The sequence below is a fragment of the Paenibacillus agri genome (assembly GCF_013359945.1).
Classification (GTDB): domain Bacteria; phylum Bacillota; class Bacilli; order Paenibacillales; family Paenibacillaceae; genus Paenibacillus_AQ; species Paenibacillus_AQ agri.
This window is the reverse complement of the sequence record NZ_JABWCS010000220.1, coordinates 57,672-115,342: the sequence shown is the minus strand read 5'-3', so window position 1 is coordinate 115,342 and position 57,671 is coordinate 57,672. Positions and strand designations below refer to the sequence as shown.

49 protein-coding genes, 2 riboswitches and 1 other annotated feature (2 of these 52 cut by a window edge) are annotated in these 57,671 nt (G+C 50.0%); of the genes, 11 read left to right on the top strand and 38 right to left on the bottom strand.

From position 1 onward, the window contains the following. The 4 genes from mqnC to metA all read right to left on the bottom strand — a co-directional run. Window positions 1–43: the beginning of a cyclic dehypoxanthinyl futalosine synthase gene (gene mqnC, locus HPT30_RS25695; protein ID WP_175374145.1), read on the bottom strand. It extends 1,094 nt beyond the left edge of the window; only the first 43 of its 1,137 coding nucleotides appear in the window; the start codon lies at window positions 41–43; its stop codon lies beyond the left edge, outside the window. Between the two features lie 260 nt (window positions 44–303). Next, entirely contained in the window at window positions 304–1,482 is a 1,179-nt protein-coding gene (locus HPT30_RS25690) for a trans-sulfuration enzyme family protein (protein WP_175374144.1), read from the bottom strand. Continuing rightward, window positions 1,482–2,675 (bottom strand): aminotransferase class I/II-fold pyridoxal phosphate-dependent enzyme, encoded by a 1,194-nt coding sequence (locus HPT30_RS25685; RefSeq protein WP_066373918.1) that lies wholly within the window; start codon window positions 2,673–2,675, stop codon window positions 1,482–1,484. The genes HPT30_RS25690 and HPT30_RS25685 overlap by 1 nt, the downstream gene beginning before the upstream one ends. A 50-nt stretch (window positions 2,676–2,725) precedes the next feature. Further along, a complete protein-coding gene (metA, locus tag HPT30_RS25680) occupies window positions 2,726–3,643 on the bottom strand; it encodes a homoserine O-acetyltransferase MetA (RefSeq protein WP_175374143.1) in 918 nt (305 codons plus the stop codon). A 113-nt stretch (window positions 3,644–3,756) separates the two neighbouring features. Beyond that, a riboswitch (SAM riboswitch) is annotated at window positions 3,757–3,887 on the bottom strand. 392 nt (window positions 3,888–4,279) lie between these two features. On the opposite strand from metA, the gene corA reads away from it, so the two are divergent. Beyond that, window positions 4,280–5,215, top strand: coding sequence for a magnesium/cobalt transporter CorA (gene corA / locus HPT30_RS25675; RefSeq protein WP_175374142.1), 936 nt, complete (start codon window positions 4,280–4,282; stop codon window positions 5,213–5,215). Window positions 5,216–5,299: 84 nt separating this feature from the next. Here corA and HPT30_RS25670 read toward each other — a convergent pair whose 3' ends face one another. The 16 genes from HPT30_RS25670 to HPT30_RS25595 all read right to left on the bottom strand — a co-directional run bounded on the left by HPT30_RS25670 (window position 5,300) and on the right by HPT30_RS25595 (window position 20,379). Then, window positions 5,300–6,325 (bottom strand): HRDC domain-containing protein, encoded by a 1,026-nt coding sequence (locus tag HPT30_RS25670; protein ID WP_175374141.1) that lies wholly within the window; start codon window positions 6,323–6,325, stop codon window positions 5,300–5,302. A 249-nt stretch (window positions 6,326–6,574) separates the two neighbouring features. Then, complete coding sequence (locus HPT30_RS25665) at window positions 6,575–7,459, bottom strand: ROK family protein (protein WP_312876376.1); 885 nt, start codon at window positions 7,457–7,459, stop codon at window positions 6,575–6,577. A gap of 587 nt (window positions 7,460–8,046) precedes the next feature. Continuing rightward, window positions 8,047–9,012 carry a DMT family transporter gene (locus HPT30_RS25660; RefSeq protein WP_175374140.1) on the bottom strand — a complete coding sequence of 322 codons (966 nt, stop codon included), beginning with the start codon at window positions 9,010–9,012 and terminating at the stop codon, window positions 8,047–8,049. A 210-nt stretch (window positions 9,013–9,222) separates the two neighbouring features. Next, window positions 9,223–10,149 (bottom strand): 5'-3' exonuclease, encoded by a 927-nt coding sequence (locus HPT30_RS25655; protein WP_175374139.1) that lies wholly within the window; start codon window positions 10,147–10,149, stop codon window positions 9,223–9,225. A gap of 39 nt (window positions 10,150–10,188) precedes the next feature. After that, complete coding sequence (locus HPT30_RS25650) at window positions 10,189–10,554, bottom strand: arsenate reductase family protein (protein ID WP_175374138.1); 366 nt, start codon at window positions 10,552–10,554, stop codon at window positions 10,189–10,191. Between the two features lie 267 nt (window positions 10,555–10,821). After that, window positions 10,822–11,817 (bottom strand): RluA family pseudouridine synthase, encoded by a 996-nt coding sequence (locus tag HPT30_RS25645; protein ID WP_175374137.1) that lies wholly within the window; start codon window positions 11,815–11,817, stop codon window positions 10,822–10,824. 1 nt (window position 11,818) lies between these two features. Continuing rightward, window positions 11,819–12,382, bottom strand: a complete 564-nt coding sequence (locus HPT30_RS25640; protein WP_175374136.1) for a cob(I)yrinic acid a,c-diamide adenosyltransferase — start codon at window positions 12,380–12,382, stop codon at window positions 11,819–11,821. A gap of 41 nt (window positions 12,383–12,423) precedes the next feature. Continuing rightward, window positions 12,424–12,981 carry a type 2 periplasmic-binding domain-containing protein gene (locus tag HPT30_RS25635; protein WP_083205325.1) on the bottom strand — a complete coding sequence of 186 codons (558 nt, stop codon included), beginning with the start codon at window positions 12,979–12,981 and terminating at the stop codon, window positions 12,424–12,426. A 255-nt stretch (window positions 12,982–13,236) separates the two neighbouring features. Further along, entirely contained in the window at window positions 13,237–13,980 is a 744-nt protein-coding gene (locus tag HPT30_RS25630) for an SDR family oxidoreductase (protein WP_175374135.1), read from the bottom strand. A gap of 88 nt (window positions 13,981–14,068) precedes the next feature. Beyond that, window positions 14,069–14,977: an SDR family oxidoreductase gene (locus HPT30_RS25625; RefSeq protein ID WP_175374134.1), complete on the bottom strand. Its 909-nt coding sequence runs from the start codon at window positions 14,975–14,977 to the stop codon at window positions 14,069–14,071. 301 nt (window positions 14,978–15,278) lie between these two features. Further along, window positions 15,279–15,914 (bottom strand): TetR/AcrR family transcriptional regulator, encoded by a 636-nt coding sequence (locus HPT30_RS25620; protein WP_217622527.1) that lies wholly within the window; start codon window positions 15,912–15,914, stop codon window positions 15,279–15,281. Between the two features lie 125 nt (window positions 15,915–16,039). After that, the gene (locus HPT30_RS25615) at window positions 16,040–17,074 is read right to left on the bottom strand and encodes a C40 family peptidase (RefSeq protein WP_175374133.1); all 1,035 of its coding nucleotides are present in this window, start codon (window positions 17,072–17,074) and stop codon (window positions 16,040–16,042) included. Window positions 17,075–17,252: 178 nt separating this feature from the next. After that, window positions 17,253–17,510 (bottom strand): aspartyl-phosphate phosphatase Spo0E family protein, encoded by a 258-nt coding sequence (locus tag HPT30_RS25610; protein WP_175374132.1) that lies wholly within the window; start codon window positions 17,508–17,510, stop codon window positions 17,253–17,255. A gap of 188 nt (window positions 17,511–17,698) precedes the next feature. Next, on the bottom strand, window positions 17,699–18,919 hold the full coding sequence (locus HPT30_RS25605; protein WP_175374131.1) for an aminotransferase class I/II-fold pyridoxal phosphate-dependent enzyme: 1,221 nt from the start codon (window positions 18,917–18,919) through the stop codon (window positions 17,699–17,701). A 14-nt stretch (window positions 18,920–18,933) separates the two neighbouring features. Continuing rightward, a complete protein-coding gene (locus HPT30_RS25600) occupies window positions 18,934–19,434 on the bottom strand; it encodes an Lrp/AsnC family transcriptional regulator (RefSeq protein ID WP_175374130.1) in 501 nt (166 codons plus the stop codon). 171 nt (window positions 19,435–19,605) lie between these two features. Beyond that, a complete protein-coding gene (locus HPT30_RS25595) occupies window positions 19,606–20,379 on the bottom strand; it encodes a DeoR/GlpR family DNA-binding transcription regulator (protein WP_175374129.1) in 774 nt (257 codons plus the stop codon). Between the two features lie 274 nt (window positions 20,380–20,653). On the opposite strand from HPT30_RS25595, the gene HPT30_RS25590 reads away from it, so the two are divergent. Together HPT30_RS25590 and HPT30_RS25585 are read left to right on the top strand one after the other, a co-directional pair. Then, window positions 20,654–21,616 carry a metallophosphoesterase family protein gene (locus HPT30_RS25590; RefSeq protein WP_175374128.1) on the top strand — a complete coding sequence of 321 codons (963 nt, stop codon included), beginning with the start codon at window positions 20,654–20,656 and terminating at the stop codon, window positions 21,614–21,616. A gap of 22 nt (window positions 21,617–21,638) precedes the next feature. Continuing rightward, window positions 21,639–22,499: an EamA family transporter gene (locus HPT30_RS25585; RefSeq protein WP_175374127.1), complete on the top strand. Its 861-nt coding sequence runs from the start codon at window positions 21,639–21,641 to the stop codon at window positions 22,497–22,499. A gap of 133 nt (window positions 22,500–22,632) precedes the next feature. On the opposite strand, the gene HPT30_RS25580 is transcribed toward HPT30_RS25585, so the two are convergent. Beyond that, window positions 22,633–22,992, bottom strand: coding sequence for a spore coat protein (locus HPT30_RS25580; RefSeq protein ID WP_175374301.1), 360 nt, complete (start codon window positions 22,990–22,992; stop codon window positions 22,633–22,635). A gap of 54 nt (window positions 22,993–23,046) precedes the next feature. Further along, window positions 23,047–23,280 carry a hypothetical protein gene (locus tag HPT30_RS25575; RefSeq protein WP_175374126.1) on the bottom strand — a complete coding sequence of 78 codons (234 nt, stop codon included), beginning with the start codon at window positions 23,278–23,280 and terminating at the stop codon, window positions 23,047–23,049. Window positions 23,281–23,441: 161 nt separating this feature from the next. On the opposite strand from HPT30_RS25575, the gene HPT30_RS25570 reads away from it, so the two are divergent. Further along, window positions 23,442–24,674, top strand: coding sequence for an NAD(P)/FAD-dependent oxidoreductase (locus HPT30_RS25570; RefSeq protein ID WP_175374125.1), 1,233 nt, complete (start codon window positions 23,442–23,444; stop codon window positions 24,672–24,674). A 104-nt stretch (window positions 24,675–24,778) separates the two neighbouring features. Here HPT30_RS25570 and HPT30_RS25565 read toward each other — a convergent pair whose 3' ends face one another. Continuing rightward, a complete protein-coding gene (locus HPT30_RS25565; RefSeq protein ID WP_175374124.1) occupies window positions 24,779–26,344 on the bottom strand; it encodes a flavocytochrome c in 1,566 nt (521 codons plus the stop codon). 289 nt (window positions 26,345–26,633) lie between these two features. Beyond that, a riboswitch (glycine riboswitch) is annotated at window positions 26,634–26,714 on the top strand. 127 nt (window positions 26,715–26,841) lie between these two features. On the opposite strand from HPT30_RS25565, the gene HPT30_RS25560 reads away from it, so the two are divergent. After that, window positions 26,842–28,224: an amino acid permease gene (locus HPT30_RS25560; protein WP_175374123.1), complete on the top strand. Its 1,383-nt coding sequence runs from the start codon at window positions 26,842–26,844 to the stop codon at window positions 28,222–28,224. Window positions 28,225–28,336: 112 nt separating this feature from the next. Here the strand turns inward: HPT30_RS25560 and HPT30_RS25555 are convergent, their stop codons facing one another. The 6 genes from HPT30_RS25555 to HPT30_RS25530 form a co-directional block, all read right to left on the bottom strand. After that, entirely contained in the window at window positions 28,337–29,065 is a 729-nt protein-coding gene (locus HPT30_RS25555; RefSeq protein ID WP_175374122.1) for a response regulator, read from the bottom strand. After that, entirely contained in the window at window positions 29,062–30,675 is a 1,614-nt protein-coding gene (dcuS, locus tag HPT30_RS25550) for a DcuS/MalK family sensor histidine kinase (protein WP_246317447.1), read from the bottom strand. The genes HPT30_RS25555 and dcuS overlap by 4 nt, the downstream gene beginning before the upstream one ends. Before the next feature lie 35 nt (window positions 30,676–30,710). After that, window positions 30,711–31,922 (bottom strand): MFS transporter, encoded by a 1,212-nt coding sequence (locus tag HPT30_RS25545; protein ID WP_175374121.1) that lies wholly within the window; start codon window positions 31,920–31,922, stop codon window positions 30,711–30,713. Window positions 31,923–31,990: 68 nt separating this feature from the next. Beyond that, entirely contained in the window at window positions 31,991–32,527 is a 537-nt protein-coding gene (locus HPT30_RS25540) for a hypothetical protein (RefSeq protein ID WP_175374120.1), read from the bottom strand. Between the two features lie 122 nt (window positions 32,528–32,649). Beyond that, window positions 32,650–33,069, bottom strand: coding sequence for a DUF350 domain-containing protein (locus HPT30_RS25535; RefSeq protein ID WP_066373746.1), 420 nt, complete (start codon window positions 33,067–33,069; stop codon window positions 32,650–32,652). Window positions 33,070–33,102: 33 nt separating this feature from the next. Further along, the gene (locus HPT30_RS25530; RefSeq protein WP_175374119.1) at window positions 33,103–35,469 is read right to left on the bottom strand and encodes an endonuclease MutS2; all 2,367 of its coding nucleotides are present in this window, start codon (window positions 35,467–35,469) and stop codon (window positions 33,103–33,105) included. A gap of 153 nt (window positions 35,470–35,622) precedes the next feature. Here HPT30_RS25530 and HPT30_RS25525 point away from each other — a divergent pair, with 153 nt between their 5' ends. Next, entirely contained in the window at window positions 35,623–35,970 is a 348-nt protein-coding gene (locus tag HPT30_RS25525; RefSeq protein ID WP_175374118.1) for a phage holin family protein, read from the top strand. A 60-nt stretch (window positions 35,971–36,030) separates the two neighbouring features. Here the strand turns inward: HPT30_RS25525 and HPT30_RS25520 are convergent, their stop codons facing one another. After that, on the bottom strand, window positions 36,031–37,173 hold the full coding sequence (locus HPT30_RS25520) for a GGDEF domain-containing protein (protein WP_175374117.1): 1,143 nt from the start codon (window positions 37,171–37,173) through the stop codon (window positions 36,031–36,033). A 244-nt stretch (window positions 37,174–37,417) separates the two neighbouring features. Between HPT30_RS25520 and HPT30_RS25515 the strand changes: the two genes are divergently transcribed. Further along, window positions 37,418–37,810 carry a cupredoxin domain-containing protein gene (locus tag HPT30_RS25515; RefSeq protein WP_175374116.1) on the top strand — a complete coding sequence of 131 codons (393 nt, stop codon included), beginning with the start codon at window positions 37,418–37,420 and terminating at the stop codon, window positions 37,808–37,810. Between the two features lie 641 nt (window positions 37,811–38,451). Here HPT30_RS25515 and HPT30_RS25510 read toward each other — a convergent pair. From HPT30_RS25510 to pheS, 4 genes are all read right to left on the bottom strand, one after another. After that, on the bottom strand, window positions 38,452–39,291 hold the full coding sequence (locus HPT30_RS25510; RefSeq protein WP_175374115.1) for a hypothetical protein: 840 nt from the start codon (window positions 39,289–39,291) through the stop codon (window positions 38,452–38,454). 137 nt (window positions 39,292–39,428) lie between these two features. Continuing rightward, complete coding sequence (zapA, locus tag HPT30_RS25505) at window positions 39,429–43,109, bottom strand: cell division protein ZapA (protein ID WP_246317467.1); 3,681 nt, start codon at window positions 43,107–43,109, stop codon at window positions 39,429–39,431. A 204-nt stretch (window positions 43,110–43,313) separates the two neighbouring features. Then, the gene (gene pheT / locus HPT30_RS25500; protein ID WP_175374113.1) at window positions 43,314–45,758 is read right to left on the bottom strand and encodes a phenylalanine--tRNA ligase subunit beta; all 2,445 of its coding nucleotides are present in this window, start codon (window positions 45,756–45,758) and stop codon (window positions 43,314–43,316) included. 37 nt (window positions 45,759–45,795) lie between these two features. Then, window positions 45,796–46,830: a phenylalanine--tRNA ligase subunit alpha gene (gene pheS, locus HPT30_RS25495; RefSeq protein ID WP_175374112.1), complete on the bottom strand. Its 1,035-nt coding sequence runs from the start codon at window positions 46,828–46,830 to the stop codon at window positions 45,796–45,798. Window positions 46,831–46,898: 68 nt separating this feature from the next. After that, window positions 46,899–47,191: a binding site (T-box leader), on the bottom strand. A gap of 238 nt (window positions 47,192–47,429) precedes the next feature. Here pheS and HPT30_RS30510 point away from each other — a divergent pair. From HPT30_RS30510 to HPT30_RS25470, 4 genes are all read left to right on the top strand, one after another. After that, a complete protein-coding gene (locus tag HPT30_RS30510; RefSeq protein WP_175374110.1) occupies window positions 47,430–48,944 on the top strand; it encodes an efflux RND transporter periplasmic adaptor subunit in 1,515 nt (504 codons plus the stop codon). Beyond that, complete coding sequence (locus HPT30_RS25480; protein ID WP_175374109.1) at window positions 48,941–49,636, top strand: ABC transporter ATP-binding protein; 696 nt, start codon at window positions 48,941–48,943, stop codon at window positions 49,634–49,636. Before HPT30_RS30510 ends, HPT30_RS25480 begins: the two co-directional genes overlap by 4 nt. Beyond that, window positions 49,637–50,809, top strand: coding sequence for an ABC transporter permease (locus HPT30_RS25475; RefSeq protein WP_175374108.1), 1,173 nt, complete (start codon window positions 49,637–49,639; stop codon window positions 50,807–50,809). Window positions 50,810–51,138: 329 nt separating this feature from the next. After that, complete coding sequence (locus HPT30_RS25470; RefSeq protein WP_246317464.1) at window positions 51,139–52,380, top strand: sensor domain-containing diguanylate cyclase; 1,242 nt, start codon at window positions 51,139–51,141, stop codon at window positions 52,378–52,380. Between the two features lie 163 nt (window positions 52,381–52,543). On the opposite strand, the gene pulA is transcribed toward HPT30_RS25470, so the two are convergent. The 4 genes from pulA to ptsG all read right to left on the bottom strand — a co-directional run. Further along, window positions 52,544–54,940 (bottom strand): type I pullulanase, encoded by a 2,397-nt coding sequence (pulA, locus tag HPT30_RS25465; RefSeq protein ID WP_175374106.1) that lies wholly within the window; start codon window positions 54,938–54,940, stop codon window positions 52,544–52,546. A gap of 490 nt (window positions 54,941–55,430) precedes the next feature. Beyond that, complete coding sequence (ptsP, locus tag HPT30_RS25460; protein ID WP_175374105.1) at window positions 55,431–57,143, bottom strand: phosphoenolpyruvate--protein phosphotransferase; 1,713 nt, start codon at window positions 57,141–57,143, stop codon at window positions 55,431–55,433. Continuing rightward, window positions 57,136–57,411, bottom strand: coding sequence for an HPr family phosphocarrier protein (locus HPT30_RS25455; protein WP_175374104.1), 276 nt, complete (start codon window positions 57,409–57,411; stop codon window positions 57,136–57,138). Before HPT30_RS25455 ends, ptsP begins: the two co-directional genes overlap by 8 nt. A gap of 93 nt (window positions 57,412–57,504) precedes the next feature. Continuing rightward, a protein-coding gene (gene ptsG / locus HPT30_RS25450) for a glucose-specific PTS transporter subunit IIBC (protein WP_175374103.1) crosses the window boundary here: on the bottom strand, window positions 57,505–57,671 show its 3' portion. Its footprint extends 1,888 nt past the window's final position; the window shows 167 of its 2,055 coding nt (coding positions 1,889–2,055); its start codon lies beyond the right edge, outside the window; its stop codon occupies window positions 57,505–57,507.

The window sequence follows — 57,671 nt, the reverse complement described above, 5'->3', positions numbered from 1 at the left end:
CTCCCCGCAGCGCTTTATCCAAGATCAGGTCTATCGCACTCATCGTTCGCAGCCTCCTTTAAAACCCATATCTTTATGGTATTTTCATAAAATTTATAAGACAATTGAATATGTTCGTTCCTTCATCGTAACACAATCCGGACCGCTTGAGAAATTTTTTTCACAAAGTCTAACGACCTTAACCATCTTTTGGAAAAGGCCTTCCTCCATGTAAAAAAACATACCATCCCCGCTCACAGAACCGTTTCTGAATTCAAAAAGGACAGCTTCGTCCGAAAACGAAACTGTCCGTCCTAACCTTAATTATTCTTCCGCAAGCGCCTGCTCCAGATCAACAATGAGATCCTCGATGGACTCTAGGCCGACCGAGAAGCGAAGCAGTCCGTCTGTAATACCGCGAGCCGCCCGAACCTCTGCCGGCATCGCCGCATGGGACATCAAAGCCGGGTAGGACAGGATGCTCTCCACTGCGCCAAGGCTGACCGCAACAAGCGGCAGCGTCACCTTGTTCAGCACACGCTTAGCCCGCTCACCGGAGCCAACATCGAACGAGACGACCGCGCCGTAACCGCTGGATTGCGATTCATGGATCTCGCGTCCCGGATGATTTGCCAGTCCCGGGTAGAACACAGCCGTAATATCGCTGCGGGCGTCAAGCCAGGCCGCAAGCTTGGCTGCGCTGATCTCGCTATGCGCCATGCGCGCCTCGAGCGTCTTCATTCCGCGCATCAAGAGCCAGCTTTCCTGCGGAGCCAGCACGGTGCCGAGACCGTTTTGCAGCATTTTGAGCTGCTTGCCAATCTCTGCGGTACGCGCTACGGCAAGACCAGCCAACACATCGCTGTGACCGCCAAGGAATTTTGTCGCACTGTGCAGGACAATATCCACGCCCTGTTCGATTGGACGCTGGTAGTACGGGGTCATGAATGTATTATCCAGGATAGTCAGAAGCTCATGACTCTTGGCCCATTCGCAGACAGCGGCAACATCCGTAATTTTCAGCGTCGGATTCGACGGAGTTTCCATATATACGGCTTTCGTGTTCGGCTGAAGCGCAGCTTTGACCTGCTCAAGATCCGTCATATCCACAAACGTGCTTTCAATGTTCAGACGGTTCAGGATGAGCGTCAATAGCCGGTATGTACCGCCATAGACATCCTCAGTAACGATCACATGATCACCGGAGGACAGCATGAGGAACGTGCTGGAGATAGCTGCCATGCCGGAGGCATAGGCGAAACCGCGCTCCCCGCCTTCCAGCAGAGCGATATAATCCTCAAGCGCCTGACGGGTCGGATTGCCTGACCGGCTATAGTCATGCAGCGGCGGATTATGAATATCCTCATGATGGAACGTCGAAGCCTGATAGATCGGCACACTGGAAGCGCCAGTGGCTTTGTCAATCTCGCTGCCAAAGTGCAGCAGACGGGTAGCGAATTTGAGATTATTCTTCTTATCTTTGTTCACGTTGTTATCACTCATTATGCCTGGCCTCCTTGTGCATCTGCTGTTTCAATCTCAATACGTGCCTGTTCCAGTGCATGGCCTAGATCCGCGATCAGATCATCAATATGCTCTATGCCAACCGAGAAGCGCAGCAACCGGTCATCAACACCCACCGCATCACGGATTTCAACCGGAATATCGGCATGGGTCTGCACCGTAGGATAAGTCATTAGCGATTCTACACCACCAAGACTTTCGGCAAAGGCAATTAGACGGATGTGGCGAAGAATTGGCTCCACATATCTCGCATCCTTCACTTTGAAGGAGAAAATACCGGTATTTCCGGATGACTGACGGTTCTGGATCTCAAAGCCCGGATGCTCCGGCAGACCCGGATGGAAGACCTCAGCGATAGCCGAATGTCCTTTCAGATAATGAGCCAGTTCCAGTGAATTGCTCTCATGACGCTCCATGCGTAATGCCAGCGTCTTCATACCTCTCATCAATTGGTAGCTGTCGGTTGGCCCCAATACTGCGCCGATGGAATTATGCAGAATCGCCATTTCAGCAGACAGCTCCGCTCCCTTGGTCACAATTAGACCTGCCAGCACGTCATTATGACCGCCCAAATATTTGGTAGCACTGTGGATAATGATATCGGCTCCGAGTTCCAGCGGACGCTGGAAGAATGGCGTCAGCAGCGTATTGTCTACAATGGTAAGCAACTCATGCGACTTGGCCCATGTACAGACAGCCTCTATATCCGTGATCATCATTAATGGATTGGTTGGTGTCTCGATCACAACGGCTTTCGTCTCCGGACGGCGAACCGATTCCAGCGCCTCTAGATCGTTGGTGTCCACATAAGAAGCGCTCACCCCGAACTTGGACATGATCCGCTCCAGCAAACGGTAAGTTCCCCCGTAGAGATCCAGTGATACAATCAGATGATCCCCTTGTCCGAACAGGCTGAAGATCGTTTGTAATGCGGCCATACCGGAACTACAGGCAAATGCAGCATCTCCGGATTCCAATTGCGCCGCTGCCGTTTCCAGCACAGAACGGGTCGGGCTTTTAGTGCGGCTATAGTCAAAGCCTGTACTTTGCCCCAGCTTTGGGTGGCGGAACGCCGTTGCATTATAGATAGGGAAGTTCACCGCGCCAGTGGCCGGGTCTTCCAGCGATCCTATTTGGGCTAGTCTGCTCTCAATCCTCAGTTTGTCGTCCATTCCATATAACCTCCTAATAGTAAGTACACTGCTGCATGCTCATCTATAACTTAAATGATGGGACCAATGTCATAGGGTGTTTCTTGGTATACATAGTAATTGAGCCAATTAGAGAACAATAAGTTAGCATGAGCGCGCCAAGTCGCCGGCGGAGTACGCTCCGGATCGTCTTTTGGAAAATAGTTCTTCGGCAGCGCCATTTCCATGCCCTTGGCAACATCACGATCATACTCCCACTTCAGAGAAAGGGGATCGTATTCAGAGTGGCCGGTGACAAAGATTTGTCGGCCATCCTTGGTAGCTACCAGATAAATGCCCGCTTCTTCCGATTCAGCCAGAATTTGCAGATCCGGGTTACTCTCGATATCTTTGCGGGACACATCCGTGTGCCGGGAATGCGGAACATAGAACAGTTCATCGAACCCGCGCAGCAGCTTTACATTATTATGGTTCAGTGTGTGAGGGAATACGCCAAAACATTTCTCAGACAATGCTTCCTTGCGCACACCGAAGTGATGATACAGTCCGGCTTGTGCAGCCCAACAGATATGCATAGTGGAAGTAACATTGTCTTTACTCCACTCAAAAATCTCTTTCAGCTCTTCCCAGTACGTTACGTCTTCAAAATCCATCTGCTCCACAGGAGCACCAGTCACGATAAGTCCGTCAAACCGGCGGTGGCTAATCTCATCGAAGGTCGTGTAGAAGCTGTTCAGATGCTCCGCCGACGTGTTCTTCGAAGTATGGGAACGGGGACGCAGCAGCACGATGTCCACCTGAAGCGGCGAGTTACCGATCAACCGGAGCAACTGAGTTTCCGTGGTTTCTTTGGTAGGCATCAAATTTAGAATGGCAAGGCGCAAGGGACGTATATCCTGATGAAACGCCTCGCTCTCGTCCATGATAAAAATATTTTCTCCCGACAATATCTCTTTCGCCGGCAGACTGTCTGGAATCTTAATTGGCATTTCTCGTCTTCACTCCTTGGTAATAGAATACCGCTTGGCGGCTGTTAACATTGGGTAAACAAAAAAGACCTCACTCTGAACGAGAAAGGTCATATTTATTCACATATGCGCCTCTCTCATCTGCCAGAAATCTTCACCGGACATCAGCCCGCTTCAAAGTCTCCTGCAAGAATTAGCACCGTGCGTCTTCACGCCGGTTGCCGGGTTTCATCGGGCTAGTCCCTCCACCTGCTCTTGATAAGATTTAGCTGTATTCAGTTGAATTTTCTTAAAATTCACTTTAAATCATGAACCCACTTCTCGTCAAGTCCATACAATGCTGAAGAGCCTTGAAAATGACAAGAATTTTCCTTGAAAGAGGCATACCCCGGCGTTATACTAGACAAGGGTTTTAAACTGGACGACAAGATGAGGTGAGAGGATTATGGAGGGCGACCCGAGTTCGCAGCTCAATGTACAGAACGAACAACCACACAGGATTAACATCAGCTTGCCGGCGGCGGGAGCAGTTCTTCTTCATGCCCTCGAAACGTCATTTGCCGATTCACCTTGACATGACCCCGGCCAAGCTGATTTTTTCTCTGTGCTTTTATTAGCATGTCCCTGAAGAAGACAGGGATCGAAGGAGTGAATCAGATGAAAATCCGGCTGGTCAACGCAGGGGTTTTTACACCTATTGATGATATTAATGAAACATTATCCCCTCCTAGTGAGGGATTTTATTGGATCGATGCTGATGTGGAGGATCTGGAACTCATTCAGCCCATGTTCAATCTGCATGATCTCGCCGTTGAGGATTGTCTCAGCGAAGAGGAGCAGCGTCCAAAAATTGAAATTTACGAAAGCCACTACTTTATTGTAGTGAACAGCATCCGGTTTGATGATGAGGAGATTTTCCTACGTGCGCTTAACGTCTTCCTGGGAAGACATTTTATCATCACAGTGACGAAGCAGAAGATCAATGAACTACGTGTCCTGAAACCAATGCTGTGGGAGCAAGAAGTCAGCGAGCCGGATAAGTTTCTGTATCTGCTCATTGACCTTGTAGTGGATAACTATTTTTCCGTCGGCGACCGGATTGAAGTCCGGATTGAGAAGCTGGAGGAAGATATCCTCATGCATACGAAGAAATCGCATCTTAGTGAAATCATCGGTCTGCGCAGTGAAATTCTGTGGCTCAAGAAAATGCTCGGTCCGCAGAAGGAAGTTATCAACACGTTGAACAAAAAGGATCTCCGGCTGATCGACGATCAGCTTCAGAAGTACTTCAGCGACATCTATGAGAATGCCGTAAAAATTTCCGAGACCTTTGAGACCTACCGCGATCTGATGGGCAACTTACGAGAAGCTTATCAGTCCAGTATCGCTAACCGTGCCAATGAAATTATGAGAGTTTTTACCGCGATTACAACGATATTCATGCCCCTGACTGTCATTACCGGCATCTACGGGATGAACTTTGACCATATGCCCGAGCTGCACAGCAAGTATGGCTACTACACCGTAATTGGTCTGATGCTGACCCTCGGCTGCGGAATGCTCTATATCTTCCGTAAAAAAGACTGGCTATGAAGGATCACTAACGAAAGTACAAGACGAAGGAATTCACACCCTGAGGGGCATGATTCCTTCGTCTTTTTGCTATGTAACGTGATGCTAAAAGCTCATCGCCGAATCAAGGCTTCCAGCCTGCTCCCGCCGGAACCGGATGCGAATCAGCCGCAGGCGTTCATAATGGACTTCCAGGCCGCCCGCAGCAGCAGGTGGTGTATCGCCATAGACCTTGTACAGTACCGGCTTCAGGAACAGGTCGCCAAACTCTTCATAGGCCTTCCAGACCGCCTGTTGCTCTTCATGCGCCATGCTTCCAAGCTCATACTGTATCAGTTTCTCCACAGAGTATCCGTCTTTCTCCAGTTCCTCCAGCGCTTCCAGCAGTTCTCTACGGCTGACACCCGTCTCGTTCTTCAACTGCTCCAGTCCGAGGCCACTCTCAATACCCTGAAGCAGAGTCCGATTCAGCCGCAGCCGCTCTAGCTGTCGCTTATACTTAAGCTCCTTCTGCTTATATAACCAGGAGGAGAATTCATCGTCCCCAATCTCTTCATAGACCCAATCCAGCGGAAAATTACGCTCTCTTGGTGCGGCAGAGGTTATTGCCAGCCAGTCTGCGCCATATTGAGCTGCCTTGGCTTCGCCGATGCCGGGAATTTGCAGAAGCTCTTCTGTCGTCTTTGGCAGAAAGGTACTAAGCAGGCGCAGTAGACGATTGCTCGCCAGCATGTAAGGAGCCTTGCGTTCACTGGATGCACGGCCCCGGCGCCAAGAGCATAGTTCATCATAGATACTTTCCTGACTATAATGCTCACTGTAATACTGCAGCTTCAGCTGCTCCCGGCCCCGGCGGGGCAGTACCTCCTCTTCGTGCAAGCCGCCGTCAATCAATGGACGGTATCCGGCCCCCATCTTCACCGCCAATTCATGCCGGTACACACAGAGCATCTCATTCCATGATCCACCTTCATACCAAAGGCTGTCCGTACTCTCCTCGGCAGTATTTACCGAAAAATCACGCCAGCCCAGGCTCCACACACCCTCCTCCTCGCCGATCCATAGCTGCGCGAACTCCTCTTCTTCCCTGCCAGCCAACCTCGACAAGCGGTTCATGAATATTATCTGCATAACAATCCCATCCTTTCCCGTCTTACAGCAAGCATGTTAGGGACATCGGGGCAGCACTTTAATCGACGCTTCACACCTCCACATCCGGCCACTGTCCCATTCTTCCGCTACGGAAATACAAGTCTTGTCCCAAACCACGCCAAAAAGCACCTCCTCCGCGATCAACGCGAAAGAGGTGCTTCCTCATGACAATGCTATACTGTTAAATCCTACAATACCATATATTACCGCACAGTCAATACCTATTTCTTACTGCTCTCTGTCCAAAGCCAGCTTGGCAAGACCGATCGCACCGGCCAGACCTGCATTGTCTCCTAATTGAGGCGGCACAACATAATTACCGATACCTTCATTCAGAGCCGGATGCTGCACATAGCCGTTCAGCAGTTCCTGCAACTTCTTGTGGATCAACGGGAATAACTGACTTTGCTTCATAACCCCACCGCCCATAACGATCTTCTGCGGAGACAGGATCAGCACGTAATTCATCAGGGCATGCGCCAGATAGTGTGCTTCCATCTCCCATGCAGGATGATCGGCAGGCAATTCACCCGCAGGCTGGCCCCAGCGGCTACCAATAGCCGGACCGGCTGCGAGGCCTTCCAGACAATCGCCATGATAAGGGCAGAAGCCCTCGTATTTATCTTCCGGATGACGGCGAACCAGAATGTGGCCCATCTCCGGGTGTGAGAGTCCGTGAATCAGCTTGCCGCCCACCACTGCGCCAGCCCCGATGCCTGTTCCAACAGTAATATAGAGACAGCTGTCCAGACCACGCGCTGCACCCCACGTGTATTCACCAAGTGCTGCACCATTGACATCCGTATCAAAACCGATCGGCACATTAAAGTGCTCCGCCACAGTGCCAACAAGGTTATATTGCCCCCAGTGCGGCTTCGGTGTAGTGGTTATATATCCATAAGTAGGACTGCCGAGGACCGGATCAATCGGTCCAAACGAACCGATTCCGATCGCCTCCACGCCTTTATCCTTGAAATAATTCAATACCTGCCCCATCGTCTCTTCCGGTGTTAATGTCGGAAAACTGATCCGGTCAATAATATTGCCATCCTCTGTTCCGATCCCGCAGACAAACTTTGTTCCTCCTGCTTCTATCGCTCCCAGCAATTTCACTGCAAGTAATCCCCCTTCTCCATAAATGGCAGACCCGTATTGGCTGCCCATTATTAAAGCGCTCTCTAATCCACATTATACTTGGACTACAGGGATATAACAAGCGGTTGACACAACATCAAAAAAACTCCTTTCGGAGTCTGTTTTGATGCCACAACGGAGTAACTGCGGCACTACTGCCCAGATGATCGCACCAAATAAAATGTGATCTATATAAGCCGAACAAATGAAATTAACAAAAAGTGAAGGTGAGACAAGAGGGGCCGCCTTCCCAACTAACGGCATTTTTGTACCTTATTTTTCTTCAATATAGGTAAATAAGGGGAATAAGGACATTTTTGTATCTTATTTTTAGAAAATGCACGCTGGGTGGGGTGTTTTGGAATATTTAAGGTACAATATTGCACTTAATCTCCACTAAACCCTGGTTGCAGAGGATTTAAGGTACGAAAATGCCGTTAATTTCTATTAGTCTCTATATAAACTCTCTTTTTCTTGATTATGTTTGTTTTTTTAATGCATTCTATCTGGTGCAAAAAAGAGCCTCCTCATTCAAGACAGATGCAGGATCGGCACAGTTCTCAAATTCAAGATCCCGTTTCTTTTTTCACATTCAGCGGGATTATAGCCGTGCGTCGTTTCCACGGAAGCTTTCCGAAGTTGGTGCCAAGCACCCCAATAATAATCATGACTGTCCCGATGATATGAGCCACTGTCAATTCTTCGTGCAGAATCAAAGCTCCAGCAATAATAGAGATTAAAGTGGACAGGTTATTGAAGACGCTGACCTTGGAAGCTTCCAGGCGACCTAGAGCATAGGTAGATAACATGTTGCTAATCACCGTAGACAGAATGCCCAGGTATAACAAAGCCAACAAATACTTGGAATCTGCGAACGGTTGGAAAAAGAGGTTCAGTGACCCTGCCGATCCATGCCTGATCAGGGCTGCAGCCGCGAACAAAATAAAGCCCATAGCCATAGTAACAAAAGAGATTTCCAAAGGCGTATACTTCCGTGTCAACGGCCGGGCTAGCACACTGAAACCTGCCATGCTCAGTGCCGACAGTACTAGCAGTACCAGTCCAACTACACTACCTCCACTCCAGCCAGCGCCTCCCTTCATCGCGAAGATGAAAATGACACCCGATACAGACAGCAGGATGGACAGCTTCTGGATAAGGTTCGTCCGTTCTTTAAGAAAAAAAGCCGCAATCGGCGCAGTAAATAGCGGAACCATTGCCAGAATGATGCCAGCTTCCGACGAGGAAGCGCTCATTAGGCCAAAAGCCTGAAACGCAAAAAACAGTACTGGAGACAGCAGTCCCAGCGGGAGTAGTCTGCGGACATCACTCCAAGTGAAACGTAGCTGGACCCAGCCGAAAAGAAACGGTACAGCCACCGCGATCCAGCCGATCGCGAAGCGATGCGCCAGCACATCCAGCGGATTGGCCTCGGTAACCGTCATTTTGACGAATAAAAAGGAAAAACCAATAATTGAGGCATAAAGAATAGCGGCCAGATAAGCCGACGTATTACTGTTTCTGGATTTCATACATGCTACCTCCGGGACAAATAAATGTGTTATCCAAACACTGAACTCAATATACTATGCAATCAGAGCGGAGCAGTCACAATTCATGTGCACCCGCATATGTACCGATACAGATTAGGGTACTGGCTGCTATCCTGCCACTCCCCTTGAATCCATACCAAAAAGCCCTGCACCGCAGGGCTTTTCACTAGACATTAACCTTATTTTGCTCTAGCCCAAATCGCCAAGCTCAATCTGCACAATACCTTCTTCTTCCTGAATCTCGGCGATCAGGTGCATCAGGCTGCCGAATTCCAGCTCCTTGAATTTGCGGGCGGCAGACTCGTGCCGTACTTCCCACAGACATTCGGACAGTTCGCAGGCTACCGGTACATCACAGCGGATTTGTGCAAGATCCCGTGACAAGTGCAGCATGTCAAGATCAGCTTCGATCTTGGTCCGCACACCCTTAGGCAGCAATTGCAAATTCTCGATAACGCCTTCGACTGTACCATAATCTGTTAGAAGCTTAAGCGCCGTCTTCTCACCGATCCCGCGAACGCCAGGATAGTTGTCACTCGTGTCGCCCATAAAGCCTTTTAAGTCGATGACTTGAGCAGGCGTAAGGCCTTTATCAGCCAGCAGTTCCGCAGGGTCATACACTTTATAATTGGAACGGCCTTTTTTCATAATCACGACTTTCACGTTGTCCGTAACAAGCTGCAGCATATCATGATCTCCAGTAATAATGTAAACCTCGGATTCTTCACCATAACCCGCTGCCAGTGTACCGATGCAATCATCAGCTTCATAGCCTACCAGCCCGACATTGGGGACGCCAAGCTCTGCTACAACTTCCTTGACCAAATCAAACTGAGGAATCAGCTCCAGCGGCGGCTCCGCCCGGTTTGACTTATAACCATCATATTTCTCGGTACGGAACGTGCCCTTACCCATATCCCAGCAGCATACTACATGCGTAGGATTAAATGTGCTGACCGCGTCGAAAAAATACTGCAAGAAGCCGTAAACGGCGTTTGTCGGCAGTCCTGCACTGGTCTTGCGGATATATCCGCCATAAGCGGTGGCGTAATAGGCACGGAACAGCAGAGCCATTCCGTCCACGATCATCACGCGACCCTTCGTTTCTGCTGTCATGTGTAAACCTCTCCTAATTCATCTTATTCGTTATTGGGGTCAGATGGTGCTCCAGGCCCCCGCATACTGGTCTTCCTTGAATCCTACGGTAACCTTGGTTCCATCGCTGACGATTGGGCGTTTAATCAACATTCCGTTGCTGGACAAAAGCTCCAGTTGCTCTTGCTCGCTAAGACCTGGCAACTTATCCTTGAGCCCCTGTGATTTATAGACATCACCGCTGGTATTAAAGAACTTCTTCAGCTCCAGTCCGCTGTTCTTGAATAGCTCACGCAGCTCCTCCACACCTGGAGGCTGTTCCTTAATATCCTGCAGATCCAGTTCATGGCCTTGTCCCTGCAGCCATTTGATCGCATTGCGGCAGGTGCCGCATTTTGTATAATGATAGACTTTCAATGTGCTCATAGTGTGCTCCTTAATTATAGATAGCGGGCAAAGTGCCACAGCACTTCACTTTTCCGCAAATGTACAGCTATAGTGATTAAGATCCGAACGAAGACTCGGTCGTCACTGCGGTGGAAGGATTCGGCTTCCGGCTGCTGTTGTCTCTAGATTTCTTTACATTGCACCACTGCTTACGGTTGAAATCCGGAGACGGTATTTGCTTACGGATGCGGGCATAAGGCGAAAGGAAATATTTAACGGTATGTTTTCCCGCTATCAAAGCCCAACTTAAGCTTCAAGCGTAGGCTTAGGCTTCCCCTGCTTCAGCTCCCTCTCCAAAGCCGCCATATCCGGCGGCAATGGCGCTTCAAAGATCAGGTTCTCCGGCAGCACCGGATGCCGCAGCGAGAGCCTCACTGCATGCAGCGCCTGACGCGGCATCGCAGCATCCAGCGCAGCAATCCCTGCCAGCTGTGCTTGCTGGGCAGGCGTCGGCACGGTCTCGCTGTACAGCGGGTGCCGGTACATACCGTCACCGATCAGCGGACAGCCGATAGAGGTCATATGCACACGAATCTGATGCGTGCGCCCGGTCTCCAGCTTCAGCTCTACTCGTGAGCCTCCGCTATAGGTTTCCATGACCTTGTAACGGGTCAGGGAAGGATAGCCCTCCGGCGTCACAATGCGCCGGTGGGGCTCCGCCGGATCACGATCGATTGGCCCATCGATATCACCCTCCGGCGCTGCCGGTACGCCATGTACGAAGGCCGTATACCGCTTGTCCACCGTTCCGGCAATCATCTGCTCAGAGATGTGCTGATGCGCAAACGGGTTCTTGGCGATAACTAGAACGCCCGAAGTCTCCTGATCCAGCCGGTGTACCGGCCGGAAGCGGTAGCGCTCCCCTTTTTCCGCCCAATAATGAACAATGCCGTTAGCCAAAGTGTCCGTATAATGGCCGTGGGTCGGATGCACGATGATCCCTGCTGCTTTGTTGACCACCAGCAGATGCTCGTCTTCATACAGCGATTCGAAAGGAATCGGCTGGGGTAAAATATCCTCGGAAACTTCTGTCTCCATGCGGATCTCCACAATATCTCCGGTCTGGATCTTCACGCTGATATAAACGCGCTCCCCGTTGACCATAATGCCTTGCTCCGTCATTTTGAGCCTGGACAAAAGCTTGCGTGAAATATCCATCCGTTTGTGCAGGATGGTCTTGAGCAACCAGCCGTCCTCTTCCGGTGGAATGATATAAGTTATGGGTGAATAATAGCTAGTCATGTTAATTCCGGAACACCTTTTTACCGCGCACATATTCTACGTCAGCAATCCCTGTTCTTGTATTAGCAGTACGGGCCAGTGCGAAGAAGTAATCAGATAGACGGTTCAGGTATATGACGACCTCCGGGTTGACCTCGCTGTTTCGAGCAAGCGTCACGGTCCGCCGTTCAGCACGACGACAGATGGTGCGGCAGACATGCAGCACAGACGACAGCTGACTTCCTCCAGGGAGGATAAACCGTTCCAGCGCCGGATTCTCACTTTCCAAACTGTCGATCCAGCCCTCCAACCGCTCGGCCATCTCCATATTCACCTTATAGTTATTGTCGCTTAGTGTTACGTAAGCCAGATCTGAGCCGCAGTCGAATAACTCGTGCTGAATCTCCAGCAGCTGCTCCCGGACATCGGCGAACTTCTCGTCTTCCATCAGACTACGTGCCTGTCCTACAAAGCCGTTCAGCTCATCGATAGTTCCATAAGCTTCTACCCGGACATCGTCCTTGGCTACCCTGCCTCCGATGACTGAGGTCTCCCCTTTATCGCCGGTACGTGTATAAATTTTCATAACGTACTCTCCTCCACTTTTCACCAATACTGTGAATCAATCTATTCCATCATGGCTTTAATCGCTGCAATGCTCTGTTCCAGACTGTCCGCCGAAACGGCAATTGTCAGAAACGCATCATCAGGCGCAAAGCCGGCATCCTTGAACATCTTCAGCTTGGACAACGGAATCGCAAACAAATGCTTCTCCTGAACAATATCCTTGCTTCCTTCCTTCACTACCCCGCCTTCAAAGACGCCTTCCGGGTAATCGTCCGGATTAAAATATTCGTCCAGCGGGCGGTTGGCTCCGCTTTTGCCATAGTTGAGCACATCTTCCTTCGACAGGATTACAATATCATTCATAGCAGCCGCGTATTCAACCATCAGCTTCTGGATATTATAGATCGGTGCTGTGCTGAACTCCACCTTAGCCTCGTCGCCCAGCTTGTCCTTCAGGTGGCTCTCAAAGCCCTGAACAACCTTGGTATCGGGATTCACTCCGTTCAACATCATAAAGATATTCACCGTATCCTTCGTGTTCCCCCCACCGCAGCCTGCAATCAATGTCATCATTACCAGCAGTGCAACGGCTATGCTGCCTTTCCACTTTCCCTTCAATCCGCTTCCCCCTTAGTCCTGAAAATCACATAATAACAGTTTAAACGCACTTGCGCAAAGAAGGCAAATATATAGAAATCAACTTGAAATTTTTACAATAAACATAGCAAGGCCTGATTGAGGAAAAGGTTCGGTTTGTACCGTAGCCTCGTAAGTATGTGACACCCTAGAGAAGCAAAAACAAGCAACGAGCCGGATCCCCATGACCATGGCTCGTTGCTTGTTTTCAATTCTGCAAATAAAAATCCTACCTTTTTACACCATTCCCCCGTTGACACGCAATGTCTGGCCGGTCACCCAACCGGATGCGTCGCTGGCCAGGAACACAACCGCCCCTGCGATATCCTCCGGCTCTCCCAGACGTCCGAAAGCATTCATTTTACGAATACCGTCAATCTGCTCCTCCGATTTACCCACAGTGAACAGCTCGGTATTCACAGGACCCGGTGCGACAGCGTTAATGGTGATTCCCTTAGGTCCAAGCTCCTTCGCTAGTTGCCGGGTAAATTGCTCTACTGCACCCTTGCTGCCTGCGTAAACGCTGTACGTCGGGAACATTACACCAGCGACAGAAGTGGAGAAATTGATAATCCGGCCGCCCTGACCCATGTGTTTGACCGCTTGCTGGATAGCAAAGAAGGTTCCTTTCACATTGATGCCGAACTGCTTGTCAAAATCCTCCTCAGTGACTGCCGCAAGCGGCTTGGTCATCATTACACCAGCATTGTTCACCAGAATATCCAGGGCGCCAAAAGCCTTCACTGTTTCTTCAAACAGCTTCTCCAACTGGGCTACATTGCTAATATCCGCCTGAATGGCTACAGCCTCGCCGCCGTTTTGCTTAATTTCGGAAACAACCTCTTCCGCTTTATCCGGGCTGCTGCTGTAATTCACCACAACCTTCGCCCCGTTCCGGGCCAGTTCCTCTGCAATTGCACGGCCGATGCCTCTCGATGAACCTGTTACGACTGCCACTTTACCAGAAAGATTGTTTCCCATGTTAATAACCTCCAATGATTTATTAAATAGAACAAGTAGTACTATACAAGCCAAACAAAAGAAAGTAACTTACCACCAATATTTAGATTTAATCAACAGTTACAGCAGCCTCTAACAAACCGCCGAGTCCAATCCGCTCCAAAAATTCAATCCGCAGTTTCTCCGAAAGCTCCGTTACTTCAGCCGCACCGTCACCGACAAAGTCGATAACAGATCGTACAGGACGCTGACCAGCGGGCAGGCTGACAATACGGGCCACTTCATCCGCTACAGCTTGAGGATCAGCGTCATCAGGTGTAAGCGCGCTTAGCCTATCGCCAACCTCATCGAGCAGCCCGTTGATTCTTGCGTAAGCTGCTGAAGTCTCTCCATCAGCTGGAGGGGTAGCATTCGGAAAATGTGAAGTCCCTTTCGTGAAGGCACCGGGTACTACGAAGGAAGTCTCGATCCCGAAAGGAGCGACTTCATACGCCATCGTTTGGGCAAGTGAATCCATAGCCGCTTTGGCAGCTACATAAGGTCCAAGGAACGGCGGGAAGCCGCCGCGAACGGTAGTGCTGCTGATCCAAAGCAGCAGGCCAGATTCCTGTGCTCTCATATACGGCAGAGCCGCCCGGTTCACCCGCTGTGTCCCGAGAACGTTGGTGTCATATACCTTAGCCATTTCTTCCGGGGAAAAAGCCTCAGTCACACCAACTACTAGGTGACCAGCATTATGCATAACCACATCCAAAACACCCTGCTCTTTCACAATGACCTGCACCGCACGGTCTGCCGATTCCTGAGAGAGAACATCCAGCTCCAGAGCCTTAAGACTGAATCCATTCTCCGCTGCATAATCGTGCAGTTCCTTGGCCCGGGGGGCGTTCCGCCCTTCAACATCGCGCATGCTGGCATATACGATATGTCCTGCGGCCGCCAAAGTGCGGGCGGACAAGTTGCCTATTCCAGTAGAAGCACCTGTGACGAGAATAACTGATTTGTGAGTTTGATTCATGTTGTCACTCCTTAAAAATGGATTGATTACCAGTCCAATCTTCATAATGTCGGCACGTTTCTTCGCTGCTATGCATCTCCTTAAGATTTTGTTGGCGTATGAGCCCAATTGAATTCTGTGCTGCATCCGTCCGGTGAATTGATTATATAATAACAAATATCAATAATCAACTGACAATTTTATATATTTGTCATTTTATTTTTTTCTTTTCTATTTTGCAAAAAAAAAGAAGCACCGCTTATAAGTCTAATCAGCAGTACTTCCCTATGTTTTTGTTACACATTACCTTTAGCCATTTGAATTAAGAGGCTTTGATCCCTTCAATCAGCAGCCCCCACACGGAGTCAAAATCCTGACCAAGTGTGGTCTCGGACCATTCGTAAGCATGCGCGGGGTGATTAAAATGAGCCATTGCAATAAACAGCGCTCTCGCCATCACTTCAGGCTGACCCGGCTTCAATTCTCCCTGCTTTATCCCCCGCTCAACGATCTGAGCGATTTGGGAGATTAAGCAGTCTACATGTTCCGAGATGACATCCGCAGTCTCCAGGGTAACCGCCGTGTACATTGCGAACATCTCCGGATCTTCTACAGCGTAAGCCAGCTTACTCTGTGACAGGACCAGAAACCATTGCCTCAGCCGCTGGGCCGTACTACCGCCCTTCTCCTCCGCTATTGCCTGCAGCGGATCAGAGATTTGGTGCAGCCACCGCTCCGTTACCGCTGCCCGCAAAACTGCCTTGCTGGGAAAATGACGGTAGATCGTTCCATGGCTTACCGATAGTACACGGGCAACATCTACTACCGAGCTTTTATCAGGACCAAACCGGCGCAGCACGCTCTCCGCTGCATCCAGAATCATTTCTTTAGTTAATGCCTGTTCATTTTTCATATTGATCGAAGTTACACAAATACCGGACAAAAGGGCCCTCAGCATTCGCTGTGCCTTCTTTACCCCCTTGCTTGCTTTACGAATACCATAGCACAACAATTATAGGGTATCAATATTGTTATTTTGTCATTCATAACCTCACACCTTGTATTACTGGATACAAGTACACCCTAAAATACTCTGCGGGCCGTCACAAAACGTTTCATCCACTTGCTGTCCAAGGTTTCGTAGTGAACGCCTTGTTCCTTCGAATAGGTGTGCAGAATCCGGTTGTTTCCGGCATAAATGGCGACATGCCCAATATTTAGTCCGCGCGCACTGAAGAATAGCAAATCACCCTTACGCAGGTCTCCGATACTTACTTTCTTGCCCTCTTTGGCCTGATTGTAGGAGACACGCGCCAGATCAATGGACAGAACCTCCTTGAACACCCGACCGACAAAAGATGAACAGTCGAATGTACGTGTCTGATCCGGAGAAGCACCGAATTCATAAGGGGTACCCAGGAACTTCTCTCCATACGCCAGCAACGCATTTCCTTGCAGCTCTGCAAGGGAAGGACTGGTGTAGTCGCTAAAGCCCGGTTTTGCAGATATATAACCTGTCTTATTGTCCTCTGTGCGTACTTTCAGCCATAGGGCATCGGTCTCTTCAAGAACCTGAACCTTCTCCCCAGCCGGTAGCGATTCAATGACACTGGAGTCCGTTCTTGAATCCGGCACGGTGCGTAGGTTAACGGCGCTCACAATCTTGGTGTTGTACTCTTGGGCTGAATGAATACGGATTTCATGACTAACCGGGTCCCATTTCACTTGGTTGCCCAGCGCCTCACTAAAATATCGCAGCGGCATCATCGTATTCCCGGCAACGATCTGACCCGGCACGCTCAGTGTGACAGGCTTACCATTCGTATAAGCAGCCCCATCTCCGATCCGGTAACTCAACACGGTCTCTCCCTTGGTCGCTGTCACCGATTTGGCTTGATTGTCCCAAGAGAGCTTGGCTCCCTGCTCCTCAAACAGCTTGCGCATCGGCACAAGGACCGTATCATTCACGAACAGTGGCTGAACACCGAATTGAAGGGGTCGTCCATCCAAATAGATGGCAGTCTCTTGATTGACAGTTGCGCTATCGGCATGTGCCGGAGCTGAGTACAACAGCGGTGCCAGTAGCAGAAGCAGTGCCGCTTGTCTAGTTCTCTTCATGTTGTCTTCACCTCGGGTGATTGATAGATTCAAGAGTTTGTACTCAGGCCGGTTCCAGAAGTTTTGTGCCAATTGTTTCCAGGTTCATGTGAAATGTCAGGCAATACACCCAGATTGGCTTCTTTATCGTCATAAAAAAGAGGGCCCAAATGGGCCCTCCGAGCTGCGCCCCGGACGATTATCTTCTACAGGGACGTACCTTCATATATTCATTTATCTTTAGATCCAGCAGACTGCTGATTTCAATGACGTTGTCCGAGGTGAACGATTTCTCCTGCAAAAAAAGCTGCTCCATCTTGGTGCGTAATACCCGAATTTCATCTTCCAAAGAGAGCCTGCGTACAGAAGCATCGCCCTTAGGGGACCGTTTCCCGCTTCCTGAAAAACATTCCCCGCCATAGGAAGGTAAGTAATAATCGGCACTGAGCACAATCATACCTCCTAAAAATCTTGTTGAGCGTCTGCTAAAAAATAGCATCGAAACAACCGGCTAGAAAGCATCCGCTTCGTTTCCAGAGCAACGTTGACCTCCAACTGTCATTAAAGGCTACACTTACTCTCTCAAAGTAAAATTATACCATGCAATTGAGAGATTTACTAGACTATTTTCATAAATTTTACTCTTTATTCCGTTCTTTCCCTTTCGAGCTTGGTGACAAAGGCTCCAATACGTTCGATGGCCTCATTCAGCTGCGACACTGAAGTCGCATACGAGCAGCGGAGATAGCCTTCGCCACCCAAACCGAACACACTGCCCGGAACCGCGGCGACCTTACTTTCACGCAGCAGTCGCTGGGCAAATTCATCAGAACTCAGACCGGTATGGCGGATGCTTGGAAAAGCGTAAAACGCCCCTTGCGGTTCATGGCATTCCAGCCCGGCATCCCGCAGGCCCTTCACGATCAGACGCCGCCGCTGGTTATAGGAATCGGTCATCCGATCCTTCTCCTCCAGCCCGTTGGTCAGCGCCTCCAGCGCGGCAACCTGCCCCATGGAAGGCGCACACATTACCGTGTACTGATGAATCTTCAGCATGGCGGAGATGAGCTCCGGGTGACCGCAGGCGTAGCCCATACGCCAGCCTGTCATGGCAAAGGCTTTGGAGAAGCCGCTAACGAGAATCGTGCGGTCTTTCATACCCGGCAGCGACGGGAAGCTTACATGGTTGCTGCCGTAGGTCAGTTCCGCATAGATTTCATCAGAAATTACGATGAGATCATGTTTTTCCACGACTTTGGCAATAGGCTCCCAGTCCTCGCGTGTCATAATCGCACCCGTCGGATTGCTCGGATAGCATAGGATCAGCACTTTAGAACGAGGTGTGATCTTAGCTTCCAGCCCTTCCGCAGTCAGCTTGAAGTTATGCTCGCCAAAGGTCTCAATGCCAACAGGAATGCCCCCGCCGATGGCAGTTATAGGAGAATATGAAATATAACACGGCTCCGGGATCAGAATCTCGTCGCCTGGTGAGATCAGTGCACGCAGGGCAAGGTCAATCGCCTCGCTTCCCCCTACTGTAGCAATGATTTCGTTAGCCGGATCGTAATCTACTGCAAAACGGTTATGCAGGTAGTTGGCAATTCCCTCCCGCAATTCAGGCATACCTGCGTTGGAGGTATATCCGGTGAAGCCTTTTTCCAAAGAATATACGCAAGCTTCCCGGACATGCCAAGGGGTCTTGAAATCAGGTTCACCGACCCCCAGTGAGATAATGTCCTTACTGCCAGCTGCCAGATCAAAAAATTTGCGGATGCCTGATGGCTGAATCTCCCGGACCAATGGGGCCAAATAGGAGTTCATGGACTTGCCGGTGTCTCCGTTAGGTTGAGTATTGTTCGTGATCATATGGCGTTCTTCCTTTACGGAGAGATCATCAGACGGTTGTCTTCCTCATGCTCCTCGAAGATGATCCCGTCCTGTTTGTATTTTTTGAGCGTAAAGTTGGTTTTAGTTGAGAGCACAGAATCGATAGGCGACAGCTTCTCGGATACGAAATTTGCGACTTCACGCAGATTGCGGCCTTCCACTTCGACCAACAGATCGTATGCGCCAGACATCAGATAGACGGATTTCACTTGCGGGTACAGATAAATCCGCTCGGCGATGCCTTCGAAACCGCGGCCCCGCTCCGGCGTAATTTGTACCTCAATCAGTGCGGTTACCCGCTCGTCATCCACCTTATCCCAATTGACGACTGTGGAATATTTTACGATAACATTGTCTTGTTCCATCTGCTCAATCACAGTCTTTACATCGGCTTCTTCTGCCCCAAGTAGCGTCGCCATCAACGCTGTGGAGCTTCGCGCATCCTCCTTGAGCAGTTCCAGCACTTTCCTCTTCAATTCATCCATTTCCTTCATGCCTTCCCTCCGGAATACCTTCGCAGAAGATGTAGCGCGGTAAAGCGCCGCTTTGCGAAAAGAGTTTAATAATACTAATATGACACGAAAATGCCGTCTCTGCAAACAAAATAGACCCGCTTGAGCGGCCTGTTTTCACAGACCGGTCAAGGAGCCATGCGGCATTATGCTTTATTGGGCACCGACCAAGACCTCGATATCCAGCCGGGCGAAGGCATCCAGCCATTCCCTGGAGCAGCCGGAATCAGTAAGCACCATAGCTATGCCTTCAATCGGCGCAATCTGGGCGAAGGTAGTGACACCGAATTTGGTATGATCAGCGACAAGGATCGCTTCCTCTGTTCGCTGAATCATTTTGCGGGAGATTAATGCTTCATCCAGATGATAATCAGTAATCCCGTCTGCCAGTGAGACGCCACCCGCGGAGATAAAGGCTTTGTTGACCTTGAACTGATCCAGCAGTTCATGGGCAATCACACCTGTTGCAGCCTGATACAAGGGATTCACCTCTCCGCCGGTAAAAATCAGCTTGCCCTGAAACCCCTCAAGCGCACAGCTCAAAATCGGCGCCGAATTGGTAATAACCGTGACCTGAGCCCGATTCTTCAGAGCGCGCATGATCTCAAGCGTCGTCGTTCCATTATCGAGAATAACAGTCTCTCCATCACGCACCAGCGATGCTGCTAACTGGCCGATCGCCTGCTTCTCGCTCAGCTGCATCTGGGAGCGCCTCAGAAAGGTCGGCTCCGTCATTTCGGAACGCATCCGTACAGCGCCTCCGTAGACCTTGCGTAGTCTACCTTCTTTCTCCAGCCGGTCCAAATCCCGCCTAATCGTCTCTGTTGTGACATTGAACAGCCCGGCCAAGGCATGAACCTGTATCTTCCCCTCCATTTCAAGCCGTGAAAGAATCGTTTCCTTTCGTTCCTCGTACGTTAGGGACATTCTGCTTCTTCCTCCTGAATCGTGTCTGACCATATGATTTCATTTAAAATGTTTTATGTGTTTTGTTGTTGTTTTACTGCCGTGAACAGTTCAAAGTGTAAAATCCTTTGCCGCACTTGTCAACCTAAGGGGGACTATAATAAAGGTGCAAACCCTTTGTAAAATGAGGTTTGACAAATTTTAAAACGCGACCTAAAATCAACATGAAACCAACTAAAAACACATAAATCAACACCAGATGCTGAATGGAACAGACAGAGAGGAGATGAAAAGGATGAGCACCCGCTTAACTTTTCGACAGGATGGAACATTTAAAATTGTACAATTCACAGATCTTCATTGGATGGACGGCAGAGCGGAGGATCTTCAGACCCGCGCTCTAATGGAAGGCGTGCTGGAGGCGGAGCAGCCGGATCTCGTCGTGTTTACAGGAGATGTCATCTATACCGGACCAGTCTCCCCAGGAAAGCCGGAATGCGAGAAGCCGAAGCAAGCCTTCCGTGATGCAGTCGCTGCTGTGGAAGCCCGGAATATCCCTTGGGCCTTTGTCCTTGGCAATCATGATACAGAGAGCCGGATTACCCCTGAAGAGCTGATGCAAGTAGCGCTGGAACACCCGCATGCTTTGGCTCAAGCGGGACCGGCTGAAATCGCTGGAATGGGCAATTATTCGCTAACCATTAATGGACGAAACGGTGAATCCGCAGCGGTACTATATTTCCTTGATACTGGCAGCTATTCGGAACTTGCGCATGTCCCCGGGTATAATTGGGTCAAGCCGAGCCAAATCAACTGGCTGACAGCGGAATCTGCAAGGCTTAACCCGAAGAACGGGAAGGACAAGCTGCCTGCCCTTGCCTTTTTCCATATCCCTGTGCCGGAATATCAGGAGGTCTGGGACACTCAGGTCTGCTACGGAAATAAGTTCGAGCGCGTGTGCAGTGCACCTGTAAATTCGGGCTTGTTCGCGACCCTGCTGGAGATGGGTAATGTGCTGGGCACCTTCTGCGGTCACGACCATATCAACGACTACAGCGGAAGCCTGCATGGTATTAAGCTGAGCTATGGCCGGGCCAGCGGCTTCAATACCTATGGCCAGGAAGGCTTTATGCGCGGGGCCCGGGTCATCAGACTATCTGAAGGCACCAAGACCTTCGACACCTGGCTGCGCCTGGAAGACGGCTCCTTCATTGAACATCAGCCTCTGCATGAACCCGATCCGGCTTCCGGGCACTAAGTAGCAGGGAGCGAAACCATTCATGCTGCTGCCTATACTGCTAGTTATCGCCTCCGGCATGGCGCATGCCGTCTGGAGTCTTTTCACCAAGAAAAGCCGCAGCAAAAGTGTCTTTTTATGGTCTATTATGATGATATCCACTTTATTGCTCCTGCCTGTGCTGATCATTGAATTATGGCGCAGCCCTCTTTCAGTCAGCGCCTATGGTCTGCTGCTGTTGTCCGTGGTTCTCCAGGGCCTTTACGCCTGGCTTTTATCCAGAACCTATGAGCTAGGCGACCTCTCTCAAATTTATCCGATCATGAGAGGCACAAGTACTCTGCTTGTTCCCGTCATCGGGATTGTCGCATTAGGCGAATCGCTAACACCAGTGGGCTGGGCAGGCATTCTCTGTATGCTGGCCGGGTTCATCATTCTAGGTTCATCAGGCGGAGTCAGGAACCATCCTAGCGCTACTGCGCTCACACAAGCAAAACCTATTCTGATGGCGCTCAGTGTCGGTTTATGCACCACCTGTTATGTATTCGTCGATAAGCTGAATCTTCAGCACCTGTCGCCGCTTGCTCTGCTGGAAGTGACCAATATCGGATTCGTCCTAGGATTGACTCCGGCAGTACTTTCTTCGCCCCGCATCAGGGAGGAATGGCAGGCCAACCGCAATACTTTGCTGCTTGGGGCCATTTTGAATCCTGGCTCCTACCTGCTGTTTTTGTTCGCAATGCAGCAGGCGCCCATTGCTCATATCAGCCCTCTACGGGAGATTGGAACGGTGTTTGCCGCGCTTCTCGGCATCGTACTACTTAAGGAGCAGCAGGGTCTAAAGCGTATTTCCAGCTCTGTAGTCATTTTCTGCGGAATTGTGCTGCTTGGCGTCTTTGGGTAGTGTAACGTTCTAATTTCGTTATAAAATGTAAAAAAGGTTAACTCCTACTGATTTCAGGAGTTAACCTTTTTTGTAAGCAAGCTATAGCTGGCAGACAGTCATGTCCATCTGCTTCACATGCTTCAATGCCGGGTTACATATAGTAAGAATTATGTGAATTGTTCTGTTGATGAGTCACGCTGGGATTATGGCTATAATCGCCTACTCCCCCTGTTTTTTGCTGCACAAACTGCTGGCATTTTTGCTGTGTCTGCTGTGCAGTCTGAATTTGCTTATCCACATCCTGACGCAAGGCCTTGGAGGGAGCTGTGTACATATTCATTTGCGACATATGGGTATACAAATCCCCTTGAAGGCGCAGCGTATCCATCGTCAAATTGTTGAAGGCTTGACGAACGGATGGACAGGCAGATTCTGTTGCGGCAGTGGTATATTCGCGTACCGTCCGTTTCAGGTCGGCCAGCACCGTATTCATCAGGTCCTCATCCGCCATAAATGATCCGTTTTGTGCGTTCACTAAGATAACCTCCTTAAAGTTGGAATAGTGTTATTGTGGCTGCGTTGGGGCATATTGCTGGTGCTGCTGAAGCATTTGTGTCAACATGCCCATGTGCTGGGTATGACTTTGGATATGCTGAATGCAGATTTGGCGGACGGCCTGATTCTGTGTGGATCCAGCTGTAGCCGCCAGTTGCTTGATCAGCAAATCCTCATTAGAAATGGAGTCGGCGATGTATTCCAGCTCTTTACCGCTGAGTGCCTGCATTTGTGTAGATTGCATATGATGTTTTCCCTCCTTATAGATGGTTCAAACCAACATTAGTATGACCCTGTGCCCAGCACATTATGTGCCAAAAAGCGCAAAGCAGCACAGGCAAAACATGCATGAGTCCATCGTTTACTGCGAATACTACGCCGGAAGATACGAAAGGGAGATCGACGATGAAATTAATCAGCGGGCAAACGCCCTGGAGTGATACATTGCTGAATCCGCCTGCTTACCCGGTGTTGCAAGGAGATGCCTATTGTGAGTGTCTGATAGTAGGCGGCGGAATGGGCGGAGCCATGACTTCCTATCAGCTGTCCGTGAACGGAGCAGATGTGATCTTGATCGACAAACGATCCGTAGCTGGCGGAAGCTCACACGCTAACACCGGGCTATTGCAGATCTCTAATGACAAGTCATTGACTGCTTGTATCAACACGTTTGGAGAGGATCAGGGCGTGATGTTCTATAAGTTGTGTCAAAAGGCACTTGGCAACATCCTTGGTCTCCCTGCTAAGCTGGATATGGACCCACAAATCATTCCCCGCTCCAGCCTGCTGTATGCCAGTAAGCCAGAGGATGTGTCCGCGCTGCGTGAGGAGCACCGGAATCTGACTACTCACGGCTTTCATTCGGAGTTTTGGGAGCAGGACCAGATTGCTTCACTGTACTCTTTTGCCAAACCAGCAGGCCTATACTCCAGGGGTGATGCGGAGACCAATCCCTTCCGAACGGTGCATAGCCTGATCCATCAGGCGGCCAAGAATGGGGCTCGTGTATACGAACAGACCAAAGCACAGCATTATGAGTTTAAGGAAGACGGCGTGATTTGCCACACCCGGCATGGGCGGATTTTTGCGAAGAATGTTATTTTTGCTATGGGATATGAGACACAGGAGATGAAGAAGGACCGGGGTGCCGAACTGATTAATACATATGCTATCATGACCCGTCCCTTAAAAGAGCTTCCCAAATGGCACGAGCAAAGCCTGCTCTGGGAAACAGCCCGTCCTTACCTTTACTTCAGAACCACTCCGGAGGGACGCATTATTGCCGGTGGTAAGGATGAACCTCTGACCGATGACAAGCAGCGTGAGGTTAGAGTTCTCTCCCAGGGTAAAAGGCTGCTGGAGGAGCTGGAAGCATTGTTCCCGGAAATCCGCGGCATAGAGGCTGAATACGCCTGGGGCGCCGTATTTGGAACAACGCGTGACGGCCTGCCCTATATTGGGCCGCACCCGGACTATCCACATAGTTACTTCATTGAAGGCTACGGCGGCAACGGCACTGCCTACAGCAATATTGCGGCAGAGCTATTGACGGACACTCTTGGCGGCAAGCACAGGCCGGAACTGGAACTGTTCTCGTTGACCCGTTCATCCAAGCCTTCACCCCACAGCGTTTTATGAAAAGACGAGCTGTATATAGTTGTGACTACACCTACAACAAAAGCTTGGACTGGAATCAGTCCAAGCTTTTGTTTATTTTCAGATATGAGGATGAATGGTATTTCTTAGTTTGCTTTTACAAACTCTGCAGATTTGATCCCCGCTTGGCGGCCGAAAATAATGATTTCCGCAACCGAGTTCCCGCCGATCCGGTTTTGACCATGCAGCCCCCCTGTCACCTCACCTGCAGCAAACAAACCTGTAATAGGGTTACCCTCTTTATTTAGAACTTCTGTGTTGGTGTTGATTTTCACACCGCCCATCGTGTAATGAACCCCAGGACCGATTTTAATCGCAAAGTAGGGCGCGCTGGACAAGTCGTTGTCCATCCCTGTTGTTCTGCCGAATTCGGCATCCTTTTTACCTTTTACAGAGCTGTTCCAGGTATCCAGTGTTTTTTGCAATTGATCACCTGGCACGCCCATTTCTTGAGCCAATGTCTCGATAGAATCGGCTTGGATCACGAAGCCCATCTTCTCATATTGTTCGATTGCCTTAACTCTGGATTTCACGCCAGAATCAAAGACCAGAAAGGCTGCATTTTCAGGAAGTTGATTGATTGCGGCGGTTACTTTATCACGAGTACCCAGATCGTTGGTGAATCGTTTACCTTCGCTGGATACGAGGATAGCTCCTTCCCCGCGAACAGCTTCCCCAATGAGATAGGATTTCTCTTGCTGCACCGTCGGGTGAACTTGGATCTGATCCATATCGACAGTTACACCACCAAGCTTCTGTATCATCTGAATGCCGTCGCCTGTGCTGCCGATTTGATTGGTTGTCACATATCCGTCTAAATCAGGTCTGACTTCAGAGATCATTTCCTTGTTGGACCCAAAACCTCCGGTTGTCACAACGACCGCCTTCGCTGTAATGGTTTTCTCATCCGCTTGGTCAAAGATGACTTTGACGCCATTGACCTTGCCATCTTGTTCGGTAATTCCCTTGACATCGGCGTTCACAAAAAGCGGGATTCCTTGCTCTTGAACATTGTTCACTAGACCTTTAACAAGGTATTGCCCTACTGCGGAGCCGTCTTCAGGACGATGTGTACGCTTCTCGTTCATACCACCTGTGATGGTGATATTGTTCAATTTAATTCCGATAGAGTCGAGCCAGTCGATAGCACTTGCGGAATGGTCAACGAAGAAACGCAGCATCTCTTTGTCGTTCGTATCATGCCCACCCTTTAAGCTCTCTTCATAAAATAAATCATTGCTGTCAGCAATGCCTTGCTCCTTTTGGAACTTCGTTTCCGATGCGTTCATTCCCGAAGAGGATTTGGTTGTATTCCCGCCGGCCACCGGCATTTTTTCGAAAATAACAGGGTTCATTCCTTTGGCTTTAGCCTCCAGCGCGGCAGACATCCCTGCCCCACCTGCACCGACAATAATGATATCGTATGTATCCTTCAGTTGATCGAGCGGTGTATAGCTTGCTTCCGATGCTCCTGAAACAGCTTCTGTGGTTGCTTCCTTTGCCGCTTCCTTGTTGTCCTGATTCTTGTTCCCGCTGCTGCTGTTATTGACGGAGTTGCCTTTACTGCTGTTATTGCTACTATTCCCGCACCCTGCGATCACGAGCATAACAGCAAGAATGAGAATAAGCGCAGCCACTGATTTCTTTTTCATAATTTATAATTGCCCCCTTGTGCATTTTTTCACAATTAATCATAACCGTAAAAGTGCTGTTCATGATAGTTTACGTAATTAAAGAAAACGTTTCGTCATTAAAGTAACAGATACTTCATAATTTTAATGAATTTCATGTTATAATATATCATCTACGTGACAGAGAGACTTTTATCACTGTTCGTATATTCACATTAAATGTAATATGTTGCATATCAGAACACCGTCGCTACTCAAACATAAACTTCATAAATCACAAGCTATGATTGCTATGGATCACACTATAGCAGGAGCAGCTTCTGGAGAGACCGCAGGTAATCTGCGGCGCCGAAGGGTTCACAATCTCAGGCAAAAGGACAGAAGAGTACTGAATATATATTTGTCATGCTGATTATCATTAGCGGGGCAAATATTATTTAATATTCTTTTTACCTAGAGATTGGATGACATCCAGTCTCTTTTTTATTGGCATTATATCCATTTAGGGGGAAACAGGTATGGCACAAACAGAATTAAAGCGAGAGCTGGCTAATCGGCATGTTCAGCTCATCGCTATTGGCGGCACCATTGGGACGGGATTATTCCTGGGATCGGGCAAAGCGATTCAACAAGCAGGTCCTTCTATCATGATCACGTATTTAATCGTGGGGATTGCTGTGTTTTTTGTAATGAGAGCATTGGGAGAGCTTCTGTTGTCTAAGGCAGGTTATCAATCGTTTACGGACATTGCTGAAGACTATCTTGGCCCCCGAGCTGCGTTTATCACGGGTTGGACCTATTGGTTCTGCTGGATCATGACAGCTATGGCTGATGTTATCGCCGTTGGCATATACGTGAACTATTGGTTTGATATCCCGCAGTGGGTACCGGCCATCGTCTGCCTGATCATTTTATTAGGGCTCAATCTATTAACTGTGAAAAATTTCGGGGAATTGGAATTTTGGTTCGCGTTAATCAAAGTAATCACAATTCTTGCCCTGATCGGCATCGGGGTGGTTTTGCTGATCATGGGACTCAAAACGGATGCAGGATCGGTAACTGTACGCAATCTCTGGGAACATGGCGGCTTTTTTCCAAACGGCGCCTCCGGTTTTTTATTTTCTTTTCAAATGGTGGTATTCGCTTATGTCGGCGTGGAATTAGTTGGTGTTTCGGCAGCGGAGACATCCAATCCAGAGAAAAACATTCCATCTGCTATTAATAAAATCCCTTTGCGGATCCTATTTTTTTACGTTGGCGCACTGTTTGTCCTCCTGTGCATTAACCCATGGACAGAACTCAGTCCGGCGGAAAGTCCATTCGTGCGAACCTTTAGTTTAATAGGAATACCCATCGCTGCGGGAATTATTAATTTCGTCGTATTAACTTCAGCCGCTTCCGCCTGCAACAGCGGGATGTTCTCGACAAGCCGGATTCTTTATAGTTTGAGCAAAAAGAACCAAGCATCCCCTCATTTTGCCAAGCTAAATAAAAATCATGTACCAGGGAACTCGTTATTTATTTCTACGCTGGTTATATCGGTTGGTACTTTATTAAGTAAAATCATTCCAGGTCAAGCTTTTGGGATCGTCACTACTATAAGTGCAATTTGTTTTATATGGGTTTGGGGTGTTGTTCTAGTATGCCATATCAAGTACAAGAAGACTCGGCCGGACTTACAGGCTAAATCCAAGTTCAAAGCACCGTTCACCCCGGCTATTAATTATGCGGTCCTCACATTGTTTGCCGTAATTCTCATCATAATGCTCTTCGCAGAAGAGACACGACCGGCTCTATTGTTTACCCCGTTATGGTTCATATTACTGTTCATACTGTATTCAATACGTAGCAATAAGAGCAACAACAACCATGATATCAACACGATCAATCCAAAAGGCTGATCCTGAGCGACGTTCTGTACCATTCTACACACTTAAAGAAGCCCCAGGTCGTAATGACCTGGGGTTCTCGCAATTTCAGGCTTTACAGCCTCTTTACAAACACCTTGTCCACTCATATATTAGGAGATTCACCTGTGTGCCCCTCTGGCATTACCCTGTACATATATACTGGACGCCCTATCGCCCCATAGCTGATCTCCATAGACAACGCGCCAATCTCCGTCAGATACATCAAATACTTGCGCACCGATATTCTGGAGATAGGAGCCTTTGTAGAAATATCGTCAGTGGAGAAGGAATCTTGTGATAGACTGTGGATGATCTCCCAGATGTTGTCCAAGGTACTCTCACTGAGCCCTTTGGGAAGCACGGGAGCAGTAGACACTGCGACAGGAGTCTTCTCTGTCTCCCCCCGATGCCGGACAAGCTTATCCAATTGTTCCTGATTAAGATTTTCCCTATGCCTCATCAGCAGGTGGTTCTCCCGGTAAGTGGTCAATGCCGCCTGAAAGCGGGCAAACTCAAAGGGCTTGATCAGATAATCCACTGCACCATGCTGCAAGGCATTGCGGATACTGACATTATCACTGGCTGCCGATATAACAATCACATCTACCGTACTTCCTTGTTCACGTAAAAAGGATAATAGCTGAAGCCCGTTACTCTTTGGCATATAGATATCCAAAAGAATCAAATCCACTTTTTGGCTCGCCAGCAGTAAGTTAGCCTCTTCAACTGAAGCAGCACATCCCGTGTACCGAAACCCATCCATCTGCTCCAGATAATGCCGGTTAAACTTCGCTACCATCGGATCATCTTCCACGATTATTACGTTAATCATCTAGACTCATCACCTTTAGTCAAATACGGCACATTTACCACAAAAACTGTTCCTGGATCATGACCGGGAAGCAACTGCAAATGTCCGTTCAGTTTATTCACACTTCGCCGGACCAGATGGAGTCCCATCCCCCGGTTCTCCCCTTTTGTGGAGAAGCCCTGCGTATAGATATTCTCTTGCAGCGGTTCCGGTATGCCGGGACCGTTATCCCTGACTATACAGATCAAACGGCCTTCGTCATAGTAAAAGGCCAGCCGTATTTCCTTGTTTTCAGACGTCATATCGCTTAGGGCATCCCTTGCATTGTCCAGCAGATTGCCGGCAATCGTGATCAACTCATGGGTTATCTCCGCTTGGGCTGACTCCGGCAGATAGCTGTCTTCCTCCAGCACAAGGTTAATGCCGTCCTCGCGGGCCCTGCTTAATTTCCCTAGCAGAAATCCCGCCATAACCGGATCTTTGATTGCTCTTGTGATGGAACCAATCTCGCTCTGGTAATTGCTTACCGTTCCGGAAATATACTGCTGCAGTTCATCATACATTCCCATATGGGTCATACCCAAAATGACATGCAGTTTGTTCATATATTCGTGTGCACCTGCCCGCAGCGCATCCGCGTAAACGGATATCCCGGATAACTGCGCTGCAAGTTGGGTAATTTCAGTCATATCTCTGAAAGTGACGATCGCTCCAACAATCTCGCCACCCACACGAATCGGCAAACTGTTAGCCAGCAGAGAGATCCCATTCAGGTCAATTTCTTCATCCAGCTTCACATCGCCTGATTTCAAGACCTTATCCAGGCGCAGAGCTGGCCAATAATCATCTATGTATGATTCCAAGGCCTTTCCGGTAATTCCGGCAGCCGTTAACAGTCGTTCTGCTTCCACATTAATCAACGTGATTCGCGCCTCAGCGTCTATGGCAATGATGCCCTCACGGGCTGATTGCAGCATGGCACTGCGTTCTTCCAGCAGTCTTGAAATTTCCGATGGCTCCATCCCGAACATCATCTTCTTAATCTTTTTCCCAAGCACAATAGCGCCTAAAGTGCCAAGCAGGGCCCCGGATAACAGGATCAAGATGATGGTCCACTCGTTTTTCTTTATAATATCATGTACCCGTTTCATGGAGAAGCCGACGACAACAACTCCAACCTGATGTCCTTTGTCGTTATATACCGGCACGAATGCGCGCAAGGATTTGCCCATTGTCCCCCAGCCCACCGAAATGCTGTCCTCGCCCTGCATCGCAAATTCCTGTCCTCCGCCAACAAAAGGCTTGCCAATAAGGGCTGGATCGGGATGCGAGTAGCGGATACTCTTCATATCTAGTACCACTACGAACAGACTATCATTGCGACGAGCGATTTTGCCCGTATAAGCTTGAATATCCTTGCTTACACCCTCCTCCAGGCCTTTGGACACCAGCGGTGTCAGGGCAACTGTGTGGGCGATGCTTAGGGCCTTACCCTCCAATGCTTTCCGGGTCTGGGGTAAAATATGATTAATGAAGATAATATACAGTACAAGCAGTACGGAAAACACCACTGCGGACACCATGATGGCAATCGTCGTCACCATGCTGTTAATCCGTTTTCTTTTGACCAATGTAGGCCTCTCCCATAACAATAAAATAAAACGTTTTAGACCGGATGCCTGTCCTCCTGACGGGACAAAGAACGCCTAAGGACCAGCCAGCTCCCCAGCGGTGCAAACCCAAGCACCAACAGCAGCACTGTTATCGTACGCGGAGATCGGTTGACAGACAACACAGCAATGAACACCAGGATACCCAGTATTCTGCCACACATCAAACTTAACTCCCGCAGCACGACAAGCTCCACCCGATTGCTCACGCTTTCTTCAGATGCTCCAATCAGATCAAAGCTGGTTGATGTCATCGGCAGCATATACAACGGAATAAACAGCGAGGTACCCATTCCCATGATCAATAAAGTTCCGTAGTTCACCTGCCACAGCAGCGGCGTAATCACTCCAACCAGGAGCACTCCGCCAATCAGCATACCGGCAGACCGGTATGTGGGCTTAAAGAACTTACCTGCAATCCAGTAACTAACTAACGAGACTGCAGATGTAACCAGTGCAAACTGACCGAGTTTGCTCTCTTCCTTAGCGGCAACAAAGACCAGCAAACCAATTAGAAACGAGAAGACCCCTTCTCGCAAGCCCTGAAAAAAAAGACCTGCAGCCACTCTTCGCCACTGGCCTGAACCCTTCAGCTGCCGCCATGGCTCCAGCCAACCGTAATCCGCCTCGCTCTTGCGCTTTTTGAGAAAAAAGCTTAGCCCTACCGCTGCTCCGTAGATACCGAGCGAGATCATAAATACGATCCGATAACCGCGGTCTCCGGATAAAGAAGAGATTAACCTCCCTGAAGCCCAAGGTCCAACTATCCCTGTCAGCGAGCCCAAGAGTCCCATCCAGCCGTTCCAGAAGTCACGGTTTGCGGCATCCGTAATCTCGAAATAGACGATATTAAAAGCTAGCCAGAATAATCCGATAGCCACACCCAGGAGCAGGCCTAGCGGCCAGATATACTGAATCGCATTTCCGCCAATTCCCAGCACGATCAGATAAAAAAGACCTGAAACGGCAATGCCGGTCCGCAGAGCGTTCATCTTGTTGCGCTCCTTGACCCATTTACCTGCAAGCCAAAAACTAAGGCCCAGCGCAATCTGCTGGGCCACGGTGAACCAGCCGATCATCATGTAATCCTGACGGCTTTTCCATAAATAAACGTTAAGAAACGTACCCGACAACGCTCCCGCCAGTAAAAACAAACCGTTCACTCCCAGCAGCAGCGAAGCCTGAACCTTTGTTGATGCAGCCTTCATGATTGTCCCCCTGCCTATAGCCATGATCCTGAATATCATGCCCATACAGGCAGGAATTGATCAATTCCCTAGCTGCCGATGCTCAAATTGCGAACAAGCTGTACCCGGTCCTTCTGTGCCAGATTGTGCTGGACATGGAAGCAAGACGGGCAGACGAATACATTCAGTGAGAACGGGGCCTTCAGTACAGGTCCGCCAAGGACAGCCGGGGTCGAAGGATCGAACTCCTTCACTTCCTGTGTTCCAGCAAGCAACAGCAATTCATGGCACTGCGGGCATTCCGGTGCTTCTTCTTGCTGCGCCAGAATAGCAGAGCTGTTCTGTTCATACTTCTGGAGATCGTAATCGTCCCGGAATTGTTCCAGTGTGTTGAAAATAGGCACTACGCCATCCTTTTCACTGTCATCCCACAGGTCTTCGTCATTCACAGACTCTTCGTCCGTGTCCTCTTTCACTTCCAGCTCGTCCTCCAGATCGTCACTGGTGACATTCACTGTCCGGTAGCCTTTCAGCTCATTGTTGCAGTGCGGGCAATACTCCTCGGGTCCGAATTCTTCATCCCACACAATTTCGGTATCACACCAAGGGCATACAGTCGTTTCCATCTTTAAAATCTCCTTCTTAACATGCTTGATATTTAATTAATCGTCAGATATATGATGCCACCGAGCAAAAAAGCAACGGCGCAACCAAACAGGACCCGGGTTAAAATCTTCATGGTTTCCTCCTACATGATGGAAGCTCCAATAACATACGATAAGGATACCGAGATCAGCAGTGCGGTCAAGCCTACGGCCCGGTTGTCTGCGGCAATCTCCTCATCAATAGAAAATACGGGCGTTAGGAACTCAAAGAGAAAATAGGCCAACAGCAGCAACAAAAAGCCCACAACCGACCATTTCATCGTCTCGTAAATCGAAGCCCCGGCCTGGATGCTGAAACGGAGGATGTTGCAAATTCCGAAGATTTTGCCTCCCGTTGCCATGGCCGCCGCTACATTTCCTTTGCGAATTTCTTCCCAGCAGTTATACTTCGTCACCATTTCAAAAAAGGAGAGGAATACAACCAGCCCCAAGATTGCTACGGTGAAGTAGCCAAGCAGCGACCCCAGCGGATGCCTCAGCAAAAGATCAACATTTTCCTGCATGCTCACCCTTCTCTCCTCCACATGGTTCCTTCGCTATTGCAGCTCGGCTACCGTCACGCCTGCTCCGCCTTCATTATAATTGCCTAGACGGTAGCTCTTAACATTCCGGTGCTTGCGAAGGTAATCATGAATGCCTGACCGCAATACCCCGGTTCCCTTGCCGTGAATAATCGCAATTTGGCCCAGGTTGCCGAGGAACGCCTCGTCGATGAAGCGATCCGTCTCCAGCAGCGCTTCCTCTAGATTGGCCCCGCGCAGATCCAGCTCCCTGCGGATATTCTCGTCGCGCGTACGCTTGACGGTCGTAGCTTGCCGCAGTGGCGTGGGATTGCCCGATTTCTGGGCAGCGACCAGTTCCAGATCATCCAGCTGCACCTTCATCTTCATAATGCCTAGCTGCACTACTGCTTCCTTGGAACCGCTCATTTCCACAACATGACCCTTCTGATTCAGGCTGTAAACCCGCACTTCGTCTCCAGGTCCAATCTGCCTGGGCGGCTTGACCGCTGTGCGGGAAGCTGCTTTCTTGCGCGGCGCGGGCTCAGCTTCATCCAGACGGCGCCGGGCCTCGATCAGCTTATGCTCCTTAACCGAAGCACCTTCCTCCAGCGCCAGCTTGCGCAGATCACTAATGATCTGTTCAGCTTCTTTGCGCGCTTTGTCCAGAATATCGCTGGCTTCCTTCTCGGCCTTCTCCAGACGCTTGTCGCGCTGGCTCTCCAGCTTCTCCAGTTCCTGCTTCTGTTTACTGCGGAACTCCTCGGCTTCACGGCGGATATGCTCCGCCTTCTCCCGCTCGTTCTCCGCGCCAAGGCGGTTCTCTTCGAGGGAAGCGATCATATGCTCTACGCGCAGATCCTCTTCCTTGACCTCGCCGCGCGCATGCTCCAGAATAGCACTCGGCAAGCCGAGGCGCTCTGCTATCGCAAATGCGTTGCTTCGTCCAGGCACGCCGACCAGCAACCGATATGTCGGGCTAAGGCTCTGTACATCAAACTCCATACTGGCGTTGATGACCCCTTTGCGCTCGTAAGCGTAGGCCTTGAGCTCGCTATAGTGGGTAGTCGCCACCATCCGGCATTCCGTCCGGTGGATGTTCTCCAGAATCGCGATAGCCAGCGCCGATCCTTCCGCCGGGTCCGTACCCGCACCGACTTCGTCCAGAAGGATGAGGCTCTTCGGAGTCATTTTGCGCAGTATGGAAATAATATTAGTCATATGGCTGGAGAAGGTACTAAGACTCTGCTCAATACTCTGCTCATCGCCAATGTCAGCATAGATTGCGTCAAACACGCACATCTGGCTGCCTTCCTCCGCCGGGATGAACAGACCAGACATGGACATCAGACTCAGCAGCCCAATCGTCTTCAAGGTCACGGTCTTACCGCCGGTATTTGGTCCGGTAACGATAATCGTGCTGTACTGGTTCCCGAGTTCCACATCCAGCGGCACTACATGCTCTGCCGGGATCAGCGGATGACGCCCCTTGCGCAGCTTGAGGTATCCCCGGTCATTCATTCGCGGCTGGGAAGCCTTCATATCCCGGGCCAGACGAGCTTTGGCAAATATAAAATCCAGTTCGGCCAGAATATCGACATCGTATGTCATCTCTTCCGCGATGTCACCGACCAGAGCCGTTAACCGGTGCAGAATAATCTCCACTTCCCGCTCCTCACGAAGCCGTGTCTCCCGCAGCTTGTTGTTCATCGCCACAATGGATTCAGGCTCAATGAACAGGGTCGCACCGGAACCGGATTGGTCATGCACAATACCACCAAAGTGAGCGCGGTATTCGGCTTTGACCGGAATTACGAATCGGTCGCCGCGGATCGTGACGAGCTGATCCTGCAGCATCTTGGATACCGAGGAGGAGCGGATCATGGAGTCCAGCTTTTCGCGAATTCTGGCCTCGCCCCCGCGCAGCTCGCGGCGGATATTCGCCAGCTCAGGGCTGGCGGAATCCATCACATCAGCATTCTCGTCAATACACGCGCGGATGGCATCTTCTACATGCTTCTGCTCTGACAAAAGATCACTGAGGGCAAACAAAGATTCAACAGCCTCATCCTCATGCATTGCAGCCAAAAAACGCTTGATTCTGCGTGCTCCGCCAATTGTGAAGCCGACAGAAAGCAGTTCATGCGTTCCAAGCAGTCCACCAATAGACGCCCGCTTCAGCGCCGCCTTGATGTCGGTAATTCCGCCAAACGATGGAATGCCCTTCAGACGATCCACGTTGGCAGCTTCATCGGTAGCCTTCAGCAGCAGCTTAACGCCTTCAAAATCACCGGAAGGTCTTAGCTGTTCCGCCATTTCACGCCCCATCGAGGTCTGCGTATATTGCATTAATTTATTTAAAATCTTGCGATATTCAAGCGTATGCAAAATTTTGTCGTCCAATTACAGTCACAACTCCCTTCATAGATGATTCCATTATACCGAATATGGGCGATTTTCGCTATTTGGGTATCGTTTCCCAACATAACAATTCCGTATCCGGGTCATAATAACAACTGCACATATCCTTAGCTTGAGCCAAAGGAGGTTAAACCAGTGAGATTTTTAGGTCATGTAGTCCGTTTTGTTGTATCAGCGATTGTCTTGCTCATCGTCGGCTGGATTGTTCCCCAATTCACCATCGGCGGCTTCTGGAGCGCTTTGGTTCTGGCACTTGTGATTGCCCTGCTTGGCTGGGTGGTCGAAGGGATTTTCGGCAGAAAAGCGACGCCGTTTGGTCGGGGTATTGTCGGTTTTCTCGTCAGCGCGCTAGTTATCTGGATCGCGCAGTTTGTAGTCAGCGGTGTTAGTGTTACCATTCTTGGCGCGATTCTGGCAGCTCTGGTCATCGGTATTATCGACCTGTTCCTGCCGGTATCCACACCGTTTGAAGCTGCTAAATAACGATCGCCTCAAGCGCGAATACAGCCCCCCTCTTCCGGTTACACCGGAGAGGGGGGCTGTTCATATTCGTCCGTAGGACAGGATATTAGCTTCTTGTGGATCAACAGAAGATGTAACGACTCTGTTCTTGCCGGATCTTTTCGCCTGATACAACGCATCATCCGTCTTGCGAAACAACTGTTCCTTACCGTCGCCAAGCTGATAACGGCATAAACCGATACTAACCGTTATAGGATGGCCGCCCGCATAGGGATGCTCCATCTGCTCGATGGTTAACCGCAGCTCCTCTGCTGCACTGTAAGCTTCAGAACAGTTCCGGTCTGTAAAAATAACCGCAAACTCTTCTCCGCCGTAACGCGCCGCAAAATCATTAAGCCCGATCTTCCCGCCCACTTTGGCTGCGACTTCCTTCAGCACCAAATCACCGACCCAATGCCCGTAAGTATCGTTCACCCGCTTGAAGTTATCAATATCAAACAACGCTAGTTGCAGCATTAGCCCGTTGTTCTCACACTGTTCCAGCAAAGAATCAAGGTATTCATGAAAGGTCTTGTGATTGTACAACCCAGTCAGCGCATCAATCTTCAACAGCTTGTCCGAAATAGCCCGCTCTACCAGCAGGCCTTGTTCCGATTTCGTCAGCTGCTCCAAGTATTCCCCGGTTTCCTTCGACCTTATAATCACAGCCCGTGCCATAAGCAAAAAGAGTAAGAAAACAAACTCCATAGCAATAAATTCGAGCAACGGTTTCTTCAAGTACACTCGTTCCAGCCCGAAATATACCGCAGCGTAAAAGAAAATGCTAAAAAGGCCCAATGTGTACAGAAGCTTACGATCAAAATAAATTAACGAAATCATGATCGGCATCATCAGCGCCATCTGGGCACCGTCCACAAAAGGCTCTATTACAAAATAAAATAAATAAGAAATGATAAAACCGCAGCCAACAATGGCTTGCTTGTTATACTGCAAGGTGGAACGCAGCCAAATCTCCGCAGAAGCCACACAAATAACAATCAGGATATTGGAAGCAATGAACAAATAGCCGCTTTCAGTCCCTGGACTACTCTTCAGTCTAAGCTGATCCGCACACAGCACAAAGAGAACTTGGGCGATCAGCATGAAAGCCAACACAATCCAATACCCATTCATTATTTTACGGTGCCAGACCTCCGCATTCAGCGAATCAGTTGCTGCGATCATGTGGATCCCCTACTTCTAACCCATGATATAATAGTTTACATTATAATAAATTTAAATTGTTTTTGCATCATTTATTTGCATTCTTCGACAAATAATTTGCGAAAAATGTCGATTATTATACCTTCAGCACACCTCACTCTGTTCACCAACTTTTCACAACTTTATAGAGCGCTTCCTAAATTTTTAAGTTATGATGTCTACAGAATTGTCACATTTAACCATTCTTCAGGTGAGGGGGAGCAAAATGAAGTCTAAATTTGCACTTTTTCTGGCATTATTCTGTATTCTGATTCTCGCCGCCTGCGCCAATAGCGGGAGCAACGCCGCCGGGAGCAGCACTAACGCTGCAAAGGAACCTGAGATTCAAGCTGAGACCGAACTCGTCATCAAGGCCAAAAACTACAGCTTCGACCAAGAGGAGTACCACCTGAAGAAGGGTGTACCCGTCAAAATTATTTTCGAAAATGAAAGCGGTAATCACGGCATTCTCGTTCCCGAGCTGAATCTGCAACTAAGCGGCAAAAAAAATAAAAAGGTCATCGTCCCGGAGGAAACCGGAACCTTTCAAATGACCTGCTCCATCATGTGCGGCGCCGGCCATACCGGCATGATCGCAAATGTGATCGTCGAGGAGTGAGGACTGGGAGGAGCTGACCAGGTAGAGCCATTAGGTGGGGCGGTTAGGTACTGCGGTTAGGTACTGTGGTTAGGTAGTGCAAAGTGGCGGTAGTATGCAGGAGATAGCGGCTGGGAGAACATCTGCTTGCCTTGGGGCAGCATGAACCTTACGGAAATAACGGGAATTGTTCCTGTTATTTCGTCAAATCAATCCTTATTCCTTATTTTAAATGGAAAAACTCCTGTTATTTCGCACTTTGGACTGCTCTTTTGCTCCAATATGCGATATTAACGGGAGTTTTTCCAGTTAATCTTCACAAACTGCATGTAATCCTTAATTTAACAGGAGAAATTCCAGTTATTCTACTATAGACTGCTGAAGCGCCTGCTTGAGGAGAGCTAGTTACTACTCTCACTTACTACTCTCACTTACTACTCCCACTTATTGCTCCTACTTACTACTCTCACTTATTACTCCTACTTACTACTCTCGCTTATTACTCCCACTTACTACTCTCACTTATTACTCCCACTTACTACTCTCACTTATTACTCCCAGTTACTACTCTCACTTATTACTCCCAGTTACTACTCTCACTTATCACACTCAGTCACTACAGTCTATTTACCGTAGTTGGTCTCTTCAGCAGACAATCCAGTTTATTTCCCATCAGCAAATTTCTGCGAGAGGATAATCTCCTTCAGCTTCTCGGTCCCAAATCCTCCTGGGTGAATGGCATTAGCTTCTGGATAAAAGACCATCCGCAGTGAGGTGCCATCCTGGAGATGAACACGCAGAAAAATCCGCCACTCATTCTTCGTGCGGCTTGTTACAGCATAAATCTCCTTAAAATCAGATGCCCTTATGCTTAACAACTCTTCTTCAAAGACCTTCGCTGCCTCAGGATCAAAATCCCTGATCCAACTTCCGTCATTCCCACTCTCAATACTGACTTTACTAATCTTCCCCCCAATATCGAGTAAATCGCCAATAGTCTGCGCTTGGGGATTGTCGCTCACTTCATAGATAGAATGGTTAGCCACCACCCGAAACTCTGGCCGGTATCCTTTCAGTTCATAAATCTCAGTGCCAACTGGCAGAAAAGCTGCATCTCCATTCACCGTGATATGGCCAGAACAAGCATTGTCGTTCAGCATGTAGGCTACCTCCCCTACCTTTTTGCCGATCTGATCAGCTTTAACCTCTTGTGTACCTTCATAATTCCGCTCGTATTTGATATCGTTGATCATCAAGATATCTACCCATTCGATAATAGCGTAAGAACAGTTTTGTTCTCGTTTTTGATTGTTATTTTGTTTATAGTCCCTTTTGGGCTCGAATGTTGTATTCGGCTCCGCTCCCTCAGCAGTCTCCTCCGCGGCTTTCAACCCGGCAGAAGCAGTTGATGTAGAAGCATTTCCCTTCTCCACATCCCCACAGCCTGTAATCAGCAGAACCAGTATGGCTGGTAGCAGCACTAAATTACGCTTTAGTTTCATCGGTATCACCTCGTTCTTCAGACGACTCGAAGCTGGACAAAGTTGCAGAATATGGAAGTGAATTTCTTTGTTTCTCTAAAAAAGCCGGCCCCGCACGCTTACGCGTTGGGACCGGCTTTTCTACCTTCATCCGTTATTCAACTGTCCTGCTCGATCAGTTGAATCCATTCATTATATTCAAGCTGCAGCTTGGAATATTCCGCCTGCAGGCTACGATATTCCTGATTGAGCTTGTCCAATTCGTCCTGATTAACCTGGGACTGAATCTGGAGCAAACGGAGTTGGCCTTGCACCAGCTCGTAATGCTCCCCAACCTCGTTCAGCTGCGCCAGTACCGTGCTATGCTCTTGATGTGCCGCTTCCCGCTTCGCCTCAGCCTCTGTGGCCTCCTGCTGCCAGATCTCGATCTCCTCGCGCAGCTTGGCTTCCGCCTCGGCCCACTGCTGCTGACGCGCTGCCAGCTCATCATATCTGTGCTTCCAGGAAGCTCCGTACTCCTGAGCTTCTTTTAGCACATTCTGCTGCTCGGCTGCCGCAGCCGCCGCTTCGCGACCGGCCTCAGACAGCTCTTCGAGGCGGACCGCCATCTCCTCGCGTTCCTCCTCCAGCAGACGGTATCGCTCTTGAAGACGCTCCCCGTCCTGAAGAACTTCATCATACTGTGAGATCATGTCCTCATAACGGACTTGCAATGCTGCCAGATCCTTGCGCACTTGCTCTCCCTCGCCGATCAGCACTCCGTTTTGCCGCTCTGCTTCCGCACGCCGGGTAACTTCGTCATCTAGCTTGTTCACCAAGCTGTTCAACTGGCCTCGCAGGTTCTCGGTTTCGCGGTTTAGCCCCTGAGCCTTGTCCTCTGTCTCCAGGAGACTCATTTCCAGCTCATTGATTTCATCCATACGCTTCTCAGCAAGCCCTCTATAAGAAACCGCCTCACTCACAGCACGGTCAAGCTCTTGCTGTACCTGGCTCAGACTGTCACCAGTTTCCCCCAGGGAGGTTCGCAGATCCGAAGCTTCCTTCACCGAAAGATCATAACGTTCGCTCAGCTCCTCCAGTTCCGAATTCAGCACCTCGCCAAGCTCTGTTGTCGAACGCAGTTCTTCTTGGACACGGAGCAAGCTGTTCTTAGCTTCTTCCAGAGCATCCTGCAGCACTGTCACTTCATTCTGTGACGTAGTATAACGCTGACGCAACTCTTCCAATTCAGCGTCCAGCATCTCGCCAAGATCAGTTGAAGACTGAAGTTCGTTCTGAAGCTGGCTCAGACTGCCCTTGGATTCTTGCAGATCATCACGGAGCCCCGTGATCTCCTCTTGTGAATCAGCATGGCGCTGGCGTAGCTCTTTCAGCTCAGTATTGAAGACTGCACCCTGTTCGTTCGCTGTGCTTAATGCTTCCTGCACTGAACTAAGATTGCTCTCGGCTTCCTCAAGAGAACTTTGTAGCTCCTTAACTTCCTCTTGCGAAGCTACATGGCGCTGGCGTAGTTCTTCCAGCTCACCATCCAGCATCTCGCTTAGCTCCGTTGACGAGCGCAGCTCTTCCTGCACACTGCTCAGGCTGCCCTTGGATTCTTGCAGTTCTTCACGGAGCCCCGCAATCTCCTCTTGTGAAGCGGCATGAAGCTGCTGCAGCTCCTTCAGCTCAGTATCCAAGACTTCGCCCAGCTCGCTCGCTGTGCTCAATTCTTCCTGCACCGCTCTCAAGTTCTCTTCAGCTTCCTCAAGAGAACCACGCAGTTCCTTAACTTCCTCTTGCGAATCAGCATGGAGCTGGCGCAGCTCCTTAACTTCCTCTTGTGAAGCTACATGAAGCTGCTGCAGCTCCTTCAGCTCAGTATCCAAAACTTCGCCCAGCTCGCTGGCTGTGCTCAATTCTTCCTGCACCGCTCTCAAGTTCCCCTCAGCTTCCTCAAGAGAACCACGCAGCTTCTTAACCTCTTCTTGTGAATCAGCATGGCGCTGGCGCAGCTCTTTAACTTCCTCTTGTGAAGCGGCATGAAGCTGCTGCAGCTCCTTCAATTCTCTGTCCAAGATCTCACCCAGCTCGCTCGCTGTGCTCAATTCTTCCTGCACCGCTCTCAAGTTACTCTCAGCTTCCTCAAGAGAATCGCTTAGCTCTTTAACCTTCTCTTGTGAAGCAGTAAGAAGTTCCCGCAGCTCCTTAACTTCCTCTTGTGAAGCAACATGAAGCTGGCGCAGCTCTTCCAGCTCAGTGTCCAACATCTCGCCCAGCTCCGTGGACGAGCGCAGTTCTGCCTGCACATGGCTCACGCTGTTTTTAGCCTCTTCCAGAGCCTCACGGAACACCGCGACCTCCTCTTGCGAAGCGGTATGGCGCTGGCGTAGTTCTTTCAGCTCAACATCCAAGGCTTCACCTATCTCGTTGGCCGTGCGCAATTCTCCTTGAACTGCGCTCAGATTGCTCTCAGCTTCCTCAAGGGATCCGCGCAGCACTGTAACCTCATTCTGCGAGGCTTCATAACGCTGACGCACTTCTTCCAGCTCAGCGTCCAGCATCTCACCCAGTTCGTTAGCTGTACGCAGTTCTGCCTGAACAGCACTTAAGCTGCTCTCAGCCTCTTCAAGTGAGCCTCGCAGCACTGCAACTTCATTTTGCGAGGAATCATAGCGCTGACGCACTTCTTCCAGTTCGCCACTAAGCGTCTCGCTAAGCGCTGTTGCAGTCTGAAGCTCTCCGCTGAGCTGTTCCTCGCGCTTGACAATAACTTCATATTGTTCCAGCAAAGTAAGACGCGCTTCTCGTTCGCTCTTGACTCCAGCTTCCGCAGCCCGCAGTCTGGACTGAAGCTGTCCAGTACCGCCGCGCAGTTCGGCCAATTGCTTCTCCAGCTCCTGCATGCTCTGCTTGTGCCTGTGCTCCTGAGCTCCCTGTGTCTGGCGCAGCTCCTTGTTCTTAGCCTGTTCCTTATCAAGCTCAACCTTTGTATCTTCAAGCTCCTTGCCCAGCGTCGATTTGGCTTCTTCTAACGCTTGGCCAAGCTGAGTCTTCGTATCCTCTAGCTCCTTACCAAGCGCAGTCTTCGTATCTGCCAATTCCTGACCAAGAAGCGCTCGAACTTCTTCCAGCTCTTTGCCAAGGGATTCTCGGGTTGCCGCAAGCTCTTTATCGGCAACGGCCAGTGCCTCCACTTTCTCCTGCACCAGGGCCTCTTGAATGCCCTCCAGTTCGAGAAGATGTGTAGCCTTCAGATCTTCAACCTCTGCCAGACGTGCAGCTTCTGCCTCGGCCAGCTCCTGGCGGTGGCTCTCCCGCTGGGCCTTCTGTTCCTGCTCATAGCCAGCCTTCAAGTCCTTAAGCTCCTGCTCACGGGACTGAAGATCCTCTGTCAGCTTGCGCCGGACGTCATCGGCAGCCTGCTCCGCTTCCTGCAGCTGCTGAAGATGCAGGGCTTTCTCCTGCTCCTGTGCTTCCAAATGCCGTTTGCGCTCTTCCTCCGCCGTAGCGATCAGCCGCTTCGCCTCTTCCTTGGCGGCAGCATCCAGACGTTCATACTCCTCCTGCCGTTCCCGCTGCACCTCCAGCAGGCGCGAAACCTCCACCCGCAGTTCGCTGCGTTCCCCGGTCAGCATTTTCACTTCGTTCTTAATGTCCTGCACCTGAAGCGCCTGCTCGGCCATATGTACAGCAGCAAGCACAGCAATGCGCGGTGTATCCAGCCGGTTATGGGATTTAGAGATTGCACGCATGTGTTCATCCACATAGTCTGCAACCTGTTTCATATATTCACTACTGCTTCCTACAAGTTTATAAGAAGTTCCGTATATCTCCACGGCGACACGTGTCCGGTCCATAGCCACAGGTTGTGCCCTCCTTTATATATGTGCAGATTCTAAGCTGGTCTCCCTGCTTCCATTGTATCTGTATAGTTAATCATTTAGCAAAAATGATGCTCGAATCAGTAGATTGAACCGGGATTCCGCATGTTTGCTGCATGAAAAAAAGCCGCGGCGAATCTCGGTTTCTAATGGATTCGCTGCGGCTTTACACAATTCCTGCTACTTTCTCAATTCTGCGCCAAAAGTTTGCTGAAGCTCGGATAGTACTTTATCATGCACTTCTGCAACCTCTTCATCCGTCAAAGTATGTTCATTATGACGGTACACCAGAGAGATAGCCACGCTCTTCTTCCCACTCTCCAGCTTGCCGCCGGTATAGAGATCAAATACCTGTACGTTCTGTAGCAGGCTTCCTCCGTTCTCACGGATGGAATCCATCAATTGACCAGCTGGTACAGCTGTGTCTACAACCACCGCGATATCCCGCTCTACTCCTGGGAATCTTGGCAGTTCATGATATTGCAGCTTATTCCGGGCCGCTTCATACAGCGGCTGCAGCGAAACTTCAGCGACATAAGTATCGGTCAGATCAAGCTTACGCTGCAGGTCGGGGTGAAGCTGGCCCAGCGTTCCGATTCTAACTGCTCCTTCAGGTCCTTTCAGAAGGATCGAAGCAGAGCGTCCCGGGTGATAGCCTTCCGGCGCATCCCCTTCATAGACCACTCGGCCAGTAAGCCCCAAGTGGTCGAAGACGGTCTCAAGAGCACCCTTCAGGTCGAAGAAGTCAACCGGTTGCACTGGCACGTTCCATTGTTTAGCAGCGCGCGTTCCGCTCAGCAGTAAACCAAGCATCGGCAACTCATGAGGTTGACGAGTCAGCACTTCTTCTTCCGTGTAGAACACATTTCCGATCTCAAACAGTGCCAGATCGCTTTGGCGGCGATTTGTATTGTATCCGGCAATATCAAGCAACTGAGGCAGAAGGCTGGTTCGCAGCACACTGCGCTCTTCGCTCATCGGCATCGCCAGCTTCACAGCCAGGCCCTCACCGGTCAACGCAGGAAACAGCTTGCTTTGTTCCGGCTGAATGAAGGAGTAGCCCAGCACCTCTTGGTAACCGCCATGCGATAGCAGACGGCGGACTTCACGACGAATCGCTTGTGATCTGGTCAAGGTTCCAGGAGTGGTAGGACCTTCAATCGGCGTTGTAGGGATATTACCGTACCCGTAGAGACGAGCGATTTCTTCAATAAGATCCACATCATAGCTGATATCACCGCGTCTTGTAGGCACTTGCACCTCGATCAGCCCTTGTGCGGCATCACCGCATTTGAAATGCAGCCGTCCGAACAATGTTTTGACTTCCAGCAGGGACAAGTCTGTACCAAGGTAACGGTTCAGCTTATCCAGCGACAGCGTGAGGACCTTCTCTTCCACAACGTCAGTTCCTGCTTGAATGATTCCTTCATGCACCGTACCACCTGCATACTTGGCAATAAGCGCTGCTGCACGGTTAAGAGCCGGAATAACTCTATTCGGGTCCACTTCTTTCTCAAAACGCAGCGAGGCTTCGGAACGAAGGCCAAGCTGGCGTGAAGTTTTGCGGACCGTGCCGCCGTCAAACTTGGCCGATTCCAGCACGATATTCACGGTGCTACCCGTGACTTCGGTCTCCAAACCGCCCATCACTCCAGCAAGCGCCACGGCTTTTGCCGCGTCGGTAATTACCAGCATATGCGGCTCCAGCTTCCGCTCTTGCCCGTCCAGTGTGGTCAGCACTTCGTCTTCATCCGCAAGACGCACGCCAAGGATGCCTCCATCAATGGTATCCGCATCAAAAGCATGCAACGGCTGTCCGTATTCAAGCATCACGTAGTTAGTAATATCCACGATATTGTTGATAGGACGCACACCTGCTGCCATCAGACGGTTCTGAATCCAGAGCGGGGAAGCAGCGGGCTTAACACCTGTAATGTATCGTGCAGTATAATGGCTGCACAGTTCTTCATTAAGAATTCGAACGGAAATATCATTCGCGGCAGAACCACCCGCCTCCACGATATCCTTCTCTGGCTGTGGAAGCTTCAGCTCACGGCCAAGAATTGCACTTACCTCGTAAGCAGCACCAATCATGCTGAGACAGTCGGAACGGTTCGGTGTCAGGTCAAACTCCAGCACCTCGTCGTTCAGATCTAGCACCTTGGTAATATCCAGACCAATTTCCGTAGATTCCGGAAGTACAAGAATGCCTTCCTGTAATTCCTTCGGCAACAGCTTGTCATTCAGGCCCAGCTCTTTGGCGGAACAGATCATCCCTTGGGACAACACGCCGCGCAGCTTCGCTTTCTTGATCACAAGTCCCGGTAGCTTTGCGCCTACAAGCGCAACAGGAACCTTTTGTCCGGCTTCGACGTTCTTCGCGCCGCAGACGATTTGCAGATCTTCGCCCTGTCCGGCGTCAACGATGCAGACATTCAATTTGTCCGCGTCCGGATGTTTTTCTTTAGATTTGACATAGCCGGTAACAATGCCGGTAATGCCTTTATTACGATTTTCCACACCGTCGATCTCGATGCCTGCAGCCGTAATCTTCTCAGCCAGCTCATCGGCGGTTACTCCATCCAGCGATATATAATCACTCAACCATGACGTTGATACTTTCATTTCGGCTCACTTCCTCTTAATTCAATGTATTTATTGCCTACAGTCCCTTGAACTGCTTCACAAAGCTCATGTCATTATTATAGAAATGACGGATGTCATCAATTCCGTACTTGAGCATTGCTATCCGCTCTACGCCCATACCGAACGCGAAACCGCTGAATTCCTCAGGGTCATAACCACCCATACGCAGTACATTCGGATGCACCATTCCTGCACCAAGGATTTCTAGCCAGCCACTTTGCTTGCATAGACGGCAGCCTTCGCCGCCACATTTGAAGCAGCTCACGTCTACCTCAACGCTTGGCTCTGTGAACGGGAAGAAGCTTGGACGCAGGCGAATGCCTGTGCTTGGCCCGAACATTTCCTGTACGAATTGTTGAAGTGTGCCCTTCAGGTCGCTCATACGGATATTCCGTCCGATCACCAGACCTTCAATCTGATGGAACTGGAAGGAGTGGGTTGCATCATCATCATCGCGGCGGAATACTTTGCCGGGACAAATGATTTTTACCGGAGCTTCTCCCTTCATGGCTTGCATGGTGCGGATCTGTACCGGAGAAGTCTGGGTGCGCATGAGCAGGTCTTCTGTCAAGTAGAAGGAGTCCTGCATATCACGTGCCGGATGGTTCTTCGGCAGGTTGAGCGCCTCAAAGTTATAATAATCCGTCTCCACTTCAGGACCTTCAGCCACACGATAGCCCATGCCGATGAAAATATCTTCGATCCCCTGCACCACTCTGCTGAGCGGGTGAATTCCGCCCTGCGGCAAACGGCGTCCTGGCAGTGTAACATCCACTTTCTCCGCTTGCAGACGGTTTTGCGTCTCCTGCTGTTGGAAAACTTCCTGCTTGGTTCCGATAATCTCTTCAATCGCACCCCGGACGATGTTGGCAACTTGCCCGATAACCGGACGTTCTTCGGCGCTCAAGCTGCCCATGCCGCGCAGCACCTCTGTCAGTTCACCTTTTTTCCCCAGGTATTTCACGCGCAAGTCATTAAGTACCTGCGGGTCTGAGACCTCCTGCAGCTTCGCCAGCGCCTCAGCCTTCAATGCTTCCAACTTTTCTTTCATGGCCGTGTACAGCCCCCTTCAATCATTGTGTAGTCAGCCAAGCCAACAAAAAAAGGCCTTTCCTCCCGGTAAGGGACGAAAAGACCGTGGTACCACCCTTGTTAGACAGCATAGCCTGTTTCGTTGAAGAGTATAATCTACACCCTTCACTAACAACAGCCCTGTCTCACTTTATGCAGAAGTAACGGTCTGCGGCCGGTATCCCCTACCCATTTCCAGAGAGCTGAGCCTCTTAGATAATTTCAGGGAACTGCTCCGGAGTGAACTTCAGCAGCTCTGCATCCTTAGAAACGCTCTCAATCACCGGCGTCTCCTCCCTGTAAGTCAGGCACTGCGTACTCTTCTCCATCACTGCATTTGGCAGTTCTTTCAAATGTGCATTGATCTTTCCCTATGAAAAGATATGTCACTTTATTATATGCAAATTCATTGGCATTGGCAAGCCGGACAAATTTGGGCAAATCTTTATCTTCCTTTAAGCTGGCTTTAAGGTTCATGGCCGGTTTGGGCAACAATTTTCAGCTAGCATTCAGCCACATTTGATATTTTCAGGCGACAGCAAGCAATGATCCAGAAATTTAACGATTAAACGGAGGACAATGATGAAAAAGAAGAAAGTAGCACTACTGTCCATTGGGGCAGCGGCTGTCGTAACAGCTGGACTGCTGGTTTATGCCTATCTGCCTGACAAAAGCAACGCTTTAGCAGAAATCCCCCTCAATACGGCTGCTGTCACGAAAGGCGACATTGTGGTGAGTGTTACCGGTGCAGGATCTGTCACAGCTCCCCGTACGGGCAAAGTTAAAACCAAGGACTCCGGCAAAGTCTTGAAGGTGCTGGTCAAGGAAGGCGATGTCGTCAAGAAGGGACAGACTCTGATTACGTTCGAAGGAGCAGACCTCAGTGATAACCTCCGGCAGGAAAAAAACAACCTTGCCAATCTCGAGCTTGACCTCGAAGACAAGCGAGAACAGTATCACAAGCTGGCTGATAGCGGTGCTCCAGAGGATCAAGTAAAAAGCTCCAAACGTTCGCTTGATAAAGCAAAGACAGATATCGAGAATCAGAAGTATAAAGTTGCCTCTGTGGAGGAATCCATGGTGCCGCCTGCTCCACTGACTGCAACGATTGACGGAACCGTTACGGCGGTAAATATTTCGGATGGTGAAAAAGCCATGGATGGCTCGGAACTGATCGACATTACCGATTATTCCAATCTCAGTGCTGTCGTTCAGGTTGATGAGCTGGACGTTCCATCCATCGAGCTTGGTATGCCGGCCACCATTAAGCTGGACGCTTTGCCGGATAAGAAGTATCAGGGAAAGGTGAGCGCTATTGCTAATGAAGGCACCAGCTCCAATGGTGTGTCTCTGTTCGATGTCACGGTTGATCTAACAGACTCCAAGGGAGCACGTGCAGGAATGTCAGCGGAAGTATCCATTACCACGGCTGAGAAAAAGGATGTCCTAACCGTGCCCATTGAAGCAGTCCGGGATAGAAACGGCACCTACATGGTCGCCGTACCGGCAACCTCTGGAGAGGTCGGCACCGGGGTAGATCCCGGGACCGCAGGTACAGGGCAAGTTCCCGGTAGTGCAGGCGGCGCAGCTCCCGGAACAGAAGGTAGCAGTGCCGATTCGGGCAGTACCCCTGGAGCAGGGGGCCGTGGCGGCTTTGGCGGTGCAGGCAGTGGAACCGGGGCTTACGGCGGCGGTGCCCGAGGCACCCGCGGAGGCATGGGGCAAGCCGGTAAAGCAGGAACTGGAGCTGGCACAACACCTGCCCAACGAATGATCACTGTTGAAGTAGGCCTGCATGACGAGAGTCGCATGGAAATTACCAGCGGCCTTAAAGAAGGAGATCAGGTCGTTATTCCAACCGTCATTTCTTCCGGTAATAGCGCAGCAGCTCAGCAAGGTCAAGGCGGCGGTAGCTTTGGTGGTTTCGGCGGCTTTGGCGGCGGTGCGACTGGCGGTATCCCAGGGACTGGTGGCTTCGGTGCAGGCGGAAGAAACGGCGGTGGTGGCTTTGGCGGCTCTGGCGGAGCCGGGACTGGTACGGGCAGTGCTGGTACAGGCGGTGGCGGTACAGGGACTCGGGGTGGCGGTCAATGAGTACATCAGGCACGCTAATCGAGGTCAGTGACATGAGTCATGGCTATACTATGGCTGGTGAGCGGATGACTATCCTGAAGAACCTGTCGTTTACGATAGACTTTGGCGAGTTCGTAGCGATTATCGGCCCTTCCGGTTCCGGCAAGTCCACACTTATGAACATGCTCGGCTGCCTGGATGTTTCGGATACAGGCAGCTACCTTCTAGACGGACAAGAGATCCGCAAGCTATCCGACAACAAGCTCGCAGCCATACGTAACGAGAAGATCGGCTTTATTTTTCAGAGCTTCAATCTGCTTCCGAAGCTCTCGGCGGTGGAGAATGTGGAGCTTCCGCTCGTTTACCGGGGAATATCACACCGGCAACGACGGCAGCTTGCCGAGGATGCTTTGACCAAGGTCGGTCTGGGTGACCGCATGCACCATCGGCCAGCCGAACTGTCCGGCGGACAGCAGCAGCGGGTGGCTATCGCGCGGGCGATGGCCGGCTCCCCGCCTATCCTGCTTGCCGACGAGCCTACCGGGGCGCTCGACACCCGGACCGGCAAGGAAGTGATGGGAATGATCAGACAACTGAACGAGCAAGGCCATACGATTATCCTGATTACACATGACCTGGAGATCGCCGAACAGGCCAACCGCATCATACGCATACAGGATGGCAATCTCGTAGAAGATCGGAGGAAGGCGTAGGTGAAGTTATTTCAAAGCATGAGAATGGCATTAAAAAGCATCTACAGCAGCAAGGTCCGCTCTCTGCTCACCATGCTGGGAATTATAATCGGCGTCTCTTCCGTCATTATTCTCGTATCCGTAGGCCAGGGCACCACCTCACAAATAACCGAGCAGTTGAATGGACTAGGGACCAATCAATTGACTGTCAATATTACCGGACGCGGAGCAACCACCTCTCTCACCTACGATGAAGCGCTGGCGCTGGGCGATATACCAGGTGTCAAGGATGTCGCACCAGTAATCAGCGGCAATGTGACAGCCAAGCATAATACGGATAATGTTAGTGTCTCTGTGGAAGGCATTACGCCTTCCTATGAGGATGTGAAGGATTTTCACGTCCAATCCGGACGTTTTCTGCTGGATATTGATACCCAGTATCGGCAAAAGGTGGCTCTGATCGGCTCCAGTACAGCGAATGATTTGTTCGGAACAGATAGTCCTGTCGGGCAGACGGTCCAGTTAAATGGCATCAGCTACAAAATCGTCGGCTTGCTGGAAACCAAGGGCAGCAGCCTTGGGGGCTCCAACGACGACAAGATCCTGATTCCGATCTCTACAGCAGAACGCCAGCTGCAAAGCAAAGGCGTGCGCTCCATTACGATTGCTACCACTTCAGCAGATACAGTAGCTACGGTTAAGAGTCGGCTTGAAGGCATTTTGGCCGCTAAATTCAGCAATGCTACCAATGCCTACACCGTATTCGACTCCCAGCAAATGCTGGATACAGTCAATTCTACAACTAATACCCTGTCGATGGCGCTCGCTGGCATCGCCGGAATCTCGCTCTTGGTTGGTGGCATCGGCATCATGAACATTATGATCGTATCCGTTAACGAACGAACACGAGAGATTGGCGTTCGCAAAGCGATTGGAGCCAAGAAGCTCGATATTCTGGCCCAGTTTATGATCGAATCCGTTGTCCTTAGTGGCCTCGGCGGGATCATCGGCGTAGGAATTGGAGTTGGGGGTAGCTGGCTGCTCGGCCACTATTCCCCGCTTTCGGTATCCATCGCCTGGAATATGGTGCTGGTATCGTTCCTCTTTTCCCTGTTGATCGGTGTGGTCTTCGGAATGATGCCCGCGAATAAGGCAGCAAGACTGCGGCCGATTCATGCACTTCGTGTTGATTAAGCATATGCAAGGCCTAAAGACTTATCAGGTCGACTGTCACCTCCCACAATTATGGGTAGGTGGCAGTTTTTTGTGTTGAAAACTATGTACTAGGTCTCAGAATCCGGAATATGAATAAGGCAACAGGCCCCTCAATATTTTTGGAACTTTGAGCAGATGAAACTATGAATGCTTTATGTTTTCTACAAATCTTACATAATAGATAAACCTATATGTGAGATTTGCAAATTCTGGTATAGTAAAGAAAACTACCATTTGTACTGGGTAATATGGTGAGGCTGAAATTCCTACCGCGAATAGGTTTGAAGGAGTGAATGAAAGTGGCTGGTATGTACGAAGTCAGCATACGAAGAAAATTGATTCTATTATTCTCCTCTATCTCTGTGCTTCTGATCGGCATCAGCATCGCTTCACTGGTCTATTTGAATAACAGCCTCAACAAGCTTTCTGGTACACTGGACAGCGAGATGTACCAGAGCTCCAAACAAATCCTTAGTAAAGATCATGGTCCTCATCAGACGGAGCTGAGTTATACCGAACAGTTGGGCCATGAATTCCAAAGCAAGAAAGTCACCCTGTTTGCCCTATTCACAATTCTATTATCCGGACTCCTTTTGGTCATTATTTATCTGGGCCGCAAAATCCTTACTCTCCAAAATGAAAAACTGGAGGAACAGAACCTCTATCAGTTGATCGGTGAGAAAATGTCCGACTTCATTATTCTGACTGATCCGAACGGCCTGATTCTGTACGCCTCCCCTTCCCACTCAGCTATTCTGGGCTATGTTCCACAAAAAGGCGCGCCTCTGTCCAATTATATCCGTGAACCGGAAATCGCCTGGGCCAAGCTGAAAAGCATTGTCCAGGGAACACCGCGGACCTCAGAGCTTCGCATGCGTGGATCCGAGGGGCATTGGGTATGGCTGGAGACCAAAGTCACACCTGTGCAGGACAGTGGTGCCTTTCCAGCGCAATTCATGCTGGTATCCCGGGAAATTACCCAGCGGAAGCAATATGAAGAACGGCTGCACAAGCTAGCCTTCTATGATCATCTGACCTCCATCCCCAATCGAGCGCATTTCATCATGTACATGGAAAATCTGATCTCGCAGCCACCGGAGCGCAGACAGGAAGTTGCCCTTGCAATGCTCGACTGCGACCGTTTCAAACAGCTTAATGATACACTCGGTCATCTTGCCGGTGACGAGTTCCTGCAGTTACTCTCAGGTGAGCTGCAGCAGACGGTCAAAGGCGTGGGCCAGGCCTTCCGCATTGGTGGAGATGAATTCGCAGTGGTACTACACCGCTTCACAAGCCCTGAACGACTTGAGGAAATGCTGAAACGAGTGCTTCATCTGTTCAGCAAATCATGGTCCTTACAGAATAGCTCCGACTTTCACACCTCGGCCAGCATTGGCGTAGCGCTCTACCCCCAGCACGGCAACACCATCAATGAACTACTGCATGCCGCCGATGTTGCAATGTACTACTCCAAGAGCTGCGGCGGTAATCAGTCCAATCTCTACAATCAGAATATGGAAGAAGAATATGTTGTGCAAAAGAATGACTGAGGCGGCAGACTGCTTCTCCCCAATAATTAAAAGGCTATTCACCAGGACTACCGCTACGATAGGACCGGATGAACAGCCTTTTTGAATTTACACTCATTGTATACTTCATCTTAGTCGCGCTTCCGCTTAGGCACTTCCATGTTGGCAAAGCAGCCGATCTCCGTTAGGTCATTAGCTGCAAATGTTCAACGGTCGCCCCGCCGTTCCCTTGTTCACGCTCCAGGATCAACACCCGGATGACATCTTCCCCTGGGGGACAATCGATAAAGCGATCGCCTTCCCCGTCTTTCTCTTCCCAGTCATTCAGGCGCAGAATGTAGCCAATGGATTCCACTTCAGGCATCACTTCTATGCGGGCTACCGCACGTCCATCCTCCAATGCCCGAAAATCACACTGACCATCCTGAATGCCAGTATCCCATACCCACAAGTTCCAGCCCCGGTAATCGCCATCCGGACGCTCATAATGCACCTCGACTGTCTTGGACCGGGGGGCCGGTTCTCCATACACATCGTATAGCACCATCATGGACAGCCCTTCAATCTCGACCTCGCTGCCTTCAATCAGCCGGAAAGCATCTTGACCGGCAGCAGAGTGATCCGCCACCACATTCCAGCGTTCAGCCACATTTGGAAGACTAAGAGTTACAGCCCCTGGATTGGCGTTAAATATAACAACAATATTCCGCCACGAGTCGCCCCCCGCATGATTTTTGAGTATATAGGATACAATCCCGCTGTCACAGCGCAGAATTTCCAGACAGCGTTCAATCTCCTCACGTCCGTGCAGACGGAAGGCCGGATGGGACCGCCGCAAGGCAATCAAGCCTTTATAATATTGAAATACAGGTTTGAATACCTGCTTGTTACCCCAACGAATCCCATTGATGGCATCGCTGCTCCGGTAGCTGTTATGGTCGCCATATTTGCTGCGTAGCAGTTCATCCCCGGCATGGAGGAATGGTATACCCTGTGAAGTCAGCACAATCCCATTGGCCAAAAGAGAACGGCGAACCGTTTCATTCTTCAAAACATCCCCTTTGTCCACAGTGACATAGGGATCAGCCAACGCGACAGCAGCCTCTACGCTGCCTCCATTCTTCAGCCTACCGTTCTCCAGTTCCGGCAGCGCGGCATTTTCGCGCAGGCCTTGAACGGTCAATATTTTATCCCACAGGTTGAGGTTATCATGAGCTGTAGTATAGTTCACTGTCTCCACCGGCGAGTCGGCAAAATCATAAATGGCCCCCTGAATACCTGACGCAACCTCACCTTCCTTACCATATTCCCCGGTGGCAAAGCCCTTACCCCAGCCGTCGCTATCCCCTTTAATGGCGGAACGAAAGTTGTCATTGAACACTGCGTAACCTTTGCCTCGCTGCGCACCCTTCAGCGTTTTGTCCGGCAGTGGGGAATCTCCGCCCGTCCACGGTTCGCCGTACAGCAGCAGTTCGGGATTGATCTCCAGCCGCAGTTCCTCGGCAATCTCCCGCATCGTTACACGATCCATCAGTCCCATAAGATCAAACCGGAAGCCGTCAATATGATATTCTGTTGCCCAGTAGGCCAGGGAATCTTTAATATATTTGCGCACCATCGGAAGCTCCGTAGCGACTTCATTTCCTACGCCTGAACCATTCGATAATTGGCCGTACACATCACGGCGGTAGAAATAATCTGGCGCCAGACCATCAAAGGGTCCTTTTTCCACCGAAAAGGTATGGTTGTAGACTACATCCATGATGACAGCGATCCCGTGACTATGCAGCGCCTGCACCAGTTCCTTAAGTTCAAGGATACGGGCAGCCGGATCAGAAGGATTAGTGCTATAAGAACCTTCCGGGACATTATAATTCTGCGGGTCATAACCCCAGTTATAGTCGGTAAAATGCGGAGCTGCCGCACTTGGGCCATCCTGCTTCAGCTCGTCAACTGTCTGATAATCGAACACTGGCAGCAAATGCACATGAGTGATGCCCAGCTCGACCAGATGGTCAATACCGAGGGTATTTCCGTCCGCATCCGTTAGTCCGGTTTCTGTGAAAGCTTTGAAAAGTCCCTTGTACTGCATGCCCGAGCTACTGTCTGAGGAGAAATCACGCACATGCAGCTCATAAATAACAGCGTCTGCCGGATGAGCCAACCTTGGCGAGATATCGCTATTCCAATGCAATGGATCGGTATCTCTCAGGTCTACAATCGCTGTCCGCGTACCGTTAGCCGATACGGCCACTGCATAAGGGTCTACGGCCTCCCGGATGGTTCCATCGGAGAAAACAGCCCGGTACATGTAGTACTTCCCTTTGACATCATCGTGAACCGTGGCTTGCCATACGCCGGTAACCTGGCGTTGCATCTGAACGATCTTACCGTTGTCCTTGATGCCGCTTCCAGTTTCCGGAAGATTATTTCCACCGGTCTCATACAACACCAGGGACACGGCAAAGGCCGCAGGTGCCCAAACTTTAAATACACTGCTCCCAGGTGTATACGTTAGACCCAGATCCTTGTCCTCGTAAAGCTCCACCGCAGATTCTGCATTTATATAATTGCTGTTCATTTGTAATCACCATCCTGAGTCACTCCCTGTCTTGAAACAAGGAGCTTTTAAGTCCATATATTTCCATTAGACGCCATATTAATACTTGCACTGCTCTGCAAGACATCTATAAGTAATCAGGTATTTGCTTCTACTCATGACTCGTTGGGCCCCTACATATTACTATAATATGTAACCGTAAGTTCACATGTCTGGGTGTATCACTATACTTCCTACCTACTACTATACTATCGGCGTACACCACTGTGCATTTAAGTTGTCCAAAGAACACACAACCGTTGTATAGAAAGTATAAAGTCCGCCAGATAACAGAATCAAATTTCATAATGCGGATTTCAATCCGAAAATTTCAATCCGAAATGGACTTATGAAATTGATTCTCCTGCATAAAATATTGGCGGAGTACCCCGACCCATAAAAAAAACCGGCCCCGAAGGGCCGGCAAAAGAGTTCGGAAAAGTGAGTAAAACGGGAAAACCTTGGCGAAATCTTACTTGTTGATACTTTGCACCAGCGCAGCCACTTCTTCAGCAGTGCCGAGTTGCAGCGCTTTAGCAGCCAATTCCTTCATATCAGCAGCGGACAGCTTGGAAATCTGGCTGCGCGCCGGCAGGATGGAGGTGGCACTCATGCTGAATTCATCAAGACCGAGACCCAGCAGCAGCGGAATCGCTGTGCTGTCACCAGCCATCTCGCCGCACATGCCGGTCCATTTGCCTTCGGCGTGGGCAGCATCGATGACGATTTTGACGAGACGCAGGATAGCCGGGTTGTACGGCTGATACAAATAGGATACCTGCTCATTCATCCGGTCAGCGGCCATTGTGTATTGGATCAAATCGTTCGTTCCAATACTGAAAAAGTCCACTTCCTTGGCGAATTGGTCAGCCAGCACTGCAGTGGATGGAATTTCCACCATAATGCCGAGCTGGATGTTCTCGGAGACTTCCTTGCCTTCCGCAATCAGCTTGCTCTTCTCTTCAAGCAGCAAATCGCGGGCTGCACGGAATTCACCAAGCGTAGCAATCATCGGGAACATGATCCGCAGATCACCGTGCACGCTTGCTCTCAAGAGTGCGCGAAGCTGTGTGCGGAAAATATCCTGACGATCCAGACAAAGTCGGATCGCACGGTAGCCGAGGAATGGATTCATTTCCTTCGGCAGATCCAGATACGGCAGTTCCTTGTCACCGCCGATGTCCAGCGTACGCACAACAACCGGCTTGCCTTTCATGTTCTCCAGCACCGTGCGGTACGCATTGTACTGAACCTCTTCGGAAGGCAGCTTGTCACGGCCCATGTAGAGGAATTCTGTACGGTAAAGACCTACGGCTTCCCCGCCATTGTCGATAACTCCGTTCACATCGTTCGGAGTTCCGATGTTCGCAGCCAGTTCCACATGCTTGCCATCCGCTGAAACGGTCGGCTCATCACGAAGCTTTTTCCATTCTGCAATTTGCAAATTGTAAGCTTCTTGCTTCTTCTTATATTCAGCAACTACATCGTCAGTTGGGTTAATAATGACATCCCCGTTAAGTCCGTCCACGATCACAAGATCGCCAGCCTTCACCTGGGAGAGAACACTCTTCGTTCCGACAACAGCCGGAATCTCCAACGAGCGGGCCATAATCGCCGAGTGGGAAGTACGCCCACCAATGTTAGTCGTGAAGCCCTTAACATACTGGCGATTTAGTTGCGCCGTATCCGATGGCGTCAAATCTTCAGCAATGACAATAGTCTCTTCACTGATCTCGGCTGGGCTGATATAGTGAATGCCCAGCAAATGGTTCAGCACACGCTTGGTCACATCTCGCATGTCGGCAGCGCGTTCCTGCAGGTACGCGCTCTTCATGTTCTCGAACATTTCAATAAATTGTGCGGCAACCACATTCAAAGCATAATCTGCATTGACCAGTTCCTCACGAATTTTATCAATAACAGGGCTTATCAGCTCTGGGTCTTCAAGAATCAGCAGATGTGATTCGAAAATCTCCGCTTTCTTCTCGCCCAGTTCAGCCAAAGTGCGTTCCTTGATGGCCGTAAGCTCGGCTTTGGACTTTTCCAATGCATCATTCAGCTTGGCAACTTCCGCTTCAGTATCGGTGATGACAGCCTTCGCAATGGAGTAATCCGGGTGTTCCAGGATAAACGCACGGGCTACTGCAATCCCTGCTGAAGCCGCGATTCCTGAAATCTTACTCATGAACTTCTCCCAGCCCTTCTTTAACCATGATTTCTTGAAGTGCGTTCAAAGCTTCTGCTTCTTCGCTGCCTTCAGTAATCAGAGTCAAGGTATCGCCAGCTTCAAGACCAAGGGACAATACTCCCAGAATAGATTTCAGTGTTACTTTCTTGCCTTTAGCTTCCGCAAAAGCTTCAGTACCTTTGAATTTTGTAGCTGTATTCACCAGCGCTGTTGCCGGACGAGCGTGAATTCCATCTTCGTCGATAATTCTGAATGTTGTTTGCATAATATCCAACTCGCTTTCTAGGTATAAGTTAATTTATGGTGAAAGACCTTGCACTCCCTTTAAATTATAAAGGAAGTGCCAGGCCATTGCACATTATTGGATGGTGATGATATCCTTGTCGCCAATGGATACCTTACCTGGTTTCTTGAGCGTAACGGAGGAACCTTCAGGCAGATTAGAGAATATAACCGGTGAAATAACGGAAGGCGCATGAGCCCTCACATACTCCAGGTCCACTTCCATAATCGGCTGTCCAGCCG

Bases quoted from the DNA above. Each gene is read 5' to 3' on its own strand.
- HPT30_RS25645 (WP_175374137.1), bottom strand. From the start codon at position 11,817: ATGACTAGCTATTATTCACCCATAACTTATATCATTCCACCGGAAGAG.
- zapA (WP_246317467.1), bottom strand. From the start codon at position 43,109: ATGGACCGGACACGTGTCGCCGTGGAGATATACGGAACTTCTTATAAA.
- metA (WP_175374143.1), bottom strand. From the start codon at position 3,643: ATGCCAATTAAGATTCCAGACAGTCTGCCGGCGAAAGAGATATTGTCG.
- HPT30_RS25570 (WP_175374125.1), top strand. From the start codon at position 23,442: ATGAAATTAATCAGCGGGCAAACGCCCTGGAGTGATACATTGCTGAAT.
- HPT30_RS25555 (WP_175374122.1), bottom strand. From the start codon at position 29,065: ATGATTAACGTAATAATCGTGGAAGATGATCCGATGGTAGCGAAGTTT.
- HPT30_RS25670 (WP_175374141.1), bottom strand. From the start codon at position 6,325: ATGCAGATAATATTCATGAACCGCTTGTCGAGGTTGGCTGGCAGGGAA.
- corA (WP_175374142.1), top strand. From the start codon at position 4,280: ATGAAAATCCGGCTGGTCAACGCAGGGGTTTTTACACCTATTGATGAT.
- HPT30_RS25560 (WP_175374123.1), top strand. From the start codon at position 26,842: ATGGCACAAACAGAATTAAAGCGAGAGCTGGCTAATCGGCATGTTCAG.
- HPT30_RS25620 (WP_217622527.1), bottom strand. From the start codon at position 15,914: ATGCTGAGGGCCCTTTTGTCCGGTATTTGTGTAACTTCGATCAATATG.
- HPT30_RS25585 (WP_175374127.1), top strand. From the start codon at position 21,639: ATGCTGCTGCCTATACTGCTAGTTATCGCCTCCGGCATGGCGCATGCC.
- HPT30_RS25640 (WP_175374136.1), bottom strand. From the start codon at position 12,382: ATGAAAATTTATACACGTACCGGCGATAAAGGGGAGACCTCAGTCATC.
- HPT30_RS25690 (WP_175374144.1), bottom strand. From the start codon at position 1,482: ATGAGTGATAACAACGTGAACAAAGATAAGAAGAATAATCTCAAATTC.
- HPT30_RS25535 (WP_066373746.1), bottom strand. From the start codon at position 33,069: ATGCAGGAAAATGTTGATCTTTTGCTGAGGCATCCGCTGGGGTCGCTG.
- HPT30_RS25470 (WP_246317464.1), top strand. From the start codon at position 51,139: ATGTACGAAGTCAGCATACGAAGAAAATTGATTCTATTATTCTCCTCT.
- HPT30_RS25595 (WP_175374129.1), bottom strand. From the start codon at position 20,379: ATGTCCCTAACGTACGAGGAACGAAAGGAAACGATTCTTTCACGGCTT.
- HPT30_RS25540 (WP_175374120.1), bottom strand. From the start codon at position 32,527: ATGGAAACGACTGTATGCCCTTGGTGTGATACCGAAATTGTGTGGGAT.
- ptsP (WP_175374105.1), bottom strand. From the start codon at position 57,143: ATGAGTAAGATTTCAGGAATCGCGGCTTCAGCAGGGATTGCAGTAGCC.
- HPT30_RS25625 (WP_175374134.1), bottom strand. From the start codon at position 14,977: ATGAATCAAACTCACAAATCAGTTATTCTCGTCACAGGTGCTTCTACT.
- pheT (WP_175374113.1), bottom strand. From the start codon at position 45,758: ATGAAAGTATCAACGTCATGGTTGAGTGATTATATATCGCTGGATGGA.
- HPT30_RS25515 (WP_175374116.1), top strand. From the start codon at position 37,418: ATGAAGTCTAAATTTGCACTTTTTCTGGCATTATTCTGTATTCTGATT.
- HPT30_RS25655 (WP_175374139.1), bottom strand. From the start codon at position 10,149: ATGACAGCAGAAACGAAGGGTCGCGTGATGATCGTGGACGGAATGGCT.
- HPT30_RS25575 (WP_175374126.1), bottom strand. From the start codon at position 23,280: ATGCAATCTACACAAATGCAGGCACTCAGCGGTAAAGAGCTGGAATAC.
- HPT30_RS30510 (WP_175374110.1), top strand. From the start codon at position 47,430: ATGATGAAAAAGAAGAAAGTAGCACTACTGTCCATTGGGGCAGCGGCT.
- HPT30_RS25610 (WP_175374132.1), bottom strand. From the start codon at position 17,510: ATGATTGTGCTCAGTGCCGATTATTACTTACCTTCCTATGGCGGGGAA.
- pheS (WP_175374112.1), bottom strand. From the start codon at position 46,830: ATGAAAGAAAAGTTGGAAGCATTGAAGGCTGAGGCGCTGGCGAAGCTG.
- HPT30_RS25520 (WP_175374117.1), bottom strand. From the start codon at position 37,173: ATGATCGCAGCAACTGATTCGCTGAATGCGGAGGTCTGGCACCGTAAA.
- HPT30_RS25480 (WP_175374109.1), top strand. From the start codon at position 48,941: ATGAGTACATCAGGCACGCTAATCGAGGTCAGTGACATGAGTCATGGC.
- HPT30_RS25580 (WP_175374301.1), bottom strand. From the start codon at position 22,992: ATGGCGGATGAGGACCTGATGAATACGGTGCTGGCCGACCTGAAACGG.
- HPT30_RS25600 (WP_175374130.1), bottom strand. From the start codon at position 19,434: ATGAAGGAAATGGATGAATTGAAGAGGAAAGTGCTGGAACTGCTCAAG.
- HPT30_RS25660 (WP_175374140.1), bottom strand. From the start codon at position 9,012: ATGAAATCCAGAAACAGTAATACGTCGGCTTATCTGGCCGCTATTCTT.
- pulA (WP_175374106.1), bottom strand. From the start codon at position 54,940: ATGAACAGCAATTATATAAATGCAGAATCTGCGGTGGAGCTTTACGAG.
- HPT30_RS25605 (WP_175374131.1), bottom strand. From the start codon at position 18,919: ATGATCACGAACAATACTCAACCTAACGGAGACACCGGCAAGTCCATG.
- HPT30_RS25685 (WP_066373918.1), bottom strand. From the start codon at position 2,675: ATGGACGACAAACTGAGGATTGAGAGCAGACTAGCCCAAATAGGATCG.
- HPT30_RS25650 (WP_175374138.1), bottom strand. From the start codon at position 10,554: ATGAGCACATTGAAAGTCTATCATTATACAAAATGCGGCACCTGCCGC.
- HPT30_RS25630 (WP_175374135.1), bottom strand. From the start codon at position 13,980: ATGGGAAACAATCTTTCTGGTAAAGTGGCAGTCGTAACAGGTTCATCG.
- HPT30_RS25615 (WP_175374133.1), bottom strand. From the start codon at position 17,074: ATGAAGAGAACTAGACAAGCGGCACTGCTTCTGCTACTGGCACCGCTG.
- HPT30_RS25510 (WP_175374115.1), bottom strand. From the start codon at position 39,291: ATGAAACTAAAGCGTAATTTAGTGCTGCTACCAGCCATACTGGTTCTG.
- HPT30_RS25565 (WP_175374124.1), bottom strand. From the start codon at position 26,344: ATGAAAAAGAAATCAGTGGCTGCGCTTATTCTCATTCTTGCTGTTATG.
- HPT30_RS25545 (WP_175374121.1), bottom strand. From the start codon at position 31,922: ATGAAGGCTGCATCAACAAAGGTTCAGGCTTCGCTGCTGCTGGGAGTG.
- HPT30_RS25455 (WP_175374104.1), bottom strand. From the start codon at position 57,411: ATGCAAACAACATTCAGAATTATCGACGAAGATGGAATTCACGCTCGT.
- HPT30_RS25590 (WP_175374128.1), top strand. From the start codon at position 20,654: ATGAGCACCCGCTTAACTTTTCGACAGGATGGAACATTTAAAATTGTA.